A 55,927-nucleotide genomic window follows, 5' to 3' on the forward strand; every position below is an offset into this window, starting at 1 on the left:
AGACACTTCAGTGGGCCACCCCAGCTGAGAAGATGAGAGACATCATCCTCACCAGCTGACCATCAGCTGGTGCAACGACTCATAGAATCCGCCGCGCATCAGTGCCGGGAGATGCACGGGGCTGTGACTCCTGGATGAGGGGCCTGGGGCTCAGCGCAGCCGCAGGCCCCGGTGGCGGTTCAGGGCGGCGTGCAGCTCATGCCTCCGCGGCCGCGCCAGCGCCCCCGGATGCCCCTGGTGCGGGGACAGGGAGTCCAGGCCCTGGGTGTCCATCCGGTGCAGCAGCTCCTCGACGATCTCGGCCACCGTGCGTCGTCCGTCGGCCAGCTCGGCGGCGCGATCCAGCGCGTGGGCCAGGGCGGCCGTCTGCAGGGGGTCCATCAGTTGGGAGACCGCGGAGAGGTCGACGTCGTCACCGCCCTGCTGGATCACCGCCCGGCCGCGCGCCCGCGCGGGCTTGGGGCGGCCGCCTCGGCCGCGCGCGCCCGGTCCGCTGTCGCTCCGCGGGGATCCGGGCTCGGGAACTCGTGGCGAGGCCGCCGCGAACAGCGTCTCCGTGGCCCCTTCCCCGCTGTCGACCGACGACGTCGGCTCGGCCAGCGCCTTCGCCTGCTCGGTCACGTCGGTCGGCACATAGGAGTCGAGGGCGATCACGTGGTCGGCGACGTCGAAGAACGCTCCAGAGCCGCCGGCCACGAGGATCGTGGAGACGCCTTGTTCGGCGTGCAGCGGTCGGATGCGCTCCACGAACGGGGTGATCGGCTCCCGGTCGGCCGGGATGAGTCGACGCATGCGCTCGTCCCGGATCATGAAGTTCGTCGCCGAGGTGTCCTCGTCGATCAGCAGCACGTCGGCCTGCGCCTGGACCGCCTCCACCAGGGAGGCCGCCTGGGAGGTGGAGCCGGAGGCGTTGGTGGTGGAGAAGCGGCGGGTGTCGGTGCCGGAGGGCAGATCCCCGATGAACGGGGAGATGTCCACACCGGTGACCGCGCGGCCGTCCTCGGCGCGGATGGCGACGGCGTCGGGACGGGTGACCACCCATTCGCGGCCGTCGTCGCCCACATGGGGGTGCACGCCGCGTTCCACGGCCCGCAGCAGGGTGGACTTCCCGTGATAGCCGCCGCCGATGATCACCGTGATCCCCTCCGGGATCCCCATGCCGGTGACCTGGACTCCGCTGGGCAGGTCGAAGCTCACGCGCAGGGAGTCCGGAGAGCGGAACGGTGTGGCGGCCGAGGAGTCCAGGGGCAGGTCCGAGTCCCCGGCGCGGCGGGGCAGCACGGCTCCGTCGGCCACGAAGGCCACCAGCCCGGCCCCGGCGAGCTGGTCGCGCAGGTGCTGCTGGTCCCGGTGCAGGGTCACGTGGCGTCGCAGCGCGGCGGCGTCGAGCGCGGCATGACGCAGCGTGGAGGCGGCGATCTGTGGCAGCGCCTCGGTGAGCAGCCGGGCGGCCGCGCGGCCGCGGATGCGTCGCCCGGCCGCCGGCAGCGCCACATGCAGCCGTGCCTCCACGTGCTGGGCACCGATCACCACGCTGGTGCGTTCCAGCACCTGCTGGCCGGGTCGGCCGATGCTGATCGACCCGTCCCCAGGCCGACCGGGGGAGAGGCGGCGGGCCGCCTCCGCCACCCGCCGGGTCAGGAAGTCGGCGACGGCGGTGCGTCCCCGCGCATCGGCGGTCAGGTCCTCCGGGAGGTCCGCCGCGTCGCGGTCCAGCTGCACGCGCATCAGGGAAGGCGGGGCATACGGGTCCACCTGGACGTGGTCCACGAGCAGTCGGAGGCCGGTGGTCTCGGCGTCGCCGGGAGGGAGCTCGTGGGTTCCGCGCAGCTGCTTGTAGCCGGCGTAGCCGCGGCCGTCGAGAGTGGTCAGCGTGTGCTCCAGGGCGCTGCGGTCGGGCAAGGGGCCTCCTTTCGCGGGTGGGTGTTCCGCGGGCAGGTTATGGCGGGTGGGTCATTCCGGCGAGGCGCTGAGATGGCGCCACGTGCGGACCAGCTGGCTGAACTCGGTGACCTGGACCAGCACATGGGATCGAGCCGCATCCTCGGCGACCTCGGCCTGACCGGCGCGGACGGCGTCGGCGATGGCCCGGTGCTCGGCCAGGGACCGGCGCATCCGGTCCGGGACCCGCAGCTGCAGGCGCCGGTAGGGCTGCAGGGCGCGCTTGAGCGCGTGGGCCTGCTGGCGCAGGTACTCGTTGCCGCAGGAATCGTAGAGGATGCCGTGGAACCGGGCGTTGGCGTAGTAGTAGCCGTCAGCGTCGCCCGCGGTGGCGTGGTCCTCGCAGTCGCAGACGGCCCGTTCGAGCTCCTCCAACGCATCGGCCTCGATGCGCCGGGCGGAGAGGCGGGCGGCCATGCCCTCCAGCTCCGCCATGACTTCGAAGCGCTCGGCCAGCTCGGAGATGCTCAGCTCGGTCACATAGGTGCCCTGCTTGGGGCGGATCTGCACCAATCCGGAGCGTTCCAGAGCCTGCAGCGCCTCCCGCACCGGGGTCCGGGAACAGCCGAACTCCTGCTCCAGCTGCGCCGGGTCCAGGCGTTCGCCGGGGCGGTGCCGTCCGTCGACGATCGCGTTCTCCAGGGCGTCCCGCACGCGCTGGGACTCTGGGATCCGAGCCATGGCCACCTCCGAGGAACAGGGTATCCGACCGGCCAGCCTGTGGCGCAGGTCACGTTCATGCTCTATAGTCCCTGTTATATACATCACGGCGTGTGATGTACAACGTCGACTCGTCGAGGGAGGATCGCCATGGGACGTCAGGACGGATGGCTGCTCGCGGACCTGTTCCGCGCCCTGCGCCGCCGGGGCGGGGAGGACGCGGCTCGGGAACCGGAGGCCGCTCCGCTGGACCAGCTCCTGGCCGCCTGCGAGGTTCTGATGAGCGACGTCGGGGAGGCCTCGCTGCGGGCGGTGGCCGCCCGGGCGCTGCAGGCCTACGCCCAGCTGGAGGAGACCGAGCGGCTGGCCTTCTTCACCCACATGCTGCAGGACCACGGGGTCGACGACGACGCCGTCCGCGCCGCCTACCAGGCCTGGGAGCAGGCCGACGGGCAGCGGCGGGATGCCGCACTGGCCCGTCTGTTCGACGTCGTCGAGCCGGCCCGTCAGCAGCTGCTGCGGCGCATGAACCACGCTCCGGATGCGACCGCCGCGCTGGTGGCCATGCGGGCGGACCTGCGCAGGCTGTTGCCGGAGCATCCTGAGCTGCGGCCGGTGGACCACGACTTCCGGCACCTGCTGGTCTCCTGGTTCAATCGAGGCTTCCTGCGCATGGAGGAGATCACCTGGGATTCTCCCAAGGAGCTCCACCAGCACCTGCTGCGGTTCGAGAAGGTCCACCCCATGGAGGGCCGTGCGGACCTGCGTCGGCGGCTGCAGCCGAAGGATCGCCGGTGCTTCGCGTTCTTCCACCCCGCCACCGGAGAGGTGCCGCTGATCTTCGTGGAGGTGGCGCTCGTGGAGGGCGTCCCGCGCCACATGGGGCCGCTGCTGGAGCCCGGTCCCGCGCTGAACCCCGCCCAGGCCGACACTGCCGCCCTGTACTCCATCAACAACTCCCTCGAGGGGCTGGCCGGCATCTCCTTCGGCAGCTTCCTGATCAAGCAGGTCATCGACGAGGTCAGCCGCCAGCTGCCCCATCTGCGGCGCTTCGTCACGCTGTCTCCCGTCCCGGGCTTCCGCGGCTGGCTGGAGTCCCAGGATGATCCGGAGCTGCTCCACCTGGCCATCGAGCTGGCTGCACATGATCCCCGTGCTGTGGACCCTGACGCTGAGAGTGCCGACGCGCCCGCCCTGCGTGAGCGGCTGCTGCCCGTCCTGGCCCGTTACATCACCGCCGAGCGGCGCGGGGATGGTCGGCCGCTGGACCCGGTGGCCCGGTTCCACCTCGGCAACGGAGCCGCCGCCTGGCAGCTGCACTGGCCGGCCCACAGCTCGCCGGCGGCGCTCGCCCAGTCCTACGGGGCGATGATCACCTACCGCTATGAGCCCGAGCAGCTCGAGCGACGCCACGAGGACTTCGTGCGGCGGCGCGAGGTCGCCGTCGACGGCCCGCTGGCCGAGCTCATCCCTGACCGACCCGACACTCCGAGAGGATCCGCCCCCATGGCCGATGACTTCACCCCGATCCACCGTTCCTTCGAGGCCCAAGCGGCCCGCCAGCCCGAGAAGGTGCTCTTCCACCTGCCCGACGGCGGCACCCTGACGTATGCGGAGACCGAGCACACGGTGCGGCGGATCGCCGCCCGGCTGCTGGCCGACGGCGTCCAGCCCGGGGACCGGGTCGCCGCGCAGGTGCAGAAGTCGCCGGAGGCGCTGGCGCTCTACCTGGCCACCCTGCGGGTCGGCGGAGTCTTCCTGCCGCTGAACACCGCCTACACCGGCACGGAGATGGACTACTTCATCGGCGACGCCGAGCCGCGCGTGCTCGTCTGCTCCCCAGAGCGGGAGCAGGAGCACGCCGCCCGGGGCGGGGAACAGCTCATCGTGGAGACGCTCGGCACCGCAGGCGACGGCACGCTGCTGACCTCCGAGACCACCGTGGAGGAGTCCTATGCCGCCGCCGCGGACACCCCGGCGTCGATCCTCTACACCTCCGGCACCACCGGACGGTCCAAGGGGGCGGTGCTCACGCACGGGAACCTGGCCTCCAACTGCCGGGCCCTGCTGGAGGCCTGGCAGTACACGGACCAGGACCGGCTCATCCACGCGCTGCCGATCTTCCACATCCATGGGCTCTTCGTCGCCGCGAACATGACCCTGGTGGCCGGGGCCTCCTTCCACTGGCTGCCGTCCTTCGACGCCGAGGCCATCCTGGACCTGATGCCCACCTCCACCGTGCTGATGGGGGTGCCCACCTTCTACACCCGCCTGCTCGCCTCTGCGCGGCTGACCCCGGAGACCTGCGCCTCCATGCGACTCTTCGTCTCTGGCTCCGCCCCGCTGCTGGCCAGCGACCACGAGGCCTTCGAGGCCGCCACCGGGCACGCCATCCTCGAGCGCTACGGCATGACCGAGACCGGCATGAACACCACCAACCCCTACGACGGCGCCCGCAAGCCCGGCACCGTGGGGAAGCCCTTCCCCGGGGTGCAGATCCGGGTGACCGACCGGGAGAGCGGCGCCGCGCTGCCCGACGGCGAGGTCGGCCTGGTGGAGGTCAAGGGCCCCAACGTGTTCGCCGGCTACTGGCGCATGCCGGAGAAGACGGCCGCCGAATTCCGCTCCGACGGATTCTTCATCACCGGGGACCTCGGCCGGATCGACGAGGACGGCTACCTGTGCATCGTCGGCCGTGACAAGGACCTGGTCATCTCCGGGGGCTACAACGTCTATCCCAAGGAGATCGAGGAGCGCATCGACGCCCTGGAGGGGGTGGCCGAGTCCGCCGTGATCGGCGTGCCGCACCCGGACTTCGGGGAGACCGTGGTGGCCGTCGTCGTGCCGCAGGCCGGCGCCGCCCTGGAGCCGGAGCAGATCCTGGCGGGGATCCGCGAGGACCTGGCCCGGTTCAAGCAGCCCCGGGCTGTGAAGATCGTCAAGGCGCTGCCGCGCAACGTCATGGGCAAGGTCCAGAAGGCCGAGCTGCGGAAGCAGTACGCGGACCTCTTCGCCCCCGCCTGATCGAGCCGGGTCGGGACGACGCAGAAGCAGAGCAGAGGCAGGATCCCGCAGAAGCAGGACCACAGGACAGGAGAACACCATGGTGCTCTACGGAGTGGCAGCACTCGCACTGTGCATGCTGGTGGGCATGCTCGTCGGCGAGGTGCTCGGCGTCGTCGTCGGCGTCGAGGCGAACGTCGGCGGAGTCGGCTTCGCGATGATCATGCTCGTGCTGGTGACCGACAAGCTCCGGCGGATGGGGAAGTTTCCGCCCGCCTCGGAGCAGGGGGTGATGTTCTGGTCCGCCATGTACATCCCCATCGTCATCGCGATGGCCTCCACGCAGAACGTGGTCGAGGCGCTGGCCGGAGGACCGATGGCCATCCTCGCCGGTCTCGGCGCGCTCGCGGCCGGGGCGGCCCTGGTGCCGGTGCTCGCACGGGTGGGGGAGAAGGCGGAGCCGCTGCCCCCGCTCACCGAGGCCGAGAAGCAGGAGGTCTGAGATGGATCTGATCGTCTCCGTCTTCGAACGCAACGACCTCCTGGTGGCCTTCGTGGTCATCGGCGGGCTCATGATGGTCTCGGGCTGGCTGTCCAAGACGATGACCCGCGGGCGCCTGCAGGGCAGTGCGATCGCGATCATGCTGGGGCTGGTGCTCGCCTGGTGGGGAGGCTCCGTCACGGGCGGGGAGGCCGGGATGGCCGACATCGCCATCTTCAGCGGACTCGGGCTGATGGGTGGGGCGATGCTGCGGGACTTCGCCATCGTCTCCACCGCCTACGGTGTGGACCTCCAGGAGATCAGGCGTGCAGGACTGGCCGGGGCGCTCTCCATCATCCTGGGCGTGCTGGTCTCCTTCGCGGTCGGCGCCGCCGTCGCCGCGGCCTTCGGCTACACCGACCCGGAGTCCATGGCCACCATCGGCTCCGGGGCGGCCACCTACATCGTCGGTCCGGTGACCGGCACCGCCGTGGGGGCCAGCTCGGACGTCATCGCGCTCTCCGTGGCCGCCGGTCTGGTCAAGGCCGTGGTGGTCATGGTGGGCACTCCGCTGATCGCCCCGTTCATCGGGCTCAACAACCCCAAGTCCGCGATGGCCTACGGCGGGCTGATGGGCACGACCTCGGGGGTTGCCGGGGGACTGGCCGCCACCGACAAGCGACTCGTGCCTTATGGGGCGATGACCGCCACCTTCTACACCGGCATGGGGTGTCTGCTCGGCCCCTCGGTGCTGTATGTGGCGCTGCGGGCGATCGCCGGCTGAGAGAGTCGGGAGGGCCACCACATCCGCCGACCCAGCTCCACGCCGACCGCCGGCACGAGCAGGGTCCGCACGACGAACGTGTCGATGAGCACTCCGAGCGCGACCAGGAAGGCCAACTGCACCATGAACATCAGCGGCAGCACGGCCAGGGCGGCGAAGGTCGCTGCGAGCACCAGCCCGGCGGAGGTGATCACCCCGCCGGTGACGACCAGGGCACGGAGCAGGCCCTCCCGAGAGTCGCCTTCCAGGGCCTCCTCTCGAGCGCGGGTCATCAGGAAGATGGTGTAGTCCACGCCGAGGGCCACCAGGAACATGAAGCCGAACAGCGGAACTGTGGGGTCCGCGCCGGGGAAGCCGAAGAGGTGGTTGAACACCAACGCGGAGATCCCCAGCGCGGTCAGGTAGGACAGGACGGTGGCGACCACCAGGATCACCGGCGCCACCACGGAGCGCAGCAGCACCATGAGGATGATCAGGATCGCTACCAGCACGATCGGGATGATCACGAGCAGGTCCCGCTGGGCCGTGGTGGTGGTGTCCAGCTGGGTGGCGGTGGTGCCGCCCACCAAAGCCTCCCCCTCCAGCGCATCCAGCTGGTCGCGCAGCGCGACGACGGCGGACTCGGCCTCCGAGGAGTCGGCGGCTGAGTCCAGGGTCGCGGAGATCTCGACCCGCCCCTCCACCTGCTGAGCCTGCGCGAGATCCCCGGCGGGAGCGCCGTCGGCGTCCACCAGGTGCGCCTCGGCCACTCCCTCGACGCCGGTGACCAGCTCGAGGGCCTGATCGGCCTCCGCCGTCGGGACGAAGATCTCCGTGGGGGCGCCGGTGCCTGCGTCGAAGTGCTTCTCCAGCATGGTCTGGCCGGCCTTGGTGTCGGTCTCGCCCAGCACCACCTCGGACTGGTCGATGCCGTCGGCGCGCAGCTGCGTCACGCCCGCGGCGCCCACCAGGAGCACCAGGGTGACGACCACCCAGATCGGGCGGGGGTGGGCTCCGACCCACGAGGCCGTCCGGGCCCACAGACCCCGGGAGGGGGTGCGCTCGGCGGCGTCGGCGGTGTCCCTGCTGGAGGAGTCGGTGGCGTGCGGCACGCGCGGCCAGAAGACCCGTCTGCCGGTCAGGGCCAGCAGTGCGGGCAGGAAGGTCAGCGTGGCGAACATGGCGAAGACGATCCCCGCCGCGGCCACCGGGCCGAGCGCACGGTTGGAGTTCAGGTCCGAGAAGAGCAGGCACATCAGCGCGACGGCCACCGTGCCGCCGGAGGCCAGGATGGGTGGCGTAGAGCGCTTCAGGGCGGTCCACAGGGCGGCGTGCCGATCAGCCGCACGCAGCAGCTCCTCCCGGTAGCGGGCCACCAGCAGCAGCGAGTAGTCCGTGGCCGCACCGATCACTAGGATCGACAGGATGCCCTGCACCTGGCCGTTGAGCTGGATCCACTCCCACCGGGCCATCACATAGACCACCGTGATCGCCGCGCACAGGGCGCCCACCGAGGAGAGCAGCACCAGCAGCGGGAGGAACGGTGAGCGGTAGACCACGATCAGGATCAGGAACACCGCGACCACCGCCACCAGCAGCAGCATCCCGTCGATGCCGGCGAAGGCCTCGGAGAGATCGGTGGACAGCGCCGCCGGGCCCGTGACATGGGCTGACCACGCCGCCTCGTCCAGCTCTCCGGCAACCGTGGCGCGCAGAGCATCCACAGCGCCGTCGTCGACAGCGCCCTCGGCCAGCAGTACGATCAGCTGCACCGCGCTGGAGTCCTCGGCAGGCACCGGCCCGATCACGTCGGTCACCCCGTCAAGCCCCTCGAGGGTGGACGCCAGCTCAGCGGCGTCGCCCCTCGCGGCCTCGTCCAGCGAACCGGAGGTGCCGCCGTCGTGCTCTGCGACGACCGTGGCCGGCACAGCATCGGAGTCGGCGAACTGCTCCCGGAGCTCACCGGCTCGGGTGGACTCAGCATCGGCCGGTAGGAAGGTGGCCTGGTCATCGGTGGTGACCTCGGCGATCGCCCCGAACGTGGGGCCGCCGGCGCCGGTCCACGCCAGCCAGGCCAGGACGAGGACCACCGGCAGGAGCAGCCGTCGACTCCAGCGGGAACGGTCGGAGAGGCGGGAGGGATCGGCGGTGTGCAGCATCGGAGGCCCTGTTCTGTGTGGGGAAGGTCAGGATGGAGAGGGGCGAGGGGTCAGTTCATGACCGCGATGGAGAGGTTCAGCGTGGAGGCGTAGAGGATCCACGCCAGATACGGCAGCAGCAGTGCCGCGGCGAAACCGCGTACCCGGCGGAAGGCCAGGATTGTCGCCACGACGGCGGCGATCATCGCCACGATGACGGCGAAGGCCAGCCACAGCGCCGCGGAGCCCCAGAGCGGGTATGCGCCGAAGAAGATCGGGGTCCACAGGCCGTTGAGCACCAGCTGGAGGGCGAAGAGGCCCAGGGCGCGGGGACGTCCGGGGGCGGCGCGTTCCCGCCATACCAGCCAGGCGGCGAGTCCCATCGTCAGGTAGAGCACCGTCCACACGGGTCCGAAGACCCAGTTCGGAGGATTCCATGGGGCCACGTCGGCCTGGGCGTACCAGCCGTCGACCTGGTCAGAGGTCAGCGCGCTGCCCAGGAACCCCACTCCCATCGGCAGGGCGAGGAGCACCAGAAGTGCGAGGATCTGGGCGGGCAGGTCTGGCCGTTGTGTGGCGGCGTCCGCGGAGTGTGCCGTCATGAGTCCTCCTGGGGTGGGGCCGTTGTGGGGTCCGGCAGCGGGGCGACCATCGAGTCCGCCAGAGCGGTGAGGAACTCCGCGATGAGCCGGAGCTCCTCGTCGTCGCGAGCGTCGATGACCTCTCTCATGGCCGCCAGTCGTGCGCCGAAATGGTGATGGAAGGAGCGGCGAGCCAGGTCGGTGAGCTCCACGACACGCGAGCGCCGGTCACGGGGGTGGGGGCGCCGCCGCGCGTGGCCGGCGTCCACCAGCCGATCGACCAGCACGGTGGCCGAGGCCGTGGAGATCTGCAGGTGGCACGCGATGTCCTGAGGCGTGACCGGCTGCCCCTGACGCTCGCGGATCACCAGCATCCGCAGGGCGGCCACGTCTGACGGGTTCATCTCCATGGGGCCCTTGAGGGTGTTGTGCATGCGGTCCATGGAGTCGCTGAGCACCTGCACAGCCTCCAGGGTGTGCAGGACCTCGGGTCGCGCCCGGCCGTGTCCGGCGGAGTCCTTCGGTCGGTCTCTCACGCACCCATTTGACTAGATAATCTAGCTAATCGTCAAGCGCGGAGTGGGTGAAACGCCGGTGAAACGTGCTCCGCGCACACTGGTGCTATGCAGATCCGCACTGATGACCCGCATACGCCTGACGTTCAGGGGCTGATCCTCGAGCATCTGCAGGAGATGCACGCGACCTCACCTCAGGAGAGCGTGCACGCCCTCGGCCTGGACCAGCTGCGCGCCGACGGCGTCACCCTGTGGACCGTCCGTCAGGACGACGGCGAGCTGCTGGGCTGCGGGGCGCTCAAGCGGCTGGACTCCCGGCATGGTGAGATCAAGGCGATGCGCACCGCCGTCGTCGCCCGCGGGCGGGGAGTGGCCGGTGTGCTGCTGGAGCACCTGATCGGCCACGCTCGCGACCACGGGCTCCGGCGGCTGAGCCTGGAGACCGGCACGCAGGAGCACTTCGCCCCGGCACGCCGGCTCTACGCCCGGCATGGCTTCGCCGAGTGCCCGCCCTTCGAGGACTACACCGAGGATCCGCACAGCGTGTTCATGACGCTGCCGCTGTGAGGCGGCTCAGGGCCGCGGAGGCGTTCAGGACCGTGCCGGTGTTCAGGACTTCGCGTGGGCACGCGCCTGGTGCTCCAGAGGCACGGTCCACACCTCACCCGGGCTGAGCTGCTTGCGCTTGCCCTCGACGTTGACGTCGATCGGCTCCGCCGAGCCCTCGGAGAGTTTCAGCGTCACGTTCTCATGATCCATGTGCACCAGGATCGGCTGGTTGCGGTACCGCATGCGGAACGTGGCCTCCGGCAGCTCGTCCGGCAGCAGCGGGTGCAGCCACAGCGCATCGGCGCGGGTCTCGACCCCGGCGTAGCACCGGATGACCATGTCCACGGTGCCGGCCATCGCACCCAGGTGGATGCCTTCTCGGGTGGTGCCGCCCTGGGTGTCGGCGAGGTCGGCCTCCAACGCCTCCTTGAACAGGTTCCAGGATCCGGAGCGGTCGAAGCGCGCGGCCACCCAGCCGTGCACCAGGCGGGAGAGCGTGGAGCCGTGCGAGGAGCGGGCCAGGTAGTACTCGATGGTCTTCCCGAAGTCCTCGATCGGCACCTCGGAGCCCATGTGCCGCATGGTGTCGATGAGCTCCTCGGAGGAGAACAGGTAGCACAGCATGAGCACATCGGCCTGCTTGGAGAGCTTGTACCGGTTGGTGGCGTCACCCTCGGCCTGCAGGATCAGATCCAGACGTCCGATGTTGCCGTACTTCGCCTTGTAGCCCTCCCAGTCGAACTCCAGCAGGTTCTCGTAGCCGTCGAACTGGCTGATGACTCCGTCGGCATGGAAGTGCACGCGCAGCCGCCGGGAGATGTGCTCCCAGTGGTCCAGTTCGTCCTCGAAGATGTCCAGCCACTCGGAGAGCGGGTCGTCCCGGGAGTCCAACTCGCGGACCAGACGGGCCGTATGGCGCAGCATCCAAGAGGTCAGCACATTGGTGTAGGCGTTGTTCCGCAGACCGGATCCGGGGGTGTCCGGGTAGCCGTCGTGGTACTCGTCGGGGCCCATCACACCCTCGATGTCGTACCGGTCGGCCTCGGTGTCGTACTGGGTCAGGGAGACGAAGAAGCGGCTGATCTCCACCAGCATCTCCGCGCCGTAGTCCGCCAGGAACGTGTAGTCCTGCGTGGTCTCGAAGTACTGCAGCACCGAGTACGCGATGGCCAGGGAGACGTGCCGCTGGCGGTGCGAGTTGTCCGGCATCCACGCCTGGGACCGCGGGTTCCACAGCTCGGTGGGGGTCTCCTCGCGGCCGTCGGAGCCGGCCTGCCAGGGGAACATGGCGCCGGCGTGACCCTCGGCGCGGGCCATGGCGCGGGCTTCGCCGAGGCGCCGATACCGGTACATCAGCAGTCCGCGGGTCAGCTCCGGACGCCGCAGGGTGAGCATCGGGTAGACGAACATCTCGTCCCAGAACAGATGACCCCGGTAGCCCTCGCCGTGCAGGCCGCGGGCGCCGACTCCGGCGTCGAGGTCGCGGCGGGCGCCGAAGGCGGTCTGCAGGACGTGGAAGGTGTGCAGGTTCAGCGCCATCTGCTGGCGGGAGGAGCGGGAGCCGATGGAGACGGCGAAGCGGTGCCACAGCACGCCCCACATCTCCTCGTGGTAGGTCAGCATGGTGCGGAAGCAGGAGGCCCGCTGGACCCGCTTGACCGCGGAGTGCCACACGGTGGAGATCGCGTGGTCGTGGGAGTTCGCCACCGAGGCGATCTTCTCCAGGGTCACCGGCGTGCCGGCCTCGAGGTTGATGGAGATGTCATGCCCGGCCACGAACTCGCCCTCCGAGACGGGGCGGCGCATCGGGTTGGTGTTCCCGGTGGAGGTCACCGAGGTGCGGGTGGCGACGGCGACCCGCACCTGGGACTGGTTCGTCATGGTCTCCAGCAGGACGGTCTCGCCGTCGATCTCCCGGGAGTCCACGGCGTCGAGGTGGTGTCCGGCGAGCTCCCGGTCTGCGGCGACGTTGCGGTTGGCGACGCGCCCGTCGATCATCGAGCGGACGGTGACGTTGCCGGACCAGTTCTCCGCCTCGATCTCCATCTCCAGGGCGGCCAGCTGGACCCCGGCCATGGACTGGAACTGGCGGGTGGTGAGACGGGTGCGTCGGCCGTGCAGGTCCTGGAAGCGGGTCACCCGGGTGAGCAGCCCGCGGCGCATGTCCAGCTCCTGGCGGTAGTCGATGAGCTCGGGGGAGCCGGGCAGCAGCGGGTTCCCCGCCTCGGGGGTCACCTGCAGGTAGGTCCAGTCCGGGATGTTGACCATGTGCTCGGTCTCGACCGTCTTGCCCATGATGTCGGTCTTGAGCCGGTTGAACACTCCGGCGATGTAGGTGCCGGGGTAGTGGGTGGCGTCGGCGGAGGTGCCGGGGACGGCGCCACGGGTGCCCCAGTAGCCGTTGGCCAGGGCGCACAGGGCCTCCCGGGTGGGCTCCTCCTTGGGGTCGTACTCGTCATAGGCGAGCACCCAGTCCGGGTCGAAGGGCTTGGTGGTGCGGGTCGCCAGGTTCATCACGGACAGGTCCGTGACGACGACGTCGGCGCCGGCCTCCTTCAGGCGCCGCGGGTCCTCGCCGCGGTTGAGCCCGACGACCATCCCGTAGTTCCCGCGGTGTCCGGCCTGCACGCCGGAGGCGGCGTCCTCGATGACGATGGAGTCCTGGGCCTCGACACGCAGCAGCGTGGAGGCGTGCAGGAACATGGCCGGGTTCGGCTTGCCCGGCAGGTTCATCTCCAGGGCGTCGGTGCCGTCGACGATGGCGGTGAAGGCATCGAGCAGTCCGGCCACTGTGAGCACGTCGCGGCCGTTGCGGGAGGAGGTGACCAGGGCGGTGGGGATGCCGTCCTCGCGGAGCTGGTGGATCAGCTCCACGGTGGTGGGGAAGACGTCGACGCCGTCGCGGGCCAGCACCGCCTCGAAGAAGCCCTGCTTGCGGGCGGCCAGGCCGTGGACGGTGAGCTGGTCTGCGGCGTCGCCCGGCTCACCCTCGGGGACGAACACGCTGCGAGCCTGCAGGAAGGTCCGCACCCCGTCCTCGCGCGGGCGGCCGTCGACGAAGTTCAGGTAGTCCTCGTCGGTGAACTCGGGCTGCGGCTCCCCGGTGATCTCCTCCAGGGCGGTGTCGAAGAGCTCCTTCCACGCCGCGGCATGGACGCCGGCGGTGTCGGTGACCACCCCGTCCATGTCGAACAGGACGGCGCGGAAGTGCCGCAGGGCGTGACGCTTGGCCTCGGCGGAGTGCCGGAAGGGGTTCTCGAACGGGTGCATGGATACCTCACGGGGACTGTGGGCGATCAGGGCAGGGTGATCAGGTCGGCGTTCAGGACGGGGAGCCGGACCGGGGGCCGGCGGGGTCGTGATGCGGAGCTGAGGTCTTCCTCATGCCGTACCGTCGGCAGGTGCCCATCACGGGGCCTGGTGCCTCGGCGGCGTCTCATCGGACGCCGGGCTGGCCTTGGGCTCGAACCCCATCGTAGGCAGGTTCGGCGCCGGGCCACAGGGTCAGCAGGATATCGGCCCATGAGCGTCCGGTCACATCGGCGCCCTGGCGTGTTGTCGAGGCGTGATGCCCGGGGTGCTGTCGGGCGCAGGATGCCGGGTGGTTCCCCCGGGTCTCTCGCGCCGTCCCTGCCGTGCGGGCGCCGGTGGTGCTAGCGTCAGGGACATGTCGCGGCGCAGCACGATCGAACTGACCTTCCAAGAGGTCAAGGGCACCTCCAAGGAGACGACGGTGGCCGGCGGCGTCGTCGTGGACTGGATCGACAAGACCGCCTATGCGTGTGCGGCGTCGTGGACCCGCACCGCGTGCGTGACCTCCTATGTGGGCAATATGCACTTCACCACGCCGGTGCCGCGGGACACGCCTGTCACCGTGCAGGCGCGGGTGGTCCACACCGGGCGCACCTCCGTGCACATCCAGACCCGGGTGCTGGTGCAGCACCCGGAGCAGGGCTGGCTGGTGTGCACCGAGTGCTACATGATCTACGTGGCCGTGGGCGACGACGGCGAGGCGGTCACCGTGGCGCCCTTCGAGCCGAGCTCCGATCTGGAGCTGCGGCGCAGCGTGGACGCCACCCAGCGGATGGTCTACCGCCGACAGGTGGAGGAGACCATCAGCTCCATGCCCGAGGACATGGGCACCTCCGAGGCGCTGACCCTGCGGTTCCTGGCCGACACGGATGAGAAGTACCCGGACGGCAAGATCCGCGGCGGTGCGGTCATGAAGTGGATGGACCGGGCCGCCGAGATCTGCGCCGAGCGGTACTCGGGCTATGACGTGGCCGCGGTGCTCACCGGGGGCGTGCGGTTCTACCGGCCCATCACCACCGGGGACCTGGTGGAGGTGGACGCCCGGCTGGTGCTCACCGGCTCCAAGTCCATGCACGTGCTGGTGAGAGTTCGGGCCGGGGCGCGCTGGGAGAAGCATCCGGAGGTGGTCGCCTACGGCCTGCCGGTGATGGTCGCACCCGACGGCGCTGGCTCTGCCCGGCACATCACCCCCTGGCAGCCGATCAGCGACGAGGACCACGCCATCGCGGAGAAGGCCCGTCGGTTGCGGGACCTGCGCAATGCGACGCTGCTGTCCCCGAGCCCGCTCATCAGCTCCGGCTGAGGGCCGCTGGAGGCAGAGGGGCTAGACGAGGCAGAGGAGACTGGTGATGCGGCAGACCAGGAGCCAGCGGCGGTGGGGCGCCGTCCAGGGTGCCATCGCCGGGGTGGCTGTCCTGCTGCTGGGCCTCGCCCTCGTCTCCGGTGACGTTCACGTCGGGTCGGTGACGGTGGAGCGCAGCGTGCCGGTCGGCGTCGTGGTCCTGCTCTGCGGAGCGGCCTACGGAGTGGGCTCCGCCCTGACGTGGAGGCGTGCCCGACCGGGCCGGACGGAGGATCTGGCCGACTCTGGACGCCCTCGGTAGGATCACTGTCCTCGCAGCCTGAGGCGCCTGAGGCAGTGCGCCGGGGGAGGGGACGATCATGACGCAGCCGCCGCAGCACCAGCCCTACGGACAGCAGCCCGGCTGGTCCCAGCCCGGGTATCCGGGGCCTCCGCCCGGCGGTCCGCACCCCGGCTACCCGATGCCGAGCAGGCCGCGTCCGACGCGCGGGCCGCTGCCCATGACACTGGGCATCATCGGCGGCGTCCTCCTGCTGGGAGCTGTGGTGCTGTTCGTGCTGGCGGTGACGGTGTTCCGCTCCACGGTGCCGTTGGGGGTGTTGGACAGCGACGGCGGGCCCGGCGCCGATGCGCTGATCAGCGGGGATCCGCCCCTGGTGGCCGAGGCGCAGCTGGAGGCGGGGGAGAGCTACATGCTCTATGTGGTCCGCCCCACCGGTGCCAGCGCTCCGGGGCTGAGTGAGACGCCCGAAGTCGTCTCGCCCAGTGGGGAGAGAGGGTCGATGCGGTGGGCGGAGATCAGCTCCACCGCCACCCAGGGCGGCTCGAGCGCGGTGGGGGTGAACAGTTACTCCGCCGAGGAGTCCGGCCTGCATGAGTTCTCGATCAGCGGTTTCACCGACCCCGCCCTGGACGGATCGGGGGAGGCCTTCGTGGTGCTCGCCCCCGGCGGGGACTTCGCAGGTCTGGCCAGTGGGGTCTTCGGCGTGCTCGGTGCCGTCTTCGGCGGCATCGCCCTGGGGACCATCGGCCTGGGGCTGCTGATCGCCGGGATCGTCGTCGGCGTCGTGCGGCGACGCCGGCGCCGCGAGCAGGAAGGCGGGACTGGTCCGGGTGGGCCCCTAGGGCAGGGGCCTACGCCTTAGGGCTGACGTGGAGGTCAGCTCGATCTTCTACGCTGGGGCGATATGAGCACACCTCCGCAGGAGCCGGAACGCCACGGTCCTCCGCCGCCTCCGCCTGGTCCTCCGCCGTACCCTCAGGCGCCGCATCTCTACGGCCACCCTCCCGCCGGGCGGCCCCAGGGTCCGGGACCCTATGCGCCCTCTGGGCCCGGGGCGGCGCCGTGGGGGAACCCCTACGCTCAGGGGCAGCACCCTGCGCCGCAGCACCCTGCGCCGCAGCACTCGACTCACCACCCGTCGCCGTTCCCCCCTCAGCCGCCGGCCCAGACGCTCCCGGACCCGAAGGACCGGTACTCGCGCGGCATCTGGCGGCAGCCGGACTCCCGGCCCGGTCGCTTCCTGTGGTGGGACCTGCTGCCGACGGTGCCGTATCTGGCCATCATCCTCGGCGCGAATCTCGTCACCATGATGTTCTTCCCCGGTGGGGACGAGGTCACGCTGACCAGCGCGGAATCGCGTCAGGAGTTCCTCATCAACGGGCTGATCTTCGGTTCGCTGACGGTGCTGATCCTGGCCGTCGCGGGCAAGGCCCTGTGGCGCTCACTGGTGGTCTTCACCCACCACGCCTTGGCCTGGCTGAAGATCTTCCTCATCCCCGCGATGTGGCTGTCCATCGTGGTCCTCAATGTGATGCTGATGGCCCTGATCATGACGGTCACGGGGCAGGAGCCTGAGACCAGCGCCAATCAGGCCGGCATCGAGGCGATGCTGCAGGCCGTCCCGTTCTGGGCGGCTCTGCTGGTGCTGGGGCTGCTCGGTCCGCTCGTGGAGGAGTACATCTTCCGTCACCTGCTGATCGGCAAGCTCTCCCGGCATCTGAACATCTGGCTCTGCGCGTTGATCTCCGTGCTGCCGTTCGCGCTCATCCACGTCTCCTCGGAGATCATCTCCGGAGACCTGATGGGCGTGCTGACCACCGTGGTGCCGTATCTGACGATGTCGATCATCTTCACCCTGGCCTACATCTTCTCCGGCCGGTCTCTGCTGTTCGTCTGGTTGGTGCACGCGTTCAACAACTGCATGGCCGTCACCCTGCAGTACTGGCTTTCCCCGTTGCTGGAGGACATCGACGGCCTGGAGCCCACCGGCGTGATCCCGGCCCTCCTCCAGGCGGCCGCCGTGCCGCTGGGCGGGGCATGATCGCCTCCCCATGAAGGAGCTCACCACCGACCCGCGGCCCCTGCCGCGGCAGATCCTGGCCCTGGCCGTCCCCGCCCTGGGGGCGCTGGTGGCCGAGCCGCTGTTCCTGCTGGCTGACACCGCCATCATCGGCCGTCTCGGCGTCGACGAGCTCGCCGGCGCGGCCCTGGGCATCACCGTGATGCACACCGTCACCGGGCTGATGATCTTCCTGGCCTACTCCACCACACCGGCGGTGGCCCGTTACGTGGGTGCCGGGAAGCTGGCCAAGGCGCTGGCCGCCGGGCGGGACGGGCTCTGGCTCGCGCTGATCCTGGGCGTCGTACTGGCCGCCGCCGGCGTTGCGTTCGGGGAGGGCCTGCTGGCCTCCATGGGCAGCTCCGGGGAGATGCACAGCCATGCCTGGGACTACCTGGTGTGGTCCATGCCGGGGGTGCCGGCGATCCTGCTGGTCTTCGCCGCCACGGGGGTCCTGCGCGGCATGCAGGACACCACGACCCCGCTGATCGTCGCCGCCGCCGGGTTCGGCGCCAACATCGTGCTGAATCTGGTGCTGGTGCATCCGGTGGGGCTCGGCGTGGCCGGCGCGGCCATCGGCACCTCCATCGCCCAGTGGGGCATGGCGGCGGTCTACCTGGTGATCATCGTGCCCCGGCTGCGCGCCCAGGCGGTGTCGCTGGGGGTGGACCCGATCGGGCTGCGCCGTGCCTTCTCCGTGGGGTCCTGGATGATGCTGCGCACCGTCAGCCTGCGCGCGGCCATCGTGGCCACGGTGCTGGTGGCCACCGACCTCGGTCCGGACACCCTGGCCGCCCACCAGGTGACCTTCACAGTGTTCTCCACGCTGGCCTTCGTGCTGGATGCCCTGGCCATCGCCGCCCAGGCGCTCATCGGCAAGGAGCTGGGCGCCTCCCGCCTGGACGTCGCCCGGCGGCTCACGCGTCTCATGATCCTCTGGGGGCTGGGCTTCGGTGTGGTCACCGGAGCCGTGATCGCGGCGCTCGCGCCCGTCTCGGCGGGTCTGTTCACCCCGGACACCCACGTGGCGGCGATGATCACCGCCGCCCTGTTCGTCGTCGCGCTCGCCCAGCCGATCTCCGGCTACGTGTTCGTGCTCGACGGCGTCCTGATGGGCGCCGGCGATGTGAGATACCTCGCGATCGCGGGATTGGTGAACCTGGCGCTGTACTTCCCCGCCCTGTGGTGGATCTCCACCCGCGGGCTCACCGGAGTGGAGGCCGTGGTGTGGCTGTGGGTCGGCTACGCGGTGGTGTTCATCGGGGCCCGCGCGCTGACCCTCGGCTTCCGGGCCGCCGGTGGCCGATGGATGGTGGCCGGCGAGGTCCGCTGAGAGCTCGGCCGATCGGCTGAAGCCTCCGCGGACAGCGAGTAGACTCGCCTGCGTGCCAGTGAAGAGAATCCCCGCCCCCACCGCTGAAGCGCTGATCCGGCCGGTCTGGGTCCGCGCGGTCATCACCGCCGTCTTCGCCGCGGTGACCGTGTTCTGGCAGGACGAGACGCTCACCCTGCTCAAGGTCGCCGTGGCCGGCTACTTCGCCCTCGGCGCCACCGCCGTGTGGGACTACGCCAAGGACGAGGAGCTCGTGCCCGCCACAGTGCGCGGCCCGCTGGCCCTGGGCGCGGCGGCCTGGGTCCTCTCGGCCGTCGCAGTGATCTTCGTGGGCACGACGACGGCGGCCGCCGTCATCGCCGGTGTCGGTTTCGTGGCGATGGGTGTGGCCGAGCTGGTGGCCGGGATCCGCGGACGAGGGGCGTTCGTCCCGGCGCGCGACCAGCTGCTGCTCGGCGCCGTCGGGACCCTCACCGGGGCGGCGCTGCTGGTCGGCATGCAGCTCGACGTCCACGGCATCCTCGGCATCGCCGGCATGGGCGTGATCATCATGGCGGTGCTGCTGATGATCAGCGGCGGCGGCATGGTGCACGACGCCCGCCGCGGCCGGGACTGAGCACGACTCGCACGCGGTCTACTACACGGCGTAGAATGGCCGGGCGTCCGACGCGGACGCCGAGACCATCATCGGACGTCCTGGCAGACGTCCCCGTCTGACGAGGAACGAGGAGCCCTGTGGCAGAGGACAAGAAGGAGCGCCGCTCGCTGATCGAGTCGGTCAAGGCTCCGCTGATCTTCTCTGCGGCCCTGGCCTTCGTGGCCGGATTCGTCACCCTGATCTCCGCCTCCGGCGGCACGGACAACCCGGCCCGGGTGGACCTGGCGCTGATCGCGTTCGGCGTGGTGTTCATCGTCGCGCTGCTGGTGGTCTCCATGCTGCAGCTGGCCTCCCGGGACAATCCCGAGCACCTCTCCCAGGGGGCCGGGGTGAACCGGAAGTCTGAGGACCTCTACCGGCGGCAGGTGGCCGAGCGGCGTGCCGAAGCGGCCCGCAAGAAGGCCCAGGAGGCCCGTGAGGCCGAGGGCGACGAGCCGCGCTACGGCCGCGCCGAGGACGCCTGAGCGCTCGCACCGCCGTCGGGCTCTCGACACTGTCCGGCTCTCGACACTGCGGCGAGTTGGTCTGACGTTCCCCATACTCGGCTCGATCGACTCGAGTATGGGGAACTCTGGACCAACTCGCCGCAGCGGGGGACCGAGCGGGGGGAACCGCTCAGGCGCTCACTTCTTCGCCTTCTTCTTGTCCTTCTTCTTCTTGGACTTCTTGTCCTTCTTCTCGCGCTTCTCCATCAGCTCATCGCGCATCCGGTCGCGGAACTCCTTGGCCGCCACCGCGGACTCGGAGGTGGGTTCGTTGATCTGGGCCGCCTTCTCCGCCGCACTGGGCTTGGCCAGCGTGGCCGAGGGCTCCGCCGCTTCGCCGGCCAGCGCACGACGCCCGGCCTCCCGCAGGGCCGCCTGGCGGGCGCGGTAGGCCCGCACATGGGCCCGGTTGGCGCAGTTGCCGAAGTCGCAGAACAGCTTGGACCGGTTGCGCGTGAGGTCCACGATGACCGCGTCACACTCATCACCCTTGCAGGTGCGCATGCGGCCGGTCTCATCGTTGACCACCAGGAACTGGAGGGCGTCGGCGATGGCGGCCGTCATGACGTCGGCCAGCTGGGTGCTCACCGGGATCGGCACGGCACGGAACTGCGGTTCCTCGCCCCCCGAGGTGCGGACCACGCGAGTGCCCACTCCCTCCAGCAGCGTGTTGATCTTCTCCACCGGCTCCTTGGTGGTGATGGGGGCCGCACCCCAGATCTGGTGGACGGTGTCGCGCAGGTCGCGGACGGAGTCCACCTGGGCGCGGTCAAGGGTCGACGTCGGCCACTTCAGCTCCGAATCCTGGGAGGACAGGAACTTGCGCAGGCTCTCGATGCTGGTCAGCTGATCGGGTGAGGCCTGGGCGCTGTGAAGCCCCTCAGAGGTGTTCATGAGGTTGACGGCCGCCGTCAGGGTGCGATTGATCTCTGCGTGGAACATGCAGTGTTCTCCTGACAAGGTATGCGGGCGCAGGGGCCGGAAACGGCGGCCCCTGACCCTGGTGCAACGGGTCCTCCCAGTGTAACGATGTGACGCGTTGACGGGCTGAATGTGATGGAACTGTCACAATGTCCCCGCCCGTCCCGCGCAGTTGCCTTGTGCAACGAGGTTCGTCAGGGTGGGTCCTGTGCCCGTCAGGAGGAGGCGAAGCGGTCATGCAGCCGCTGCAGGGAGGCGCGGATGCCGCCGTCGTTCTCCCGGTGGACGCCGGCGATCTCCAGGGCCTTCCGCAGGGGAGCGGCCTGGCCGCTGAAGTCGTAGGACTCGGTGACGAGCGTGCCGCCGTCGTCAGCCGGCTCCACCTCCCAGCGCCAGCGGTGTCCGCCGGGATGCCGCCACTCCACCACCCGATGCGGCTGGGCCCGGGTGGTGTGCATGGTGATCGCGTAGGGGATGCCGTACTTGCGCATGTCCACGCGGAACCTGTCGCCGGGCTGCAGCTCGCGCGGCCCGATCGCCGTGGTGCGCACCGTCCCTGAGCCGTCGAGCTCATGATGACGGTGCGGGTTCGCGATGATCGCGTACAGCTCCTCGGCCGAGGCCTCCACACGGATGCAGTGGGCGATCACCTGCGGTCCGCGCTCCACCGGTTCAGGGGTCATGCTCATGGTGCGCCAGTCTACGGCGAACCGGGGTGTGGGCGTGCGCCGCGTCATCTGCGGTTGCATCCGCGCACCGGGCAGGTGAATCTGGTGGAGAGCATCGGCGTCGACACGGTCGGGAGGGTCTTGGAACGATGGCACGGTCCCGCAGGTGGCAGGTCCGCCTGGATGACGACGCCGCCGAGACCGGCGAGCTTCCCGAGGTCACCGACACCACTCCCACCCACGGTGCGGCGCGGCGTCTGGCGGCCTTCGCGGCCAGCGAGGAGGCCGCCCACCCGGCTACCACCACCCCGGAGCAGCGGGAGTCTCAGGCGAAGCTGCAGGTGCTCATCGAATCCCGGGCCATCTGGAGCGCCATCATCGGCGGAGTCCTGGGGCTGGGATTCGGCCTGGTGGTCTTCCCCGGGGAACGGCCCGCGCTGGCGGGTGACGGGTCCATCCAGTTCTTCGGCGCGATCGTCGGTGGGGTGACCGCCGGACTGGCGTTCCTGCTGGGCTATTCCCTCAACGCCCGTATGGCCAACATCTGGCTGGGGGAGCGGCCCCGGATCCGGCAGCTGCTGGACACGGTCTCGCTGTTGGTGGTGCACTCATCCATCGCCGTCATGGGCGCCCTGGGCCTGTTCCGCGTGTTCCAGGAGGCCTTCGTGGGACTCACGGTGGACTACATCGCCGGCGCGGTGCTGCTGTGCATCGTCGGTGCGGTGGCCGCCTACTTCAGCTTCAACTCCGGCGCCCGCATCAACGCGTTCTCCCTGTCCACCCTGCTGGGGGTGTTCATGGCCTCCGGTGTGCTGGTGTCGATGCTGTTCGCAGAGAACCCGTTCTGGTGGCATGTGATGTTCTCCGAGCTCGGCACCGGACAGGCCGGACTGACCTCCTTCTGGACGTTCAACACCACCCTCGTCGTCTCCGGAGCGATCATCACCACGCTGACCGCGTTCATCACGCGGGACCTGGAGACCTGGGCCGAGCATGCCCGACGGCGGCACGTCCGCAGGCTGCAGCACGAACGGGAGGCCCGGCGCGCGGTCCGCGGAAAGGTGCCCCTGACCCTGCCGCTGCGGCAGGCCGTGAGCAGACACATCCGCTCCCCGCGCATCCGGATGGTGCGGATCGGAATGATCGGCATGGGGGCCTCGCTGGCCGGAGTGGGGCTGGTGCCGGTGAACCTGCACAATGAGGTCCACGCGACCTTCACCGCCCTGTTCGGGCTGTTCTTCCTGATGCTGCTGATCGGCATGCCCTACTGGCTGCCCGGCTTCCCCCGCACCTTCTACCTGCTGAGCATCATCGCCGCCGGAGTGCTGCTCTTCGCCGGGAGCCTGTGGTGGCCTATCGGGTACTACAACCTGACCTCTCTGGAGCTGATCGGGGCCGCGATCCTGTTCTCCTGGCTGATCGTGTTCATCCGCAACATCGCCGCTGTGGTCGCGGAGCTGCAGGGTGAGGCGGATGCCGCCCGGCATCTGCCGGACGAGGAGCGGTCCGCGGGCGGCGGCTGAACGTCGCCTTCGGCCCAGGTGTCGCCAGTGGGCTGGCAGCGGGGCTGGTGCTCGCTGGGTGCCGAGGCCGCCGGCTCGGCCCCGGAGATCTCACCCCCAGAGCCCGGTGAAGTGCGCCACTGAGAGCAGCAGGGCCGCGCCGCTGGCGGCCACGGAGACCCCCAGCAGCCGGTGCGAGCCGTCCTTCCAGGTCAGCGCGCAGATCACCAGAGTGCCCAGGGCGACGGTGATCGCGAAATGCGGCATCCAGAACACCGTGCCGACGGCGATCAGCGAGGCGATCACCGGCAGCAGGGAGCCGGTCGGACGCGGTGAGGCGGTGGCGTGGGGAGTGTTCTCCGGGGTGCTCATGGGCACGACTCTAGAGCACTGGCCGGGCCTGTCTCCCGGCGCCAGGAGAAGCGGCCGGGTCACGGCACCGGTGACCCGGCGGCCAGACCGCGTTCGGCGGCCGAGGCCCGGACGGCGTCGATCACCAGTTCGAGGGAGCGTCGGGTCTGGGCGGTGCTGCGGTGAGCGATCGACACGGTACGCAGCACCGGCTCGGTCAGCGGTACGACGTCGACGCCGTCGGGCACCGAGTCCAGGACCAGGTCTGAGACCAGCGTGACCCCCAGGCCCCCGGCCACCATCGCCAGGGCCGTGGTCTGCTCCTCCACCTGGTGGACGATGCGCGGTTCGAAGCCATGGCGCCGGCAGGCGATGCGGATGGCCCGTCCGAAATGGGACGTCGGCCCCGCCAGCACCCAGGGGTGGTCGGCGAAGGCGGCCAGCGAGACCGGAGGCTCCGGCGTCGCGCCCGAGGTGACCGCCGCATGCAGGCGCTCCACCGCGATGACGTCCCGGACCAACCCCGGATCCCAGGGCAGGGCGTAGTCGGAGTACTCGATCACGAAGGACAGGTCCAGGCTGCCGTCCAGCACCGCGCTCGCCGTGGCCTCCGGAGGCAGCTCCACCGTGCGCACCTCGATGCCGGGGTGCTCCTCGGTCAGGCGGGTCAGCGCGGTCGGCAGCAGGCCCGAGGCCACCGAGGCCCACACACCCACCCGCAGGCGCGAGGTCACGCCGCCCTGGGCCTGTTCCAGCGCCATCTCGGCATCCTCGACGGCGCCCAGGATGTCCTCGGCGTGCTCGGCCAGCACCGCTCCCAGCTCGGTGAGCCTGATTCGGCGGCCGAGGCGCTCGAACAGCGAGGCCCCCACCTCACGTTCCAGCTGCGCCAGCTGCTGGGAGACGGCCGAGGGGCTGTAGTGCAGACGCGCCGCCACCCCGGTGACCGTCCCACGCCGCTGCAGCTCGCGCAGCATCCGAAGTCGACGCAGTGACAGCTCCATGCGGTCAGCGTACCTGCGCGACCCCTATTCAGGACCCCTCTGCGGCCCTGGGCCATGGCGCGCTGAGGAGGGGTGACCGTCCCAGTTCACAAAAGCTGCAAGGTCCTGTGCATGAACCCGCATGGTCAGGCTATAGACCCCGGCATGCCCGGGGGCCCACAGTGAGAGTACTGGTGCAGGACCGCCGGACGGCGGCCACTTGACGCCACAACATCCGTAGATCTGGAGGTGATCGTGGTGACTCTCGACACGCGGTGGCAGACCCCCGCAGATGATGGACAGGACGTCCTCGGCCTCGGCGTCGAGCAGGCGCCGCGGGACACCGAGCCGTATCGCAGGATCCACTGGACCGACCCCGTCACCGGGGCACAGGGCCACCTGGTGGTCCACTCGCTGGTCGGCGGCCTCGCCACCGGCGGCACCCGGATGCGCAAGGGGTGCACGCTCCACGAGGTGGAGGACCTGGCGCGTGGCATGTCCGCCAAGACCGCGGTGTTCGGGCTGCCGGTCGGCGGAGCCAAGGGCGGCATCGACTTCGACCCCACCGACCCGCGCGCCCCGGAGGTGCTGGCCCGCTTCTTCGCCGAGATGAAGCCGTGGCTGGACGCGCACTGGGTCACCGCCGAGGACCTGGGGGTCACCCAGCAGCGCATCGACGAGGCCTTCGCCGCCGTCGGGCTCGGTCAGAGCTTCCACGCCGCCATCCAGCGGTCCACGGATCCTCAGGCCACCCTGCAGCGGGTGCGTGCGGGCCTGGAGATCCGCACCGACGACGGCTGCATCCTGGGTGACGTGATCGGCGGCTACGGCGTGGCCGAGGCCTGCCTGGGCGTGGTGCAGCACCGTGGCTGGAACCGCGCCACCACCGACGTCGCCGTCCAAGGTGTGGGCACGATGGGCGGGGCTGCTGCCTACTACCTGCACGGTGCCGGCGTGCGTGTGGTGGCCCTGGCCGACGTCCAGGGCACCCTCTACGACCCCTCCGGACTCGACGTCCCCGCCCTGCTGGACCTGCGGGACGACTACGGGGTCATCGACCGGGCCGGGGTCCCCGCCCATGTCACCCAGCTGCCGCGCGAGGCGGTGCTGGCCACCGACGCGGACATCTTCGTCCCGGCCGCGATCTCCTATGCGGTGCGGCCCGAGAACGCTCAGGACGTCGTCGCCTCAGTGATCGTGGAGGCCGCCAACACCGGCGTCACCCGGGAGGCCGAGGAGCTGCTGGCCCGCCGCGGGGTGATGGTCATCCCGGACGTGGTGGCCAACACCGGCGCCGCCGCCTGGGCCTGGTGGATGCTGTTCGGAGAGGTCGGCACCGACCCGGAGGACTCCTTCCAGCGGCTGCACCTGGAGATGCGCGCCAAGGTGGCCCGGCTGCTCGCCGAGGCCGACCGGGCCGGCGTCTCCCCGCGGGACACCGCGTGGGACATCGCCGGGGTCAACCGGGCCGCGATGCAGAACCGCCCGCCGGCCTACATCCCCTGAGGCTGGCAGTGGTACGGCTGGGGCTGCTGCGGCTGGGGCTGGTGCGGCTTCGCTGATGGAAGGCGTCACCGGCCGGGACTAGTCTGGAGCCATGGCACAGACTCCGTCCGAGACTCCGGCTGGCGCGACGGCGCGCCCCCACCCCGCGGTGGACCGGGTCACCGCCGAGCTGACGCGGCTCGGCGTCACCCCGGAGGTCCGGTGGTTCGACGACGCCGTCACCACGGCGCAGGCCGCCGCCGACGCCCTGGGCATCGACGTCGGCCAGATCGCCAACTCGCTGATCTTCCTGCGCGATGACGTCCCCATCCTGGTGATGACGTCCGGGGCGCACCGGGTGGACACCGACTGGCTGGGGGAGCGGCTCGGCGGCACGATCAGCCGCGCCCCGAAGGACCGGGTGAAGCAGGCTACGGGCCAGACCATCGGGGGTGTCGCACCGGTGGGCCACCCGGCACCGGTGCCGACCTTCGTGGACACCAGGCTGGCCGAGCACGAGGAGATCTGGGCCGCGGCAGGTCACCCCCGCACGGTCTTCCGAACCACCTGCGAGGAGCTGCTGAGGATCACCGGAGGCACCCCGGTCTCCGTGCGCCCGGCGGCCGGTCAGCCAGAGGCGGGCGCCTGAGATGGCCGCACGTCGTGGCGCGCGCCGTGCCGCCGTCGTCGGCTCCGGACCCAATGGGCTGACCGCGGCCTGCGTGCTGGCCCGCGCCGGCTGGGAGGTCACCGTCTATGAGGCCGCCGACGAGCCCGGCGGAGCGCTGCGCTCGGCCGAGCTGCTGGGCCCGGGTGTGGTCAGCGACCTCGGCGCCAGCGTGCACCCCTTCGGTGTCGGGTCCCCGGCCTTCGAGGAGCTGGATCTGACCGCCCACGGGCTGGAATGGATGCAGCCGGGCATCCAGGCCGCCCACGTCCTCGACGACGAGCCGCCGGCCCTGCTGCACAGCTCCCTGGAGCAGACCGCCGCCGAGCTCGGTGTGGACCACGACGCCTGGCGCCGGATCATCGGGCCGGTGGCCGCCCATTGGGAGGAGGTGCGGCGCGCCGCCATGGCCCCGGCGGTCCAGACCCTGCAGCATCTCGGCCGCGACTCCGCGCCCACCCGGATCGGCGCCCTGGCCCGGCTCGGGCTCGTCGGCGCCTGGCCCGCCGACGTCGCCGCCCGATGCTTCCGCACCCCGCGCGCCCGGGCGCTCTTCGCGGGCATGGCCGCCCACTCCACGGTCCCGTTCTCGCATCCGCTGACCGCCGCGTTCGGGGTGCTCTTCAGTGCGGCCGGACACGGCACCGGCTGGCCCGTGGCCCGTAGAGGGTCCCAGGGCATCGTCGATGCGCTGGTCTCGGTGCTGCACGCCGCCGGCGGGCGGATCGAAACCGAGTTCGAGGTCACCGGCGTCCGGCGGGTCCCCGGACGGCACCGGGCCGCCCACCGGATCAGCGGGCGCCGCTCCGGCAGCGGTTCCGGCCGCGCCGTCGTCGCGGAGGAGCCGGCCGACGTCGTCATCGCGGACCTGACGCCCGCCCAGCTGCTGCGTCTCGAGGGACTGGAGCTGCCGGTCCGGTACCGGCGCGCCCTGAGCCGCTGGACGTACGGGCCGGCGATCGTGAAGATCGACTATCTGATCAACGGGCCCATCCCCTGGCGGGACCCGGAGGTGGCTCGCGCGGGGACCGTGCACCTGGGCGGATCCCATGCACAGATCGGCGCCGCCGAGGCCGCCGCTGCGCGCGGTGTGCTGCCCGGACGGCCCTATGTGCTGCTCGCCCAGCCGTCCGCGGCGGACCCGTCCCGCGCGCCGGCGGGGCAGACGGTGGCGTGGGCCTACGCCCACGTCCCGCACGGCCTGGCCGGGGGAGCCGCAGACCGGGCGGCGTCGATGATCGACGCCGAGATCGCCGCCGCCGCGCCCGGGTTCCGGGAGGCGGTGCGCGCCCGGACGGTCTGGACGCCGCAGGACCTGGAGGCCTTCGACGCCAACCTGGTGGGCGGGGCGATCAGCGGCGGCATGCCCACGCTTCGCCAGTTCGTGGCCCGACCGGCCCTGCGCTGGGACCCCTACAGCACCGGGGTCGAGGGTGTGTGGCTCGGTTCCTCGTCCACCCCGCCCGGAGGAGGGGCCCACGGCATGAGCGGCTATCACGCCGCGCAGGCGGCGCTGCGCGAGCATGGGTGAGGAGGAGCGCATGAGCCACGACGTCGAGGAGATCCTGACGGAGCTGCAGCAGCTCGCCGAGGACGAGGAGTGGGAGAAGACTCGGCGCCGCGTCCCCGAAGAGCTGGAGATCGTCGGGGTGCGGATGAAGCACGTCTTCGACCTCGCGGCCCGGGTGGAGCGCCAAAGGCAGCCCGTCGGCGACCTGGTTCCGCAGCTGCTCACCTGTCCCGACTACGAACGCCGGATGGTGGGGATCAGCATCCTGGACTTCCGGGCCCGCCGTCGGCTGACGGCGCAGGAGCGTGCCGAGCTGGCGGGCATCTACCTGGACCACCACGACCAGCTCGTGGTCTGGGACCTGGTGGACCGGGCGGCGCCGCGGGTGATCGGCGCCCACCTTTCTCTGGACCACCCGCCGGAGGCTCGTCGCGCCCAGCTGGTCGCGCTGGCCGACTCACCGGACCCGATGCGCCGCCGGACCGCCGTCACCGCCACGTTCTGGATGGTCCGCCAGGGAGACTGCGACGACGCCCTGCATCTGGCCGAGCGTCTGGCGGCGGACACCTCGGAGCGGGTCGCCCAGCCGATCGGCACGGCGCTGCGGGAGGTCGGGAAGGTGGATCAGGACAGGCTCGTCGCGTTTCTGCGAGAGCAGGCGAGCCGCCTGCAGCGGGTGAGCATCCGGTTCGCCGTGGAGCGGCTGCCGCAGGAGCTGCGGGAGGAGTTCGTGCCGCCGCGGCGATGATCAGCCGCCGAAGGCCAGCAGGCCCGCCACCACCAGCATGGTCACGCCGACGCCGGCGTCGATGACCTGCCAGGTGCGCGGCCGGTTCAGCAGCCCGGCCAGGGCGGAGCCGCCGTAGCCCAGCAGGGTGAACCACAGGCAGGAGGCGCCCAGCGCGCCGGCGGCGAAGAACCACTTCTCCGCGCCGAACGAGTTGGCCATGGTGCCCAGCACCACCATGGTGTCCACCCAAGCGTGCGGGTTCAGCACGCTCACCGTCAGGCCGGTCCCGACGACGGCGCCCACGGTGCTCAGCGGACGGGCGCGGCGGCGTGTGCGCCCCTTCTGCGCCTTCCGCTCCACGCGCGGCAGCGTCGCGGTGGTCGTGGCCGGCTCTGAGGAGGTGCCGCCGTGCTCGCCGGTGCCGTGCCCGCCCGGGACCCGGCCGGCGGACCGCTCGGCTTCGGCGTCAGGCTGGCCGGCGTCGTCGCTGTCCAGCCCTGTGCGGGCCGTGGCCGCCGAGGCGAAGGACCGCCAGGCGAACCACAGCAGGTAGGCCACCCCGGCCCAGCGCAGCACCTGCAGCAGCCAGGGAGCGTGCTCCAGGATGGCCCCCACCCCGGCGGTGCCGAGGCCGATCAGCAGCAGGTCGCCGACCACGCAGCACAGCACCGCCAGGCCCACGCGATCGCGCAGCAGGCCCTGGCGCAGGAGCCAGGCGCTCTGCGGGCCGATCGCGACGATGAGGGCGAGGCAGGTGAGGAATCCAGTCAGCAGCACGGTCATGGTGACCATGCTCCTGGGAATCAGGCATCCGCACCAGCGCATGATTCTTCATCATCTGAAGGGATCCTTCAGATGTGACGCGTATCATCGACGTCTATGAACACCGATCATCTTCGGGCCTTCGTGCTGGCCGTGGACGAAGGCACCTTCGAGGCGGCCTCGGCGCTGCTGGGGATCTCCGGCTCCGCCTTCTCCCAGCGGATCAAGGCGTTGGAACGGGAGGTCGGGCAGGTGCTGCTGACCCGCACCATCCCGGTGCGCACCACCGACGCCGGGGCGGTGCTGCTGCGCACGGCTCGGCAGATGATGCTGCTGGAGGACGAGGCCCGGCGCAGTCTGGGCTTCCGCGGTGAGGCCGCCGAGGTGGTGACGCTCTCGGTGGCGGTGAACGCGGACTCGCTGTTCACCTGGTTCCAGCGGGTGCTGCAGGAGGCCGCCACCTGGGACGACGTCGAGCTCCATGTGCACGCCGAGGACCAGGAGCACTCCCATGAGCTGCTGCGCAACGGCACGGTGGTGGCCGCGGTGGCCGAGACTCCGGTGCCGGTCTCCGGCTGCCGGTCCACCGCGCTGGGGACCATGCGGTATTGGCCGGTGGCCAGTGAAGAGCTGCTGGACCGGCATCGGCGTTCCGACGGCGTCGTCGACTGGGAGCGCGTCCCGCAGGTGGACTACAGCATCCGGGACTCGCTGCAGCGCAGCGGGCTGCGCCGGTTGGGCGTCACCCCGCGGGTGACGCATCTGATCCCGTCGGTGGAGGCCTACAATGCCGCCGTCGCCCACGGGCTGGGCTGGGGGATGATCCCGGAGGGGATGATGCCGCCCGGGGTGATGGAGGGTGAGCATCCGGATCTGCTGGTGGTCCAGGAGATCGGACCCACCGAGGCGCATCTGCACTGGCAGCGCTGGACCACCGGGACGCCGGCGCTGGACCGCCTCACCGAGAGTGTTCGACGTGCGGCGGCGCGCATGAAGTGAGGGTGAACAGAGTTGACCCCGGAGCGATGGTCGGAATCCACGCACTGAAGCGAGGTTTAGCGACCAGCCCTCCGGGGTCAACGGATGTGGGAGATCAGCGGGAGCTGGGGGCACCGCTGGGTGCGGTGGCCCGGCGCGGACCACGACGGCGGCTGCTCGGCTGGGAGCTGGGGCCGGCCTCGGCCTGGCGTCGGGCGCCCTGGGCGGGGCGCGACTCCTGAGGGGAAGCGTGCGAGGGTCCGGACTGGGCGCCGGAGCGGCCCCGTCCGCCCGAGCTGCGTCCGCCCGAGTCCCGTGCTCCGGAGCGAGCCTGCTGGCCGCCACGTCCACCCTGGCCGCCACGTCCGCCGCGACCGTTCTGGCCGCCACGTCCGTTCTGTCGGCCGCGACCGCCCTGGCCGCCGCGTCCGCCCTGCGGGGCGGGCGCCGGCTCCACGGGGGCGGCGATCTCGCCGACCAGCTCGGCCACGGCCTCGGAGTCCGGGGACACCCGCTGCGGGGTGACCTTGATGGCGGCCTTCTTCAGCAGCGTCTGGGTGTCCCGGCGCTGTTCGGGCAGCATCACGGTGGCCACGTCGCCGGCGCTGCCGGCGCGGGCGGTGCGGCCGGAGCGGTGCAGGTACGCCTTGTGCTCGGCCGGCGGGTCCACGTGGACCACCAGCTCGATGCCGTCCACGTGCACGCCGCGGGCGGCGACGTCGGTGGCCACCAGCACCTGGACGCCGCCCTGGCCGAAGGCGGCCAGGTTCCGGTCGCGCTGGTTCTGGGAGAGGTTGCCGTGCAGGTCCACGGCCGGGATGCCCTGGCCGGTCAGCTGCTTGGCGAGCTTCTTGGCCTGGTGCTTGGTGCGGGTGAACAGGATGCGCTTGCCCGTGCCGGAGGCCAGGGTGCGCACCAGGTCCTTCTTCTCGTCGGGGTCGACCTCGAAGACGTGGTGGGTCATCGCGGAGACGTGCGAGGTGGGGTCGTCCACGGAGTGGAGGATCTGGTTGTGCAGGAACTGGCGGACCAGCTTGTCCACGCCGTTGTCCAGCGTGGCGGAGAAGAACATCCGCTGGCCGTGCTCGGGGGTCTTCTTCAGGATGCGGGTCACGCCGGGCAGGAAGCCGAGGTCGGCCATGTGGTCGGCCTCGTCCAGCACGGTGACCTCGACGGCCTCGAGGCTCAGGGCCTGCTGCTGCAGGAGGTCCTCCAGGCGGCCGGGGCAGGCGACGACGACGTCGACGCCGGCGTTGAGCGCGTCGACCTGGCGCTTCTGGCTGATGCCGCCGTAGATGGTGGTGGTGCGCATGCCGTAGGCGGCGGCGAGGGGCTGCAGCACGGCGTCGATCTGGGTGGCGAGCTCCCGAGTGGGGGCCAGCACCAGTCCGCGGGGGCGGCGCGGACGACGGCGGGAGGCCGCGTCGTCGGTGCCCAGGCGGGCGATCATCGGGATGGAGAAGGCCAGCGTCTTGCCGGAGCCGGTCTTGCCGCGGCCGAGCACGTCGCGGCCGGCCAGGGTGTCGGGCAGGGTGTCCTGCTGGATGGGGAAGGCGGTGAACTTGCCTTCGGCTGCCAGCGACCGCACGAGGGGGGCGGGCACGCCGAGGTCAGTGAACGTGGTGTGTGACAAAGCGGTGTCGGGGCCTTTCATGGCGCCAGACGGCGGCGGCCCTGCGGTCCGGAGGACGGCGAGCGGCAGCTCTGGCTGAGGGGGCGGGAACACCGGTCGGTGCTCTCGTTCGCCGCTAGAGAGAGGCTTCTTCGGCCGTGGACCGTGATGGCTCCAGAGGGCGAGGCGTCCTGGCGACGCAGGGAACCCATGAGAGGTTCGCAAGGATTCCCACTGTACCTGCTCGGACCCTGGAGCAGCGATTCGTGCGTCTGGCGAGGCGTTCGAGTATGAATTTCAAATTTTGAGGAATGGAGGTGCGGCTCCTGTGGTTGTGCCTGCCATGACCACCTCGAACACTCCCCGCAGCGACCTCCAGGCCAGCGCCGACGTCGGCGGCCCCGACCGCTCCACCGAGCGGCAGGCGCCCCATGTCGAACTGGGACTGCATACTTTCGGCGACGTCACCGAGAGTCCCGACGGCACCCGTCGGCTCTCCCAGCCTGAGGTGCTGCGCAATGTCCTGGCCGAGGCGCGGTTGGCCGATTCGGTCGGCGTCGACGTCTTCGGTGCCGGTGAGCACCACCGTCCCGACTACGCGATCTCCGCACCGGACGTGGTCCTGTCCGCCATCGGCGCCGTCACGGAGCGGATGAAGCTCATCTCCGCGGTGACTGTGCTGTCCTCTGACGATCCGGTGCGTGTCTATCAGCGCTTCGCCACGATCGACGGGCTCACCGGAGGCCGGGCCGAGGTGTCTCTGGGGCGGGGATCGTTCATCGAGTCCTATCCCTTGTTCGGCTACGACCTGTCCGACTACGAGACGCTCTTCGAGGAGAAGGCTGAGCTGTTCACCGCCCTGCGCTCGGAGGGTCCGGTCACCTGGAGCGGCGCCACCCGATCGGGGCTGAAGGCGCAGCGGGTGTTCCCCACCACCGATCACGAGTTCGGCCTGCCCACCTGGGTGGCCGTGGGTGGGACCCCGGCCTCGGTGGTGCGGGCCGCGCGCCTGGGCGCCGGGCTGGAGCTGGCCATCATCGGTGGCGCGCCTGGGCGGTTCGCCCCGCTGGTGGAGCTCTACCACAAGGCCCTGCGCGAGTTCGGGCAGGAGGGTCCGCGGCGCATCGCCGTGCACTCGCACGGCTTCGTGGCCGAGACCGACCAGCAGGCGCGTGACACCTTCTACCCCTCCTGGGCGGACTCCATGGAGAAGCTCGGCGCCGAGCGCGGCTGGGGCACCGGCCGCCCGGGGCGCGACCAGTTCGACCAGGAGGTCGAGCACGGGTCGCTCTACGTCGGCTCTCCGGAGACCGTGGCGGCCAAGATCGTGAAGACCGTGCGGCTGCTCGGGGCCTCCCGCTTCGGCATGAAGTACGGCAACGGGTCCCTGGCGCATGAGCACATGATGCAGGCCGTGGAGCTCTATGGGGCGAAGGTCAGGCCGCTGGTGCTCGAAGCGCTCGGTCAGTGACGCCGCTGGTGCCGGAGCGGCGACATCGCTGCCGGCACTCGCTAGGCTCGTAGTCGTGCCCGGCTGACGGGCGCGGACACGACGGCGGCGCACCACCACAGGGAGGCGAGCATGGCCGAGCAGACCCCCGAGGGCGTCTCAGCACGTGACGCGGAGGATCAGGGCGGACAGGACCAGCACGGGCAGCAGGAGACGTCCAATCAGGGTCAGCGCACGCAGCACGAGGCCGAGCCCTCGGCCGAGGCGGAGGAGAAGCCGACCCTGGCGATCTACTCGGACCCGGGCCGCACCTCGATGCACGTGCGCAGACTCCTCGAAGGGCGCACGCCCTGGGGTGAGGACCATGAGATCACCCACCAGCAGCTGCTGCTGCCGCTGCGCAGCGACGGCACGCTGGACCTGGACGAGGTCAGCCGGTGGGCGGAGGAGGACGGCAGTGAGATCACGATCGTCGTCACCGAGATTCCGCGCCTCGAGGACGGGCTGACCAAGTCCGTAGAGCTGGACTTCGAGAGCAGGCTGGCCGTCATCTCCATGGCCAGCCTCGGGCCGATCGCGGTCATGCGCTCCCTGCGCCGGGAGGCGGACCGTGCCGTCGAGGCGCTGGCCCACCAATCCGTGGAGGAGGCACGCGCCAAAGGAGGGCACGGGGTCCGGCTGGAGGAGGGCCGGGAGGGCCAGCGGGCCTACATCACGCCGCAGCACTCGCTGCCGGGACGGGTCTGGATGACCCTGGGCATGGTGTCCAACAATGAGCCGCTGCTCTCCCTGCCGCGGCTCTCCGGCGTCTTCGCAGCGGCCTGCGCCACTGGAGCCTTCGGCATCTTCTACGACTCCATCTGGGACATGGCGATCAGCCTGCCCGGCTGGCGGCTCGCGATCATCTCCTGCGCCGGGGTGGCCTTCCTGGTGCTGTGGCTGATCACCCGGAATCGCCTCTGGGACCGGCCGTCCGCCGTCGGGGGCAAACGCCTGGCACTGATGTACAACACCTCGACTGTGATCAGCCTGCTGGTCAGCGTGCTCTCGCTGTATGCGCTGCTCTACCTCGGGGTGCTGGTGATCTCGCTGGTGCTCATCGAGCCCGGCTATATGGCGGAGAGCCTGCAGGTGGAGGCGGCGTTCTCCAACTATCGGGACATCGCGTGGCTGGCGGCTTCGCTGGGGACCTTCGCCGGGGCGATCGGTTCCAACTTCGACGACGATTCCGACCTGCGCAACCTCACCCAGGGGACCCGGGAGCGGCAGCGCTACCCCCGCGACGAGGAGCAGCAGTGAGGCGGGGCCAGGGTCCGCTCAGCTGATCGCCTCGCTCAGGTGATCAGCTGCAGGAAGCCCAGGCCCAGCAGGCCGAAGCCCGCACCCCAGAGGATGACGGAGACCAGCATCCACAGCATGACCGCCTGCCGGGAGGCGCCCAACGAGACCATCAGCGGCGCGGTCACCTGGGAGGGCAGGGCCAGCGGCCCCAAGATGGAGACCCCCGGCACGCCGAAGCGGTTGAAGATCCGCATCACCCGCTCACGCTTGGCGGTCTTCTTGGTGTCGGCCGCCTCCGGGTCGCGCTTCTTCAGCACCGAGCCGCGCACCCAGTGCGCCGCGTAGACGACCAGAGCCAGGGAGAGCATGTTCCCGACGACGGCGGCGACGATGGCCACGGCCGGGTGGATGCCGGCGAGCACGCCCAGGAACCCGCCGCCGTAGGACTCCACCATGGGGATCGCGGCGATGAGGATGATGCCCAGCCACTGCCAGGCCGGGTGCAGCGCCATCGTCCACGCCTGGAGTCGGCCGTAGAAGCTGTCCTCCGGGACCATGGGGACGGCGGTGTCGGCGACGGCGGCGCCGGCGTGGGTCAGGTCAGCGAGGGCGAGGATGTCCATGGCCCTCATCCTTCCGGACGGGTCGGCGGAGGGCATCATCCTGAAGAAGGATCATCCGGATGATCCGTCATCCGCTCCGCCCGGCGGCTCCCCCGGGTGTTCCGCTCAGCGCTTCACTCGGCGCTTCACTCAGTGATCCGCCCAGCGCCGGTAGAGCTCCGGGCGGCGGTCCCGCAGGTACCAGGGTCCCTCCGGCGCCTCCTCGGGAGAGCGTCCCCCCTGGGCGGGGCCGACCTCGGCGATCAGCAGCTCAGGTCCTGCACCCGCGGAGGCGAGCACCACGCCGTCGGGTCCGGCGACCACGCTGGCGCCGTCGAAGAGCAGCCCGTCCTCTATCCCGGCGTGGTTCGTGTAGGCCACGGTGAGCTGGTTCTCCAGGGCGCGGGCCGGGATCAGTGTGCCGGTGACCCCGGCGAAGCCCCCGGCCAGGGCAGTGGGGACCAGCACGACGTCGGCGCCGCGCCGGGCGAGCTCGCGCACCGTCTCCGGGAACTCGACGTCGTAGCAGACCACCAGCCCCAGCGTCAGACCGCTGAGCTCCGCCACCGGAGGGGCGTCCTCCCCGGGGACGAATGCGGCCTTCTCCTCGGGTCCGAAGAGGTGGATCTTGGTGTGGACGGCCAGGGTCTCGCCGTCGGGGGAGACCAGGATGCCCTGGATGGGCCGGGCCTCGGCCGGGCCGTCGCCGGGGAGACTGTGCACCAGCGCGATCCCCGCCTCGCGGGCGATGGTGGTGAGGCGCTCGCGGGCGTCGAGCACAGCCTCCGGCGTCACCGAGGCGCGGATCAGCGCCGGAGCGTACCCGGTGGCGAAGAGCTCCGGGGTGACCAGCAGCTCGGCGCCGGCGGCGCGCGCACGCTGGGCGGCGTCGGAGATCAGGCCCAGGTTGTGGTCGATGTCGAGCGGGACGGCGGTGTCCTGCAGCAGGGCGATGCGCATGCCTCCAGTGTGCCACCAGGGACCGTCGGGCGGCGCGCCGTGACGCGTGTGCTGTGACGCTTGACACAGCGATTCTGAGCGTTGATAGTTGGTCGGGAATGTTCAGTCCTGTTGGAATCGTGAGGTTGTGGAGGCGACTGTCCAGGGCCGCCTGACGGCACTGCCCCCTGACGGCACTGTTCCCTGACGGCTCGATCCCCTGAAGCACTGTGAGGTGACCGCTGATGACATCGCTCTCCCGCCGTCAGCTGCTCCGCGGCGGTCTCGGCCTCGGTCTCGGTGCCGGAGCGCTGGCGCTGTCCGGATGTGCGGTGCCCGGCACCACCTCCGTCAACGCCGAGCCCACCCGCCCGCCGGCCGGAGCAGGGAAGACTGTCACCCTCACCTACTGGGCGTGGCTGAAGGACCTCCAGCGGGTGGCCGACATCTGGAACGCCCAGAACCCCCACATCCAGGTGGAGATCGCCTGGATACCCGGCGGCAACGATGGCGGGTACCAGAAGCTCTACAGCGCGCTCGCCGCCGGTGCCGGGCCCGATCTGGCCCAGGTGGAGATGCACACCATCCCCGAGTTCCTGATGGTCAACGGGCTGGTGGACCTCAGTCGCTATGACGTGGCACAGCACGAGGGCCGCTTCGACCCCACCCTCTGGGGGCAGGTGAGCTTCGCCGGCGGCGTCTATGGGATCCCTCAGGACTCCGGTCCCACTGCCATGTATTACCGCCCCGACCTGCTGGAGGAGGTCGGCGCGGAGCCGCCGCAGACCTGGGAGCAGTGGGCCGGGGTCGCCGCCGAGGTCCGCCAGGCGGGCATGCATATGGACTCCTTCCCGCTGGCGGACACCTCCGTGTTCACCGCTCATGCCATGCAGGCCGGAGCCACCTGGTTTCAGGCGGAGGAGGAGGGCTGGGTCATCGACATGGCCGGGGAGCGCACCCTGGAGGTGGCCCGGTTCTTCGACGAGATCGTCGACGACGGCCTGGTCACCACCCAGCATCAGCCTTACAGCCCCGGCTGGTTCGCCGCCGCCGCGAACGACCAGATCGTCTCCCTGGCCTCCGCGAGCTGGGGCGACGCCCTGCTCTCCGGCGTCTCCGGGGCCGAAGGACGGTGGCGGGTCGCCCCGCTGCCCACCTGGCCCACCGGGTACGGCTCCTCGCATCTGGGCGGCTCCTCCACCGCCGTGCTGGCCCACAGCGCCCACCCCCATGAGGCCATGGAGTTCGCCGTCTGGCTCAACTCCAGCCCGGAGGGCATCGACGCGCTGATCGAGAACAGCGGCATCGGCTGGTCCACGAACCCCGATCACATCGGGACGCCGCGGGAGGGGGCCAGCGAGTTCTTCGGGGGACAGCACTACAACACCGAGGTCTTCGAGCCCGCCGCAGGTGATCAGAACGCGGACTGGCAGTGGTGGCCCATCACGCAGCAGACCTTCAACATCCTCGCCGACGAGTTCCGCGGCAAGGCCCGCGGCGCCTCCCTGGTGGACGCCGTCGTCCGTGCCGAGCAGAGCACCATGGAGGTCTTCGCGACCAAGGGGCTGACCATCCGGAGGGCAGAACGATGAGCACACCCACCACGACGACGGCGGCCCCCGACGTCGCCCGATCGGGTGTCAGGAGGCGTCCGAGCCCCACGGCGGTGGCGCCGTGGATCCTGGTCACCCCGTTCCTGCTGCTGTTCCTCTTCACCTTCGTGCTGCCGATCCTCATGGCGCTCGGGCAGAGCTTCACCCTGGTGGAGCGGGAGGGACTCTTCGGCGAGGAAGGGGTCACCAGCACCTTCGCCTGGTTCGAGAACTACCGGCTGGCCCTGGCCGACGGGCAGTTCATCGCCTCCATCGGACGGATGCTGCTCTTCGGCGTGGTGCAGGTGCCGATCATGATCACCCTGGCCACCGTGCTGGCGCTGCTGCTGGAGTCGGCCTCGGCCCGCTGGCCGGGCTTCTTCCGAGCGGCCTATTTCATGCCCTACGGCGTGCCCGGGGTGTTGGCCACCATCCTGTGGTCATTCCTCTACGTCCCGGGGCTGAGCCCCATCGTCGACACCGCCCATGCCTGGTTCGGACTGGAGATCGACTTCCTGGGTGCGGGCACCGTGCTGTGGTCCATCGCGAACATCGTGACCTGGACCTACACCGGCTACAACATGCTGATCATCATCGCTCAGCTCAAGGCGATCCCGCCCGAGCTCTACGAGGCCGCGCGCGTGGACGGCGCCGGGCCCGCCCGCCTGGCGTTCAGCATCCAGCTGCCGCTGATCCGCCCCGCCCTGGTGCTGACCACCGTCTTCTCCATCATCGGGACTCTGCAGCTCTTCGCCGAGCCGCAGCTGCTGGCCCAGGTGGCACCGGCCATCGACTCCCAGTACACGCCCAACCTGTCGGCATACACCACCGCGTTCGCCTACAACGACTACACGGTCGCCGCCGCCCAGGCGGTGCTGATCGCCCTGGTGGCGTTCGTGCTGTCCTTCGCCTTCCTCCGGCTGACGAACAGGACCTCGCGATGACCCCGGCCGCCAGCACCGCCGAGACCGCCGCCGCGAAGGCCCACGAAGCCGACGTCGGGCCCCCTCCGCAGGGCGCCCGCGCCGAGCAGGCCCGCGGCACCGTCGTGCCGGGCGGCCGCGCCCGCGCGGCCCGGACGATCATCGTCACCGGAGTGTTGACCATCGTGGCCCTGTACTTCCTGGTGCCCGTGTACTGGGTGATCGTGGCGGCGTCGAAGACCACCGACGACCTCTTCGGCACCCACGGGTTCCTCTTCGCGGAGAACATCGCCCTGCTCAGCAACCTGAGCCAGGTGCTCAGCTACGACGGCGGCGTCTTCCTCCGCTGGCTGGGCAACTCGCTGCTCTACGCCGGCGTGGGCTCGCTGATCGCCACCTACCTGGCCGCCGCGGCCGGCTACGCCCTGTCGAAGTACATGTTCCGCGGCCGGAACCTCATCTTCGGCCTCGTGCTCGGCGGAGTGCTGGTGCCCGGCACCGCCACTGCGCTGCCGCTGTTCCTGCTGTTCAGCCAGCTGGGCATGGTCAACACCTACTGGAGCGTGCTGATCCCCTCCCTGGTCTCGCCGTTCGGCCTGTTCCTGTGCCGCATCTACGCCGACGCCACCGTGGACACCTCGCTGATCGAAGCGGCCCGGCTGGACGGGGTCGGGGAGATCCGCATCTTCCACGTCCTCGGCCTGCGCATCATGACCCCGGCGCTGGTGACGGTGTTCCTCTTCCAGCTGGTCGGGATCTGGAACAACTACTTCCTGCCGCTGGTGATGCTCACCGACGAGCGGCTCTTCCCCATCACCCTGGGGCTCAACCATTGGCGCAGCCAGACCGACCGGCTGCCCGAGTTCTACGAACTGACCACCGGCGGGGTGCTGCTGTCCATCATCCCGCTGGCCCTGGCCATGATCGTGCTGCAGCGCTTCTGGCGCGGCGGCCTGACGGAAGGTGCTGTGAAGTGACCTCTGCCCCGATGCCCACCCCGGTCTCCGCTCCCGTGGACCACGTCTCGTACCGGCCCGGCGCCGGTGCCCTGGAGGCTCCGCGGTCCTGGCTGGTGGAGGCCAGCGACGCCGAGAGACGGGACCTCAGCGGTCCCTGGCGGTTCCGCCTCTCTCCCGCCGTGCCGGGGACCCCTGGTGGGCACGGTGTGCTGGGGGAGGAGGAGCCGGAGGCCTTCGCCGCCCCGGACTATGACGACGCCGGCTGGGACACCCTCGAGCTGCCCTGCCACTGGGTGCTCGACGGCCGGTACGGCAGTCCCGCCTACACCAATGTGCAGTACCCCTTCCCGGTGGAGCCGCCCCATGTGCCCGACGAGAATCCCACCGGCGACCACCGCCGGCAGATCGAGGTCCCGCAGAGTTGGCTGGACACCGGCCGAGTGCTGCTGCGCTTCGACGGGGTGGAGTCCTTCCTGCAGCTCTGGGTGAACGGGCATCGGATCGGGGAGGCCTTCGGCTCCCGGCTGGCCCATGAGTTCGACATCACCGGGGCCGTCGTCGCCGGCACCAACACGGTGGCGGTGCGGGTGGTGCAGTTCTCCGCGGGCAGCTACCTGGAGGACCAGGACCAGTGGTGGATGCCCGGCATCTTCCGCGAGGTCACCCTGCTGCATCGGCCCGAGGGCGGCATCGACGACGTCTGGCTCACCTCAGACTGTGACCCGGCCACCGGCCGGGGGATAGTCATCCCCGAGATCACGGCGGATCCTTCGGCCTATCCGGTGCGCCTGCAGATCCCTGAGCTGGCGGTGGACGTCCGATGGCAGGCCCCCGAGGAGGTGGCCGCCGTCGTCGTCGGGGGTGCGGAGGTGGGCGAGCAGGCGCAGGTGCGGCCCTGGTCCCCGGAGGAGCCGGTGCTCTACGACGTCCTGGTCTCCTCCGCCGCCGAGACCCTGCGGCTGCGCACCGGGTTCCGCCGGGTGGAGATCGACGGCGACCGCCTGCTGGTCAACGGCCGACGCGTGGTGTTCTCCGGGATGAACCGCCACGAGACCCACCCGGACCGGGGGCGCGTCTTCGACGAGGAGCACGCCCGCGAGGATCTGGCGCTGATGAAGCGCCACAATGTCAACGCCATCCGCACCAGCCACTACCCGCCGCATCCGAAGCTGCTGGACCTCGCCGACGAGTACGGTCTCTGGGTGGTGCTGGAATGTGACCTGGAGACCCATGGCTTCGAGGCCGGCGGCTGGGTGGACAATCCCAGTGATGACCCCCGCTGGCGTGAGGCCTACCTGGATCGGATCCGCCGCACCGTGGAGCGGGACAAGAACCATCCCTCGATCGTGCTCTGGTCGTTGGGCAACGAGTCCGGCACGGGGGAGAACCTCGCCGCCATGGCCGAATGGGTGCACCGCCGGGACCCCGGGCGCCCCGTCCACTACGAGGGCGACTACACCGGGGCCTACACCGACGTGTACTCGCGCATGTATGCCAAGGTCCCAGAGACCGAGTCCATCGCCCGCGACGACGATCTCCGCCCGTTGCTGGGCTGCTCGACCGCCGACTCTGCCCGGCAGCGGTCCAAACCGTTCGTCCACTGCGAGTACGCCCACGCCATGGGCAACGGCCCCGGGGCGCTGGACGACTACCGCGATCTGGTGGACCGCTACGACCGACTCCACGGCGGGTTCATCTGGGAATGGCGGGACCACGGCATCCGCACCACGACGGCGGACGGTGTGGAGTATTTCGGCTACGGCGGAGACTTCGGCGAGGTGGTCCACGACGGGAACTTCGTCATGGACGGCATGGTCCTCTCCGACCACACGCCCACCCCGGGACTGGCCGAGTACGCCGCCGTCGAGCAGCCCATCCTGCTGGAGCCCGGGGAGGCGGCGCACGCTGCGGGGCAGGTGCGGATCCGCAGCCGGCGCTTCACGGCCGACACCTCGGACCTGCGGCTGCGCTGGGCAGTGGAGCTCGACGGCCGCCCGGTGGCCGACGGCGTCCAGCCCCTGACCGACGACGACGGCGCCCCCGTCCCGGCCGGAGGAGAGGGTCTGCTGACGCTGATCGGTGTGGGCAACCAGCTCGAGGTGCTTCGAGACGCCCCCCGCGAGACTCCGCTGGGCGAGCTGCATCTGAGCCTCAGCGTCGAGCTGGCCGAGCAGACCTCCTGGGCGCCGGCCGGCCACGTGGTGGCCCGGGCCCAGTGGGAGCTGCCGGACCCGGCGCCGCGCATCCCGCAGCGGGGCGGTGCTCCGGCAGCACTTGCTGACTCCCCGGCGCTGCTGGAGGGGCCCCGGCTGCGGGAGCTGGCCGGAGCCGCCGTCGTCGGCCCGGAGGTGGAGCTGTGGCGGGCGCCCACCGACAACGACGAGGGCGCGTCCTTCCCCAGCTACGATGCGGTGGACGCCGACGACTACCTGGCGGGAGAGGCCCGGCACGTCTCGGCGGCGGACCGCTGGCGGCAGGCCGGGCTGGACCGGCTGGTGCGCCGCGTGGTGTCGGTGGACGCCGGTGAGGAGGAGGTGACGGTGCGCCGTCGGGTCTCTGCCGCGCAGAGCCGCGCCGCCCTGGACGTCACCGAGACCTGGACCGCCCAGCGGGCGGCGGACGGCGTCGTCGAGGCGGTGTGTGAGGTGACCGTGGTGCCGAACCGTGGCTGGCAGGACGTCTGGCCGCGCGTGGGGCTGCACCTGCAGCTGCCGTCAGACGTGGACGGCGCGTCCTGGTTCGGCCTGGGCCCGCATGACTCCTACCCGGACACGGCCCGGTCAGTTCGCGTGGGACGGTTCAGCGCGGGGATCGACGAGCTCACAGTGGACTACGCGCGGCCTCAGGAGTCGGGTCATCGCCCCGGGTTGCGGGAGCTGGTGCTGCGCCGGAACGGTGAAGACTGGCTGCAGGTGATCGCCGAGCCGGACGCCGCCGGTCGGCGCCCTGGGTTCACGCTGAGCCGGCACTCGGCCCACGAGATCGCCGCCGCCGGGCACCCGCATGAGCTGCCGGAGTCCGCGGTGACGCATCTGTACCTGGATGCCGCCCAGCACGGCCTGGGCTCGCGGGCCTGCGGTCCGGATGTGTGGCCCACCGCGATGCTGCGCCCGCAGGCGCGGACGCTGAGGTTCCGGCTCCGAGCGCTCTGAGGGTCTCTTTCTGCGTTGGCCCCGGAGGGATTGTCGCTAAATGTCGCGTCAGCGGCGACATTCTGACAATCCCTCCGGGGCCACCGTGTGTGGGGGTGAATCGGGCCAACGGAATGCTCATACCCCGATGGGGTACACTGGCGCCGCATCCGAGGATGAGACCGGTTCTCAGTACAGAGCGGGATGCTCTCGGCCGGCGTCCTCGGGTGGAACGATGCACTGCCGCCCACCCGAAAGGATGGATCACCATGCCCCGACGCCGCACGCTGACCGCAACCACCTCTGTCGCTGCCCTCGGACTGCTGCTCCTCACCGCCTGCGACTCTGGGGAAGATGCCGCGCCCGAGGAGGAGGCGGGCCAGGAGGTCGAGCAGCAGGTCGAGCAGGAGGAGGATCATGACGCCGACCATGACCCCGATCATGACCCCGACCATGACGATGCTGCTGTCTCCGATGACCACAATGCCGCCGACGTCGACTACGCCCGGGGCATGATCGCCCACCACGAGCAGGCGATCGAGATGTCCGAGATCCTGCTGGAGAACGAAGGGCTCGATCCCGAGCTGGAGAGCCTGGCCGAGGACATCAAGGCCGCGCAGGGGCCCGAGATCCAGCAGATGAACACCTGGCTCGAGGCATGGGAGGATGGCGAGCATGGCGGGCACGACGGCATGCTCACCGAGGATCAGCTCCTGGAGTTCACCGATGCCGAGGGGGCGGAGGCCGAACGGCTGTTCCTGGAGGGCATGATCCTTCACCACGAGGGTGCCGTCGAGATGGCGGAGGAGCACCTGGAGCAGGGCCAGGACCCTGAGGCCCTTGAGCTCTCCGAGCAGGTCATCGAGGATCAGTCCGAGGAGATCGAGCTCATGGAAGGCCTCCTCGAGGACTACTGACCCCTCAAGAACGCGATGGCTACGCGCTTTGGGCCCTTTTCAGCGCGGATCACGCGTCATAAGGGCCCAAAGCGCGGAGTCATTCTGTGTATGGGCGGGGACTCAGTCTTCGACGGCCCAGAATCCGTCCATCAGGACGTCGGCCACCACGGTGTTGTCCACGTAGTCCCCGCGCACCGGATCGGTGCCCACGATCTCCTCGAAGAACGCCTCCGAGCCGGCGCCGCGGACGAAGAACGGCACCACCTGGTTGGTGTGGTCGCCCGAGTACCATCCCAGGTCGGGCAGTTGGCCGGCCTCCCCGGTCATCGGGGTGAAGCCGGGTTGGTCATCGGGGCCGGCCAGGTATCCGGTCTCGTGGTCGGCGGTGACGATCACCAGGGTCTCCTCCCAGGAGGACTCGGTCTCCACCCACTCGACCACGGCGTCGACGGCATCGTTGAAGTCCTGGACCTCCTCGATGTCCCGGGCGGTGTCGTTGGCGTGGCCCGCCCAGTCGATGGCCCCACCTTCGACCATGAGGTGGAAGCCCTCGTCGTTCTGGCTCAGGATGTTCAGCGCGGCCTCGGACATGGTGGGCAGGTCCACCACGGTGTTCTGCTTCACGTCGTAGGGCTCCTGTGAGTCCCCGGAGCGTCCGTGCTGCAGGGTGGAGGCGACCTGCGCCAGGCCGAAGGCGCGCTCCGGCAGGTGTTGGGCCTTTCCGCGGGCGTACGTGGCGAAGTCGGAGTCCTTGTCCGTGAACTCGAACTCCGTCTCACCGCCGGCGAGTCGCTCGAAGTCCTCTTCGGCGATGTAGGTGAACTCGGGGTCCTTGAGCTTCTTGCTGTCGTCGTCGTAGTGAGGGTGCCCGGCGCCGAAGATGACGTCCAGGTCGGAGTCGATCATCTCGTCGGCGATCTCGTGGTAGTTGTTCCGCGACTCATTGTGCGCAGCCCACGCGGCCGGGGTGGCGTGGCTGAAGGGGACGGAGGAGACGACGCCGGCGGAGCGGCCGGTGGCGATGGCCCGTTCGGAGAGGTTCTCGACGACCTCGCCGTCGGCGTCCAGCCCGATCGTGCCGTTGGTGGTCTTCTCTCCGGTGGCCATCGCGGTGCCTGCCGCCGCGGAGTCGGTGGCGCCGGTCTGCACCCAGTCGTGGTCGGACCATGCTGCCTGCGGGTCGTACTCTCCGCCGGCGGCGTAGGTGCTCAGGGCCAACATGTCCCAGTCCTCGTAGGTCTGCACCGCGTCGCCGGGGAGCTCATCGAGAGTCTCGGGGTCGGCGTCGCCCTCGACCTGGTAGCGGGTCTGGCCGGTCTCGTACAGGTTGGTCGCGGCCAGGTGGTTATAGCCCATGCCGTCGCCGATCATGTAGATGACGTTCTTGGGGCCCTGTTCGGCATCGGCGCTGGCCGGCGCGGGGGCGCCCACGCCGGCGAGGGCCGGGGCTGAGGTGCCCAGAGCTGCGGCGCCGAGCGCGACAGCGGCGGCGAGGCTGACGCCTCGGGACAGGTGGGACGGTGCGGGTGACATTCTGCTCCTTCATCGGGGCTGTGCGTTCCGTGGAGGACGTTAGGGCTCGGATGTTCACAGCCCATGGCGTGACGGTGAATCGATGGTGGCGGACGGGTGACCGGGAGCTCGGGCGTCGCTGATATGGGTGTCAGGAGGCGGGGGCGTCAGGAGTCGAGGTCGTGTGAGGTGCCATCGGTGTGACGCATCAGGCAGAATATGCACTTGTGCAAGTTTGCATGAGTGCATATTCTGTACGTGTGCAAGAACCAGTGATGTCTCAGCGAGAACGCAACCGGATCGACACGTGGAATGCGGTGCATGAGGCCGCCCAGGCCATCGCCTGGGACGAGGGCCCGCAGGCCGCCACGGTGGAGCGGATCGCCGCCAGCGCCGGCGTCTCCCGTCGGACGTTCTTCAACTACTTCCCCACCAAAGAGGACGCGATCCTCGGCACCCGGGCGCCCGAGGTCACCGAGGAGGCGATCCGGCGCTTCCGCGGCTCGGAGGCGGACGAGCTCACACGCGTCGTCCACCTCTTCGTCGCCGTCGTGCGCACTGCCATCCCGGAGAGCACCTCCGCGCAGCGGCGCCGCATCATCGCCGAACACCCGGGGCTGCAGAAGCGCGTGGCCCTGCTGCTCTCCGAGGTCGAGCGGCTCGTCGCCGAGGTGATCCAGGCGCGGGTCGACGACGGCGAGGACGTCGCGCTTGCCCAGCCTGACGACGACCAGCGCCTCGAGGCCCTGCTGATGCTCGCCGGCGTCATCGCGAAATATGCCTTCCACCGTTATCAGGACTCGTCCTCCGCGGGGGACCCGCGCCACTTCCTGGAGGAGTCCATCGCCATGTTCAGAGAGGTCGTGGACACCACCCGATGAGCGCACCAGAGACTGACACGCAGGAGGAGCTCGCCGCACCGGCCCCCGAGTTCCCCCGGCCCGCAGGGCGCGGGCTGGCGCTGATCTTCGCCGCCCTGATGATCGCCATGCTCATGGCTTCCCTGGGCCAGACCGTGCTCGCCACGGCGCTGCCCACGATCGTCGGGGAGCTTCACGGCGTGGAGCACATGGCCTGGGTCATCACCGCGTTCATCCTGTCCTCGACCATCATGATGCCGGTATACGGCAAGCTCGGCGACATGTTCGGCCGCAAGCCGCTGTTCCTGGTGGCCATCAGCATCTTCGTCCTGGGCTCCGCCGTCGCCGGCGCGGCCCAATCCATGGATGTGCTCATCGCTGCCCGCGTGGTGCAGGGCATCGGCGGCGGCGGTCTGATGATCCTCTCCCAGGCCACCATCGCCGACGTCGTCCCCGCCCGGGAACGCGGCCGCTACATGGGCGTCATGGGTGGGGTCTTCGCCTTCTCCTCGGTGGCCGGGCCGCTGCTGGGCGGTTGGCTCACCGACGGGCCCGGCTGGCGCTGGACCCTGTGGATGAACATCCCCCTGGGCGTGCTCGCGCTGCTCGGCGTTGCGCTGCTGCTGAAGCTGCCGAAGCCTCCGAAGGGCGAGGCAGGGCGGATCGACGTCTGGGGGATGACGCTGTTGGGTGCGGCCACCGCCGCCGTCGTGCTCGTGGCCACCTGGGGAGGCGGGGACTTCGCCTGGACGTCCCCGGTGATCCTGGCGCTGATCTCCGTCGCCCTGGTGGCCGGGCTGCTGTTCGTCTGGGTGGAGTCGCGCGTCGCCGAGCCGGTGCTGCCGCTGATGCTCTTCCGCAGCCGCAACTTCAACCTCACCATGGCCGCCGGGCTCATCACCGGGGTGGCGATGTTCGGCGCCCTGGGATACATGCCCACCTACCTGCAGATGGTCACCGGGTACAGCCCTGCCGAGGCCGGGCTGCTGATGATCCCGATGATGGGCACGCTGCTGATCACCTCGATCATCGTCGGCCGGCGGGTGACGATGACCGGACGGTACAAGCACTTCATGGTCATCGGCAGCATCATCACCGCCGCCGGTCTGGGGCTGCTCTCCACCGTCCACGCCGATTCGCCGATCGTGTTCGTCTGCCTGTACCTGGGCGTGATGGGCCTGGGGCTGGGCAGCACCATGCAGCTGCTGACCCTGGTGGCGCAGAACTCCTTCCCGCTGCGCGTGGTCGGCACCGCCACCGCCGGGCAGAACTACTTCCGGCAGGTCGGCGCGACCCTCGGCTCGGCGGTCATCGGCTCGCTGTTCGCCACGCGCCTGACCACAATCCTGGCGGGCAAGATGCCGGCCGACGCCGTCGGGGAGGGTGGGTCCAGCTCGCTGACTCCGGCGCTGGTGTCCCAACTTCCTGAGCCGATCCATACCCTGGTGGTGGAGTCCTACAACGAGGCCCTCATGCCGCTGTTCCTGGCGTTGGTGCCGCTGGCGCTGCTTGCCACGGTGTTCCTGCTCTTCGTGAAGGAGAAGGCGCTGGCCACCACCTTGGAGAGGTGACTGAGACATCACCGTGGCGAGGTGAGTGCGACACTGGCACCGTGATGAGTCCGGTGAGGAGTCCAGCGTCGAGCCCCGTCATGAGGTCGGTGGTGGGCCTATGGCGGTCCTCCCACCCCGGCCCGACGCTGGTCGTCACGACCCTGGCGGCGGCCCTGGCGCTCGCGGCGGGCGTGGAGACCTGGCGCCTCGTGATGCTCGCCGCGGCGGTGTTCGCGGGGCAGCTCTCGATCGGGATCTCCAATGACGCCATCGACGCCGACCGCGACTGCGCCGTGGGGCGGACGGACAAGCCGATCGCCTGGGGGGAGGTCGGTCTGCTTACCGCATGGACCGCCGCCGTCGTGCTGGCCCTGCTGGCCCTGGGACTGTCGGCTCCCCTTGGTCTGGGGTTCACCGGAGCCCACGCCGTGGTGCTGGTGAGCGGATGGTCCTACAACGCCGGACTGAAGACGGGGCCGCTGTCCATCGCACCCTACATCCTCGCCTTCTGCTGCTTCCCCTCCCTGGCCACCCTGGCGGCCGCGGAGCCGCAGCTCGCCCCCGGCTGGGCGTGGCTCGCCGGAGGCGCGCTGGGCGCGGCGCTGCATCTGACCAATGTCCTGCCCGACCTGGACGACGACGCCCGCACCGGAGTCCGCGGCACACCCCACCGGCTGGGGTCGAGGACCTCCGTCGGGCTGGCGGCGGCCGCGGTGCTGCTGGGCGCGGCCTCCGCCACGTTCGGACCCGCCGGCGGGAGCATCCGTGACGTCATGGTGATCGGCTGGGTGGCCCTGGCCCTCGTCGTCGCCGTCGTGCTGATCAGCCTGGTGCTCGCGCGGGCAGGGTCCACCGGCCGGGTGCTGTTCCGTCTCGTCATGCTCGCCGCCCTGCTGCTGGCCGGGCAGCTCGTGGCCTCCGGACACGCGCTGGCGCCGTGACATCACCTGCCCGGATCGCCCCCTGATCAGCCGTGACCGGGAGGTCGGCTCCACGTCCTGGCGCCGGCGTCGAATCCCATCGCGTAGGCGCGGGTGAAGAGCTCACGGGCTCCCGGACTCAGCATCGCCCGCAGGCCGCAGCGTCGGAGGGCGTCCCGAGCCGGCGTCGCTGGCCGGCCCAGACGCAGGTTGACTCCCGCCAGCAGCGCCGCCCGGCGGGCCGAGCGCATCCTGGAGAGCTCCCAACGTCGCAGGTCAGCCTCAGCGCAGACACCGGTGTGCAGCCAGGCCGCCAGCAGCGGAGCCAGGGCGACGGCGTCGAGCAGCCCCAGATTCATGCCCTGACCCCCGATGGGGCTGACCTCATGGGCGGCGTCGCCGACGATGAACACCCGCCCTCGGCGCATGGTCGGCGCCACCAGGCGCCGCACCGCGAAACCGGTGACCTCGCCGACGGTGGTCTCGCGGACGGTGATGTCGTCGCCGGTGGTCTCGCGGACGGCAGCCCGGCGTCCGGTGGCCGCTCCGCGGTCGGCCAGCGCCTGCTCCATGCGGCCCCGACGTGCGGGCGCATCCAGCGCCGCCCCCGGAGGGTCCCAGGCGACGAATCGCCGGCGCCCTCCAGGGAGGGGGAAGGACTCCAGTACGCCGGCCTCCGTGAGGTGCACCACGGCGGTGGCGCGGGAATCGTCGTCGGGCACCTCAGCATCGGTCATCAGGTAGCGGTCCGGGTAGGTATGGGCCTGCAGCCCCGGGTGTACGAGGTGCCGTGAGCGGGCCCCTCCGGCGAGGACGACCAGCGGGGCGTGCCGCTCCCCGGCGTCGGTGCTCAGCTGCACGGCATCACCGACGGAGGCCAGCCCGGTGACCCGAACCCCGCGCACCGGCTCCGGCGCTGATCGCGCCAGGACCGCCTCGGTGGCGGCCTGCGGGAGCGTCGCGACGAAGGGGAATCGCGCCGAGAGCCGGTCGAAGCGCACAGTGCCGAGCAGGCGCCCGCGGGAGCGTGCCTGCCCGTGGCCGACCCGTACGGCGTGCTCCAGGAGGCCTTCTGTGATCCCGGAGCCCTCCAGGGCGGTGAGCACCGGCGGGTGCACACCGATGGCGCGGGTGCCGGGGCTCGGCTCCGTCCGCTGTTCCAGCAGCTCGACGTCGACTCCGTGGCGCCGCAGCTCACCGGCCATCAACAGTCCCACGGGTCCCGCCCCGACGACGATCACCTCAGGCACGGCCGGGTGCCTCGGCGAGCAGGCGGAACGGTGTCGGCGCGGTGACGGTCCACTCCGGGCCCAGCGCGACCGCGAGCTCCTCGCGCCGGTGGCTGCGTCGGATCGAGCGCAGCCCGTCCGTCCGCAGGAAGGTGCCCGGAGCCAGCGGGGTGATGCCGACCGCGTAGAGCCAGTAGGCCCGTCGGCTCCGCGCGATGTCATTGTGCAGGACAACGCCCGAGGAGAGGGCGCGGGAGGCGCGGGCGAATTCGACCAGCTCGGGCGAGCCCAGGTGGTGGAGCACATGATTGGAGATCACGAGGTCGAAGACGTCACCCCGGTGGAGGAGGTCCCCGGCGTCGGCGCACACGAACGTGGCGCCGGGGATCGCTCGTGCGCATGCCGCCCGGTGCGCCCGCGGGTCCGGGTCGGCGCCCGTCCACTGCACGTCGAGCCGGTCTCGGGCCGCCAGGCCGGCCAGGCGGGCGATGACGTCCCCGCCGCCCGAGCCGAGGTCGAGCACCCGGGCAGGTCGGTCCAGGTCGGCCAGCAGGAGGCGCAGGCGAGTGCGGTAGAGGGAGTCCCAGCCGGAGACCACACGGTTGACGACTCCGAAGCGGCGAAGGGTCGCGTGCAGCCGCTCAGGGTCGCAGTCGGGATCGTCCATGAGTTCGCGCAGCGTGTCATCGCGTCGTGAGAGGTCCATCGGGGGAGGGATCACCTCGTCCTGTGCATCAGGGCGGACTCCACGGTCAGGCCGGGCCCGAAGGCAAGAGCGGCGATCGGACCCTCCACGGCCGGATCCTCCAGGAGTCGTCCCAGGATGAACAGGATCGTCGCGCTGGACATGTTGCCGCAGTCCCTCAGCACCGCGCGGGAGGCCTGCAGCGCCGTGGGCTGCAGCGCGAGCCCCGACTCGACCCTGTCCAGCACGCTGCGCCCTCCGGGGTGGACCGCCCAGATGCCCGGCCGGGCCTCGTCGCCCAGGAGGCGGTCCACGGCGTCGTGGATCTCGCGTCCGATGATCCGCGGGACCTCCGCCGAGAGGGTCATCCGGAAGCCGTGGTCCCCGATCGTCCAGGACATGTCCGACTCACCCTCCCTGGTCAGCGCGGTGGCGAAGCGGTCCAGGACCAGCCCGCCCGTGTCCCGGGAGATGTCGCCGGCGGTGACCAGCGCCGCGGCCGCCCCGTCGGCGAACACGGAGGCCGCCACCACCTGCTCCGGGTCCGAGGTCTCGCGGACATGGAGCGAGCACAGCTCCACGCACACGACCAGGACGACGGCGCGGGGTCGTCCCTCGGTGATCTGGGAAGCCAGGCGCAGCGCCGGCAGTGCCGCAGCGCAGCCCATGAATCCCAGGTGTGTGCGCTCGACGTCGGGTGGGAGGCCGAGATCACGCACGAGGTGGTAGTCGAGGCCGGGGGCGAAGAACCCGGTGCAGGACACCGTGATCACGTGGGTGATCTGATCGGCGGCGACGTCGCCGCGGGTCAGGGCGTCGCGGGCGGCTGCCGCTGCCAGCGGAGGGGCGGTGCGCCGGTAGAGGTCGTTGCGGACGCCGGTCGTCGGGGACAGCAGTGTGCCGTCCTCGTCGATGAACACCCCGTCGGGCGAGCCCGCCAAGCTCTCCAGTGCGGTGTGCCTCGTCTGGATTCCTGACGCGTCGAAGGCGCCCCCGATGAGGCGGCGGGTGAGTCGGTCCGCGCCGGGCTGACGGGCGAAGAAGGCGCGCAGTTCCGGCTGCGGCGCCGAGGTCGCCGGCAGCGCCGTCCCGATGGAGGTGATCTGCGCAGACATGTGCCCACTTAACCATGTGCAGGACCTCGCCGTCGGGCTCCGGGGGAGGTGGCCCCTTGCATTAAATGAACGACAGTCATATTGTGAGGCATACCGCATGACGCGGGTCACAGGTGGCGGCCGCCTCAACGGCGCGGCGACCGCCACCCGACCCGTCCGCCCGGGCACTGCCGGGCGGACGTCCCCTTCACCTGCCACGCCGCCGTCGAGCTGCACTCCGCCATGCCGCGGAGGTCCGGCCCGTCGCGCACCGTTCCACCGAAAGGCACCCCATGCCCGCCACACCCGTCGAGGAGCCGGAGACCCGGCTCGGACCGGCCGCGACCAGCGCCGGCGCCGCCCGACCGGCAGAGTCCGGAACCCCCACCCAGCCGGAGACCCGCGGCATCGAGCTCATCGACGAGTCGAGCCGCCGGGGACGCCCCGGGGCCCTCTAATGGGTCTGGGCCGCACCCAACGCCAGCTTCCTCACGTTCACCATGGGCGCAGTGATGATCGCGGTGCTGGGGCTCTCCCTGCTCCAGGCGTTCATCGTCATCGCCGCGGCCTCGGTGGGGTGGATCCTCACCGGCATCATCGCGGTCAGCGGCCCGGCCGCCGGCACGTCCGGCTCCGTCATCAGCCGCGCCATGTACGGCGTGCTGGGCAACAGGCTCGTCGTGGGCCTCTACGGCTGGCTGCTGGCCGCCGTCTACCTCTCGCTGACCTGGTCCGCGGCCTCCATCAACGGGCTCGGGCTGCTGGGCAGAATGGGCCTGGCACAGACGGCGACCCTCGGTGTCGTCGTCGTGCTGGTGGTCTCCGGGCTCACCGTGCTGGTGGCCGTCTACGGGCACGGGCTGATCCTGAAGACTTACCCGTACATCACCAACTTCCTGGTGGTCATGTTCGTGATCACCTCGCTGTTCATGATCCCGCACTTCGACTTCAGCCACGCCCCGGCGGAGCCGCTGGGCGGCATGCACCTGGCCATGATGATGACCATCGGCTTCACCATGCTGGTCTCCACGCCGGTGTCCTTCATCAATAGCCCTGACATGGCCCGCTACCTGCCGAAGGAGACCCCCGGTTGGCGGGTGGCCGCCGCCACCGCGCTCGGCGGCGCGCTGCCCGGCATCGTGTTCACCTCGGTCGGAGCGCTGATCGCCACCGGCGCCGGCTTCGACATGGTCCTGGACCCCATGGGCGCCTTCGACGCCGGACTGCCCGGCTGGTTCTTCCCGCTGTTCACCATCGCGGTGATCGTGGCGGCCATCGCCCTGAACGCGATGACCACCTACAGCGCCTCGATGGCCCTGCAGGCCCTGGGCATCCCGATCCGCCGGATCCCCTCGGCGCTCATCATCGCCGTCATCGGCACCGCACTGACCATCGTCTCCGTGGCGATCTACGACTTCACCACAGCGGTCTCCCAGATGCTCCAGGTCATCGTGGTCGCCGCCGGTCCGCTCATGGCGGTCTTCGTGGCCGACGTACTGATGCGCCGCGGCCGGTACGACGGCGTCGACCTCCTGGACGCTTCGCCGTCGAGCAGCTTCTGGTACCGGAAGGGCTGGAACCTGGCCGGGCTGCTGAGCCTGGTGCTGGGCGGCGTCGCCTCCGCGATGTGCCTCAACAGCGAGGTCTATGTGGGTCCGGTGGCCGCGGCCACCGGACTGGACCTGTCCATTCCGGCCGGGCTCGTGATCGCCGCCGGCAGCTACGTGCTGCTCTCCCGCACGCGCCTGACCGCCCACCTCGCCTGACCGCCCACGTCGCCTGACCACCTGTCTCGCCTGCGCCACGAGGAGCCTCACCCACCATGGTGACCACGATCTACCGCAATGCCACGATCTTCACCGCCGACGACGCCGGCACCCCCGGCACCCCCGGCACCCCCGGCGCCCCCGGTGCGCAGGCGGAGGCCTTCGCGGTCTCCGCGGGCCGGTTCACCCATGTGGGCGGCCTGGAACAGGTGCGGGAACAGGCGCGAGCCGGCGTCGCCGCCGACGGTGACGAGGTGCTCGAGGTGGACCTCGGCGGACGGTTCGTCGGACCCGGCATCATCGACTCCCACACGCACCTGACCACGTTCGGGGAGGCCGTGGGGAAGGTGCAGCTGCGGGACTGCCGCACGCTGGAGGAGATCCGCCAGCGGCTGCTCGCCGCCCATCGGGCCGACCCGCGGACGCCTCGGATCCTGGGTGCGGGCTGGCTCTTCGACGCCGTCGGGGACGAGCACCCCACGGCGGCGATGCTCGATGAGGTGCTCCCGGATGTGCCGGTGTACCTGGACGCCAACGATCTGCACTCGGTGTGGGTCAACACCGCCGCCCTGGAGGAGATGGGCATCGACGCCCACAGCCCGGACCCGGTGGGCGGACGCATCGCCCGGGACGCCGAAGGGCGCGCCACCGGCATGCTCTACGAGACCGCCGGCCGCCAGTACGCCCGGAACTTCCTGGAGCGGATCACCACCCCCGAGGACCAGGTCCGATTCCTCGAGCTCGCCTTCGCGGCCTATCTGGAGTCGGGGGTGACCACAGTGACCGACATGGCCATGAATCGGGCCGACGTCGCCGCGATCCGTGCCCTGGTCGCCCGAGACGGCGGACTGCCGTTCCCGGTCACGGCGCATATGATCATCGAGCCAGGGGAGGACACCGCGGCGGATCTGGCCGGGATCGAGGAGATCGTGGCCCTGCAGCAGGAGATCGCCGTCGGGCCCGAGGCGGACTGGTTCCGGATCGCCGGGGTGAAATTCATCATGGACGGCGTCATCGACGCCTGCACGGCGACCATGCGGGCCCCCTACGCAGACGGGACGAACTGTGACCCGATCTGGACCGCCGAGCGGCTGCGTCCGGTGGCGCACGCGGCCGACGAGGCCGGGCTGCAGATCGCGATGCATGCCATCGGGGACCGCACCAGCGAGATCGCCCTCGACCTGCTGGAGGACTGCGCGATGCGGCGGCACCCCCGGCGCCACCGCGTGGAGCACCTGGAGACCGTCACCGAGGAGACCATCGGACGCATGGCCCGACTCGGAGTGACCGCCTCCATGCAGCCGGTGCACTGCGACCCGGCCATCATGGACAACTGGAAGGCCGTGCTCGGAGACCACCGCAGCGAGGAGGGCTTCCCCTGGAAGATGGTCCGCGACGCCGGGGTGGCCATCACCCTGGGCACCGACGCCCCCACCGCGCCGCACGAGGCGCTGCCGAACCTCTACATCGCCCTGACCGGCGGCTCCGCGATGTCGCCCGAGCTGCCGCCGTACCACCCGGAGCGGGCCTTCACCCCGGAGGAGGCGCTGACCGCACTCACCGCGGGGGGAGCCTGGGCCGGAGAGATGGAGCACCTGCGCGGACGGATCCGGCCCGGGCTGGAGGCGAACTTCCTGGTGCTCGACGCCGACCCGCGCCGGGAGGCGCCCGAGGCCCTGCTCAGCACACAGGTGCACAGCACCTACGTCCAGGGAGTGCAGCGGCACCGGCGCTGACTCGGAGCTGTCTCCCACACGGGGTGCGGAACGAGCCGGGACTCCTTCCTCGTGGGGCGGAGACGTGGTGGACTGCGCGGTGTGACCGAGTACAGGAGGTTCCCGCCGGCGGCGGCCCTGGCCCACGTCGTCGAGCACTACTGGTCTGTCGTCTCGGAAGCGCCGGTCTCGGAAGCGCCGGTTTCGGAGGCGCCGATCCCTCCGGCGGCGTCGCCACGACTGGCCGCGGTGCTGGTCCCCAACGGTCGGCCGACACTCCAGTTCTGTCTCGGTGCCCCCGGGACCCGTCGCGCCCTGGACGCCCCGCCGGTGTCGAACGCGGACGTCTACCTGCCGGTGAGCACCCGCCCCTTGGTGATCGAGCAGGAGGGCTCCTCACACTATGTCGGTGTGCAGTGCACCCCGTGGGGAGGCCGGGCGCTGTTCCCGCAGCTCACGGGCGAGCAGCCCGTCCAGGTGGAGGACGCCGCCGGTTCGTTGCCGGAAAGACGAGGGCTCGCCGAGGACCCCGCCGGCACGCTCGACGCCTGGCTCGGCGCACTGGGGCCCTCGCCAGTCCCCCA

At 70.6% G+C, this 55,927-nt stretch carries 48 protein-coding genes and 1 pseudogene (1 of these 49 cut by a window edge); 31 read left to right on the forward strand and 18 right to left on the reverse strand.

The genetic code is table 11. The features are described 5' to 3' along the window. Window positions 1–150: 150 nt before the first annotated feature. Together ABD658_RS07975 and ABD658_RS07980 are read right to left on the reverse strand one after the other, a co-directional pair. Window positions 151–1,902: an ABC-ATPase domain-containing protein gene (locus tag ABD658_RS07975; protein ID WP_344685968.1), complete on the reverse strand. Its 1,752-nt coding sequence runs from the start codon at window positions 1,900–1,902 to the stop codon at window positions 151–153. Window positions 1,903–1,953: 51 nt separating this feature from the next. Beyond that, on the reverse strand, window positions 1,954–2,622 hold the full coding sequence (locus ABD658_RS07980) for a GntR family transcriptional regulator (protein WP_344685966.1): 669 nt from the start codon (window positions 2,620–2,622) through the stop codon (window positions 1,954–1,956). A gap of 129 nt (window positions 2,623–2,751) precedes the next feature. On the opposite strand from ABD658_RS07980, the gene ABD658_RS07985 reads away from it, so the two are divergent. From ABD658_RS07985 to madM, 3 genes are all read left to right on the forward strand, one after another. Further along, entirely contained in the window at window positions 2,752–5,625 is a 2,874-nt protein-coding gene (locus tag ABD658_RS07985; protein WP_344685964.1) for an AMP-binding protein, read from the forward strand. Between the two features lie 79 nt (window positions 5,626–5,704). Further along, entirely contained in the window at window positions 5,705–6,106 is a 402-nt protein-coding gene (madL, locus tag ABD658_RS07990) for a malonate transporter subunit MadL (RefSeq protein ID WP_083277439.1), read from the forward strand. A gap of 1 nt (window position 6,107) precedes the next feature. Further along, a complete protein-coding gene (gene madM / locus ABD658_RS07995) occupies window positions 6,108–6,869 on the forward strand; it encodes a malonate transporter subunit MadM (RefSeq protein WP_344685961.1) in 762 nt (253 codons plus the stop codon). On the opposite strand, the gene ABD658_RS08000 is transcribed toward madM, so the two are convergent. The 3 genes from ABD658_RS08000 to ABD658_RS08010 are packed head-to-tail and all read right to left on the reverse strand — an operon-like array spanning window position 6,800 to window position 10,103. Beyond that, entirely contained in the window at window positions 6,800–9,007 is a 2,208-nt protein-coding gene (locus ABD658_RS08000) for an MMPL family transporter (RefSeq protein ID WP_344685959.1), read from the reverse strand. The genes madM and ABD658_RS08000 overlap by 70 nt on opposite strands. Before the next feature lie 50 nt (window positions 9,008–9,057). Beyond that, a complete protein-coding gene (locus ABD658_RS08005; protein WP_344685957.1) occupies window positions 9,058–9,588 on the reverse strand; it encodes a TspO/MBR family protein in 531 nt (176 codons plus the stop codon). After that, window positions 9,585–10,103 (reverse strand): MarR family winged helix-turn-helix transcriptional regulator, encoded by a 519-nt coding sequence (locus ABD658_RS08010; protein WP_344685955.1) that lies wholly within the window; start codon window positions 10,101–10,103, stop codon window positions 9,585–9,587. The genes ABD658_RS08005 and ABD658_RS08010 overlap by 4 nt, the downstream gene beginning before the upstream one ends. An 87-nt stretch (window positions 10,104–10,190) precedes the next feature. Between ABD658_RS08010 and ABD658_RS08015 the strand changes: the two genes are divergently transcribed. Continuing rightward, window positions 10,191–10,649, forward strand: a complete 459-nt coding sequence (locus tag ABD658_RS08015; protein ID WP_344685953.1) for a GNAT family N-acetyltransferase — start codon at window positions 10,191–10,193, stop codon at window positions 10,647–10,649. Window positions 10,650–10,691: 42 nt separating this feature from the next. On the opposite strand, the gene ABD658_RS08020 is transcribed toward ABD658_RS08015, so the two are convergent. Then, entirely contained in the window at window positions 10,692–13,901 is a 3,210-nt protein-coding gene (locus ABD658_RS08020) for a beta-phosphoglucomutase family hydrolase (protein WP_344685951.1), read from the reverse strand. Between the two features lie 397 nt (window positions 13,902–14,298). On the opposite strand from ABD658_RS08020, the gene ABD658_RS08025 reads away from it, so the two are divergent. The 7 genes from ABD658_RS08025 to ABD658_RS08055 all read left to right on the forward strand — a co-directional run bounded on the left by ABD658_RS08025 (window position 14,299) and on the right by ABD658_RS08055 (window position 20,043). Continuing rightward, window positions 14,299–15,246: an acyl-CoA thioesterase gene (locus ABD658_RS08025; RefSeq protein ID WP_070159605.1), complete on the forward strand. Its 948-nt coding sequence runs from the start codon at window positions 14,299–14,301 to the stop codon at window positions 15,244–15,246. Window positions 15,247–15,292: 46 nt separating this feature from the next. Beyond that, window positions 15,293–15,547, forward strand: a complete 255-nt coding sequence (locus ABD658_RS08030; protein WP_085437720.1) for a hypothetical protein — start codon at window positions 15,293–15,295, stop codon at window positions 15,545–15,547. 58 nt (window positions 15,548–15,605) lie between these two features. Next, window positions 15,606–16,391: a hypothetical protein gene (locus ABD658_RS08035; protein ID WP_344685945.1), complete on the forward strand. Its 786-nt coding sequence runs from the start codon at window positions 15,606–15,608 to the stop codon at window positions 16,389–16,391. A 42-nt stretch (window positions 16,392–16,433) separates the two neighbouring features. Beyond that, window positions 16,434–17,570, forward strand: a complete 1,137-nt coding sequence (locus ABD658_RS08040; protein ID WP_344685943.1) for a CPBP family intramembrane glutamic endopeptidase — start codon at window positions 16,434–16,436, stop codon at window positions 17,568–17,570. A 10-nt stretch (window positions 17,571–17,580) separates the two neighbouring features. Then, window positions 17,581–18,921, forward strand: a complete 1,341-nt coding sequence (locus ABD658_RS08045; protein ID WP_344685941.1) for an MATE family efflux transporter — start codon at window positions 17,581–17,583, stop codon at window positions 18,919–18,921. 52 nt (window positions 18,922–18,973) lie between these two features. Continuing rightward, the gene (locus tag ABD658_RS08050) at window positions 18,974–19,537 is read left to right on the forward strand and encodes a hypothetical protein (RefSeq protein WP_070159560.1); all 564 of its coding nucleotides are present in this window, start codon (window positions 18,974–18,976) and stop codon (window positions 19,535–19,537) included. A gap of 119 nt (window positions 19,538–19,656) precedes the next feature. Then, window positions 19,657–20,043 carry a hypothetical protein gene (locus ABD658_RS08055; protein WP_201791125.1) on the forward strand — a complete coding sequence of 129 codons (387 nt, stop codon included), beginning with the start codon at window positions 19,657–19,659 and terminating at the stop codon, window positions 20,041–20,043. 159 nt (window positions 20,044–20,202) lie between these two features. On the opposite strand, the gene ABD658_RS08060 is transcribed toward ABD658_RS08055, so the two are convergent. Both ABD658_RS08060 and ABD658_RS08065 read right to left on the reverse strand, forming a co-directional pair. Beyond that, window positions 20,203–21,006, reverse strand: a complete 804-nt coding sequence (locus tag ABD658_RS08060; protein ID WP_070159557.1) for a CGNR zinc finger domain-containing protein — start codon at window positions 21,004–21,006, stop codon at window positions 20,203–20,205. 194 nt (window positions 21,007–21,200) lie between these two features. Beyond that, entirely contained in the window at window positions 21,201–21,674 is a 474-nt protein-coding gene (locus tag ABD658_RS08065) for an SRPBCC family protein (RefSeq protein ID WP_344685938.1), read from the reverse strand. A 128-nt stretch (window positions 21,675–21,802) separates the two neighbouring features. Here ABD658_RS08065 and ABD658_RS08070 point away from each other — a divergent pair, with 128 nt between their 5' ends. Continuing rightward, window positions 21,803–23,176: a hypothetical protein gene (locus ABD658_RS08070; RefSeq protein WP_344685936.1), complete on the forward strand. Its 1,374-nt coding sequence runs from the start codon at window positions 21,803–21,805 to the stop codon at window positions 23,174–23,176. Window positions 23,177–23,266: 90 nt separating this feature from the next. Here the strand turns inward: ABD658_RS08070 and ABD658_RS08075 are convergent, their stop codons facing one another. Then, window positions 23,267–23,527: a hypothetical protein gene (locus ABD658_RS08075; RefSeq protein ID WP_070159550.1), complete on the reverse strand. Its 261-nt coding sequence runs from the start codon at window positions 23,525–23,527 to the stop codon at window positions 23,267–23,269. Between the two features lie 59 nt (window positions 23,528–23,586). Continuing rightward, complete coding sequence (locus tag ABD658_RS08080; RefSeq protein WP_344685934.1) at window positions 23,587–24,510, reverse strand: LysR family transcriptional regulator; 924 nt, start codon at window positions 24,508–24,510, stop codon at window positions 23,587–23,589. A gap of 237 nt (window positions 24,511–24,747) precedes the next feature. On the opposite strand from ABD658_RS08080, the gene ABD658_RS08085 reads away from it, so the two are divergent. The 4 genes from ABD658_RS08085 to ABD658_RS08100 all read left to right on the forward strand — a co-directional run bounded on the left by ABD658_RS08085 (window position 24,748) and on the right by ABD658_RS08100 (window position 28,899). After that, window positions 24,748–25,995, forward strand: a complete 1,248-nt coding sequence (locus ABD658_RS08085) for a Glu/Leu/Phe/Val dehydrogenase dimerization domain-containing protein (protein ID WP_083277440.1) — start codon at window positions 24,748–24,750, stop codon at window positions 25,993–25,995. A gap of 91 nt (window positions 25,996–26,086) precedes the next feature. Continuing rightward, a complete protein-coding gene (locus tag ABD658_RS08090; RefSeq protein WP_344685931.1) occupies window positions 26,087–26,623 on the forward strand; it encodes a YbaK/EbsC family protein in 537 nt (178 codons plus the stop codon). A 1-nt stretch (window position 26,624) separates the two neighbouring features. Further along, on the forward strand, window positions 26,625–28,172 hold the full coding sequence (locus tag ABD658_RS08095; protein WP_344685928.1) for a phytoene desaturase family protein: 1,548 nt from the start codon (window positions 26,625–26,627) through the stop codon (window positions 28,170–28,172). A 10-nt stretch (window positions 28,173–28,182) separates the two neighbouring features. After that, the gene (locus ABD658_RS08100) at window positions 28,183–28,899 is read left to right on the forward strand and encodes a DNA alkylation repair protein (protein WP_344685926.1); all 717 of its coding nucleotides are present in this window, start codon (window positions 28,183–28,185) and stop codon (window positions 28,897–28,899) included. Here ABD658_RS08100 and ABD658_RS08105 read toward each other — a convergent pair whose 3' ends face one another. Continuing rightward, window positions 28,900–29,664, reverse strand: coding sequence for a LysE/ArgO family amino acid transporter (locus tag ABD658_RS08105; RefSeq protein ID WP_344685924.1), 765 nt, complete (start codon window positions 29,662–29,664; stop codon window positions 28,900–28,902). Between the two features lie 96 nt (window positions 29,665–29,760). On the opposite strand from ABD658_RS08105, the gene ABD658_RS08110 reads away from it, so the two are divergent. Further along, window positions 29,761–30,642: an ArgP/LysG family DNA-binding transcriptional regulator gene (locus ABD658_RS08110; RefSeq protein ID WP_344685922.1), complete on the forward strand. Its 882-nt coding sequence runs from the start codon at window positions 29,761–29,763 to the stop codon at window positions 30,640–30,642. Window positions 30,643–30,736: 94 nt separating this feature from the next. Here ABD658_RS08110 and ABD658_RS08115 read toward each other — a convergent pair whose 3' ends face one another. Beyond that, window positions 30,737–32,254 carry a DEAD/DEAH box helicase gene (locus ABD658_RS08115; RefSeq protein WP_425574497.1) on the reverse strand — a complete coding sequence of 506 codons (1,518 nt, stop codon included), beginning with the start codon at window positions 32,252–32,254 and terminating at the stop codon, window positions 30,737–30,739. Window positions 32,255–32,576: 322 nt separating this feature from the next. On the opposite strand from ABD658_RS08115, the gene ABD658_RS08120 reads away from it, so the two are divergent. Both ABD658_RS08120 and ABD658_RS08125 read left to right on the forward strand, forming a co-directional pair. Further along, window positions 32,577–33,704 (forward strand): Atu2307/SP_0267 family LLM class monooxygenase, encoded by a 1,128-nt coding sequence (locus ABD658_RS08120; protein WP_344685918.1) that lies wholly within the window; start codon window positions 32,577–32,579, stop codon window positions 33,702–33,704. Window positions 33,705–33,815: 111 nt separating this feature from the next. Further along, window positions 33,816–34,982 carry a hypothetical protein gene (locus tag ABD658_RS08125; protein ID WP_344685916.1) on the forward strand — a complete coding sequence of 389 codons (1,167 nt, stop codon included), beginning with the start codon at window positions 33,816–33,818 and terminating at the stop codon, window positions 34,980–34,982. 35 nt (window positions 34,983–35,017) lie between these two features. On the opposite strand, the gene ABD658_RS08130 is transcribed toward ABD658_RS08125, so the two are convergent. Both ABD658_RS08130 and ABD658_RS08135 read right to left on the reverse strand, forming a co-directional pair. Beyond that, complete coding sequence (locus ABD658_RS08130) at window positions 35,018–35,587, reverse strand: hypothetical protein (RefSeq protein WP_311025077.1); 570 nt, start codon at window positions 35,585–35,587, stop codon at window positions 35,018–35,020. A 129-nt stretch (window positions 35,588–35,716) separates the two neighbouring features. Next, entirely contained in the window at window positions 35,717–36,526 is an 810-nt protein-coding gene (locus ABD658_RS08135; protein WP_344685912.1) for a nitrilase-related carbon-nitrogen hydrolase, read from the reverse strand. 224 nt (window positions 36,527–36,750) lie between these two features. Here ABD658_RS08135 and ABD658_RS08140 point away from each other — a divergent pair, with 224 nt between their 5' ends. The 5 genes from ABD658_RS08140 to ABD658_RS08160 all read left to right on the forward strand — a co-directional run bounded on the left by ABD658_RS08140 (window position 36,751) and on the right by ABD658_RS08160 (window position 44,027). Then, the gene (locus ABD658_RS08140) at window positions 36,751–38,097 is read left to right on the forward strand and encodes an ABC transporter substrate-binding protein (RefSeq protein ID WP_344685910.1); all 1,347 of its coding nucleotides are present in this window, start codon (window positions 36,751–36,753) and stop codon (window positions 38,095–38,097) included. Continuing rightward, window positions 38,094–39,041, forward strand: a complete 948-nt coding sequence (locus ABD658_RS08145; RefSeq protein WP_344685908.1) for a carbohydrate ABC transporter permease — start codon at window positions 38,094–38,096, stop codon at window positions 39,039–39,041. The genes ABD658_RS08140 and ABD658_RS08145 overlap by 4 nt, the downstream gene beginning before the upstream one ends. After that, the gene (locus ABD658_RS08150; RefSeq protein ID WP_344685906.1) at window positions 39,038–39,997 is read left to right on the forward strand and encodes a carbohydrate ABC transporter permease; all 960 of its coding nucleotides are present in this window, start codon (window positions 39,038–39,040) and stop codon (window positions 39,995–39,997) included. Before ABD658_RS08145 ends, ABD658_RS08150 begins: the two co-directional genes overlap by 4 nt. Window positions 39,998–40,008: 11 nt before the next feature. After that, the gene (locus ABD658_RS08155; protein ID WP_425574498.1) at window positions 40,009–43,131 is read left to right on the forward strand and encodes a glycoside hydrolase family 2 TIM barrel-domain containing protein; all 3,123 of its coding nucleotides are present in this window, start codon (window positions 40,009–40,011) and stop codon (window positions 43,129–43,131) included. 248 nt (window positions 43,132–43,379) lie between these two features. Further along, the gene (locus tag ABD658_RS08160; protein ID WP_344685902.1) at window positions 43,380–44,027 is read left to right on the forward strand and encodes a DUF305 domain-containing protein; all 648 of its coding nucleotides are present in this window, start codon (window positions 43,380–43,382) and stop codon (window positions 44,025–44,027) included. 102 nt (window positions 44,028–44,129) lie between these two features. Here the strand turns inward: ABD658_RS08160 and ABD658_RS08165 are convergent, their stop codons facing one another. Beyond that, window positions 44,130–45,542, reverse strand: a complete 1,413-nt coding sequence (locus ABD658_RS08165) for an alkaline phosphatase (RefSeq protein WP_344685900.1) — start codon at window positions 45,540–45,542, stop codon at window positions 44,130–44,132. Between the two features lie 254 nt (window positions 45,543–45,796). Between ABD658_RS08165 and ABD658_RS08170 the strand changes: the two genes are divergently transcribed. The 3 genes from ABD658_RS08170 (at window position 45,797) to ABD658_RS08180 (ending at window position 48,875) form a co-directional block, all read left to right on the forward strand. Then, window positions 45,797–46,402 (forward strand): TetR family transcriptional regulator, encoded by a 606-nt coding sequence (locus ABD658_RS08170; protein WP_344685898.1) that lies wholly within the window; start codon window positions 45,797–45,799, stop codon window positions 46,400–46,402. Next, on the forward strand, window positions 46,399–47,952 hold the full coding sequence (locus ABD658_RS08175; protein ID WP_344685896.1) for an MDR family MFS transporter: 1,554 nt from the start codon (window positions 46,399–46,401) through the stop codon (window positions 47,950–47,952). The genes ABD658_RS08170 and ABD658_RS08175 overlap by 4 nt, the downstream gene beginning before the upstream one ends. Before the next feature lie 80 nt (window positions 47,953–48,032). Then, window positions 48,033–48,875 (forward strand): UbiA family prenyltransferase, encoded by an 843-nt coding sequence (locus tag ABD658_RS08180; RefSeq protein WP_344685894.1) that lies wholly within the window; start codon window positions 48,033–48,035, stop codon window positions 48,873–48,875. A 26-nt stretch (window positions 48,876–48,901) separates the two neighbouring features. Here the strand turns inward: ABD658_RS08180 and ABD658_RS08185 are convergent, their stop codons facing one another. From ABD658_RS08185 to ABD658_RS08195, 3 genes are read right to left on the reverse strand one after another with little or no spacing between them, the layout of a single operon-like run. Continuing rightward, window positions 48,902–50,104: an FAD-dependent oxidoreductase gene (locus ABD658_RS08185; protein ID WP_344685892.1), complete on the reverse strand. Its 1,203-nt coding sequence runs from the start codon at window positions 50,102–50,104 to the stop codon at window positions 48,902–48,904. Beyond that, on the reverse strand, window positions 50,097–50,789 hold the full coding sequence (locus ABD658_RS08190) for a methyltransferase domain-containing protein (RefSeq protein ID WP_344685890.1): 693 nt from the start codon (window positions 50,787–50,789) through the stop codon (window positions 50,097–50,099). The genes ABD658_RS08185 and ABD658_RS08190 overlap by 8 nt, the downstream gene beginning before the upstream one ends. Window positions 50,790–50,800: 11 nt before the next feature. Continuing rightward, window positions 50,801–51,883, reverse strand: a complete 1,083-nt coding sequence (locus ABD658_RS08195; RefSeq protein ID WP_344685888.1) for a type III polyketide synthase — start codon at window positions 51,881–51,883, stop codon at window positions 50,801–50,803. A gap of 272 nt (window positions 51,884–52,155) precedes the next feature. Here ABD658_RS08195 and ABD658_RS08200 point away from each other — a divergent pair, with 272 nt between their 5' ends. The 4 genes and pseudogenes from ABD658_RS08200 to ABD658_RS08215 form a co-directional block, all read left to right on the forward strand. After that, entirely contained in the window at window positions 52,156–52,320 is a 165-nt protein-coding gene (locus ABD658_RS08200; protein WP_344685886.1) for a hypothetical protein, read from the forward strand. Window positions 52,321–52,335: 15 nt separating this feature from the next. After that, window positions 52,336–53,628 (forward strand): annotated as a pseudogene (locus tag ABD658_RS08205) (purine-cytosine permease family protein); the annotation flags it as partial. A gap of 56 nt (window positions 53,629–53,684) precedes the next feature. After that, a complete protein-coding gene (locus ABD658_RS08210) occupies window positions 53,685–55,364 on the forward strand; it encodes an amidohydrolase (protein WP_344685884.1) in 1,680 nt (559 codons plus the stop codon). A gap of 81 nt (window positions 55,365–55,445) precedes the next feature. Beyond that, window positions 55,446–55,927, forward strand: the 5' portion of a protein-coding gene (locus tag ABD658_RS08215; RefSeq protein ID WP_344685882.1) for a helix-turn-helix domain-containing protein. It continues 367 nt past the right edge of the window; only the first 482 of its 849 coding nucleotides appear in the window; it begins with the start codon at window positions 55,446–55,448; the stop codon falls past the right edge of the window.

Source organism: Nesterenkonia aethiopica (genome assembly GCF_039534665.1).
Lineage (GTDB): Bacteria > Actinomycetota > Actinomycetes > Actinomycetales > Micrococcaceae > Nesterenkonia > Nesterenkonia aethiopica.

Excerpts from the sequence above, each read along its gene's own strand:
- ABD658_RS08210 (WP_344685884.1), top strand. The coding sequence starts at position 53,685 with ATGGTGACCACGATCTACCGCAATGCCACGATCTTCACCGCCGACGAC.
- ABD658_RS08045 (WP_344685941.1), top strand. The coding sequence starts at position 17,581 with ATGAAGGAGCTCACCACCGACCCGCGGCCCCTGCCGCGGCAGATCCTG.
- ABD658_RS08000 (WP_344685959.1), bottom strand. The coding sequence starts at position 9,007 with ATGCTGCACACCGCCGATCCCTCCCGCCTCTCCGACCGTTCCCGCTGG.
- ABD658_RS08100 (WP_344685926.1), top strand. The coding sequence starts at position 28,183 with ATGAGCCACGACGTCGAGGAGATCCTGACGGAGCTGCAGCAGCTCGCC.
- ABD658_RS08190 (WP_344685890.1), bottom strand. The coding sequence starts at position 50,789 with ATGGACCTCTCACGACGCGATGACACGCTGCGCGAACTCATGGACGAT.
- ABD658_RS08195 (WP_344685888.1), bottom strand. The coding sequence starts at position 51,883 with ATGTCTGCGCAGATCACCTCCATCGGGACGGCGCTGCCGGCGACCTCG.
- ABD658_RS08080 (WP_344685934.1), bottom strand. The coding sequence starts at position 24,510 with ATGGAGCTGTCACTGCGTCGACTTCGGATGCTGCGCGAGCTGCAGCGG.
- ABD658_RS08150 (WP_344685906.1), top strand. The coding sequence starts at position 39,038 with ATGACCCCGGCCGCCAGCACCGCCGAGACCGCCGCCGCGAAGGCCCAC.
- ABD658_RS08110 (WP_344685922.1), top strand. The coding sequence starts at position 29,761 with ATGAACACCGATCATCTTCGGGCCTTCGTGCTGGCCGTGGACGAAGGC.
- ABD658_RS08095 (WP_344685928.1), top strand. The coding sequence starts at position 26,625 with ATGGCCGCACGTCGTGGCGCGCGCCGTGCCGCCGTCGTCGGCTCCGGA.
- ABD658_RS08025 (WP_070159605.1), top strand. The coding sequence starts at position 14,299 with ATGTCGCGGCGCAGCACGATCGAACTGACCTTCCAAGAGGTCAAGGGC.
- ABD658_RS08120 (WP_344685918.1), top strand. The coding sequence starts at position 32,577 with ATGACCACCTCGAACACTCCCCGCAGCGACCTCCAGGCCAGCGCCGAC.
- ABD658_RS08040 (WP_344685943.1), top strand. The coding sequence starts at position 16,434 with ATGAGCACACCTCCGCAGGAGCCGGAACGCCACGGTCCTCCGCCGCCT.
- ABD658_RS08125 (WP_344685916.1), top strand. The coding sequence starts at position 33,816 with ATGGCCGAGCAGACCCCCGAGGGCGTCTCAGCACGTGACGCGGAGGAT.
- ABD658_RS08135 (WP_344685912.1), bottom strand. The coding sequence starts at position 36,526 with ATGCGCATCGCCCTGCTGCAGGACACCGCCGTCCCGCTCGACATCGAC.
- ABD658_RS08005 (WP_344685957.1), bottom strand. The coding sequence starts at position 9,588 with ATGACGGCACACTCCGCGGACGCCGCCACACAACGGCCAGACCTGCCC.
- ABD658_RS08070 (WP_344685936.1), top strand. The coding sequence starts at position 21,803 with ATGGCACGGTCCCGCAGGTGGCAGGTCCGCCTGGATGACGACGCCGCC.
- ABD658_RS08180 (WP_344685894.1), top strand. The coding sequence starts at position 48,033 with ATGAGGTCGGTGGTGGGCCTATGGCGGTCCTCCCACCCCGGCCCGACG.
- ABD658_RS08200 (WP_344685886.1), top strand. The coding sequence starts at position 52,156 with ATGCCCGCCACACCCGTCGAGGAGCCGGAGACCCGGCTCGGACCGGCC.
- ABD658_RS08140 (WP_344685910.1), top strand. The coding sequence starts at position 36,751 with ATGACATCGCTCTCCCGCCGTCAGCTGCTCCGCGGCGGTCTCGGCCTC.
- ABD658_RS08170 (WP_344685898.1), top strand. The coding sequence starts at position 45,797 with ATGTCTCAGCGAGAACGCAACCGGATCGACACGTGGAATGCGGTGCAT.
- ABD658_RS08130 (WP_311025077.1), bottom strand. The coding sequence starts at position 35,587 with ATGGACATCCTCGCCCTCGCTGACCTGACCCACGCCGGCGCCGCCGTC.
- madM (WP_344685961.1), top strand. The coding sequence starts at position 6,108 with ATGGATCTGATCGTCTCCGTCTTCGAACGCAACGACCTCCTGGTGGCC.
- ABD658_RS08030 (WP_085437720.1), top strand. The coding sequence starts at position 15,293 with ATGCGGCAGACCAGGAGCCAGCGGCGGTGGGGCGCCGTCCAGGGTGCC.
- ABD658_RS08020 (WP_344685951.1), bottom strand. The coding sequence starts at position 13,901 with ATGCACCCGTTCGAGAACCCCTTCCGGCACTCCGCCGAGGCCAAGCGT.
- ABD658_RS08145 (WP_344685908.1), top strand. The coding sequence starts at position 38,094 with ATGAGCACACCCACCACGACGACGGCGGCCCCCGACGTCGCCCGATCG.
- ABD658_RS08165 (WP_344685900.1), bottom strand. The coding sequence starts at position 45,542 with ATGTCACCCGCACCGTCCCACCTGTCCCGAGGCGTCAGCCTCGCCGCC.
- ABD658_RS08035 (WP_344685945.1), top strand. The coding sequence starts at position 15,606 with ATGACGCAGCCGCCGCAGCACCAGCCCTACGGACAGCAGCCCGGCTGG.
- ABD658_RS08065 (WP_344685938.1), bottom strand. The coding sequence starts at position 21,674 with ATGAGCATGACCCCTGAACCGGTGGAGCGCGGACCGCAGGTGATCGCC.
- ABD658_RS08075 (WP_070159550.1), bottom strand. The coding sequence starts at position 23,527 with ATGAGCACCCCGGAGAACACTCCCCACGCCACCGCCTCACCGCGTCCG.
- ABD658_RS08090 (WP_344685931.1), top strand. The coding sequence starts at position 26,087 with ATGGCACAGACTCCGTCCGAGACTCCGGCTGGCGCGACGGCGCGCCCC.
- ABD658_RS08060 (WP_070159557.1), bottom strand. The coding sequence starts at position 21,006 with ATGTTCCACGCAGAGATCAATCGCACCCTGACGGCGGCCGTCAACCTC.
- ABD658_RS07985 (WP_344685964.1), top strand. The coding sequence starts at position 2,752 with ATGGGACGTCAGGACGGATGGCTGCTCGCGGACCTGTTCCGCGCCCTG.
- madL (WP_083277439.1), top strand. The coding sequence starts at position 5,705 with ATGGTGCTCTACGGAGTGGCAGCACTCGCACTGTGCATGCTGGTGGGC.
- ABD658_RS08015 (WP_344685953.1), top strand. The coding sequence starts at position 10,191 with ATGCAGATCCGCACTGATGACCCGCATACGCCTGACGTTCAGGGGCTG.
- ABD658_RS08160 (WP_344685902.1), top strand. The coding sequence starts at position 43,380 with ATGCCCCGACGCCGCACGCTGACCGCAACCACCTCTGTCGCTGCCCTC.
- ABD658_RS08155 (WP_425574498.1), top strand. The coding sequence starts at position 40,009 with ATGCCCACCCCGGTCTCCGCTCCCGTGGACCACGTCTCGTACCGGCCC.
- ABD658_RS08105 (WP_344685924.1), bottom strand. The coding sequence starts at position 29,664 with ATGACCGTGCTGCTGACTGGATTCCTCACCTGCCTCGCCCTCATCGTC.
- ABD658_RS07980 (WP_344685966.1), bottom strand. The coding sequence starts at position 2,622 with ATGGCTCGGATCCCAGAGTCCCAGCGCGTGCGGGACGCCCTGGAGAAC.
- ABD658_RS08175 (WP_344685896.1), top strand. The coding sequence starts at position 46,399 with ATGAGCGCACCAGAGACTGACACGCAGGAGGAGCTCGCCGCACCGGCC.